This window comes from Oryzobacter faecalis, assembly GCF_046764005.1.
GTDB lineage: Bacteria > Actinomycetota > Actinomycetes > Actinomycetales > Dermatophilaceae > Oryzobacter > Oryzobacter faecalis.
This window is the reverse complement of record NZ_JBKOFW010000012.1, coordinates 1-56,724: the sequence shown is the minus strand read 5'-3', so window position 1 is coordinate 56,724 and position 56,724 is coordinate 1. Positions and strand designations below refer to the sequence as shown.

Here is a 56,724-nt window from a genome sequence, read left to right as displayed (position 1 = left end):
GGGGGCCTCCACCGTTCGGTCCGACCCCGGCGAAGCAGGCTCGTGCCAGCACCACCCCTCGCTATGTTTCGAGCGTGAACGAGCAGCCCGTCCCCGTCGCCGCCGGTGGAGCCGTCGAGACCGGCACCGTGATGACGACCGAGGTCGCCGAGCGGGAGGCCCGCGCGGCCACCCGCCGGCACCTGCGCCGCCCCGTCGTGTGGCGCTCGTTCGCCGCGACGTGGGTCGTCGGGTTCGTGCTCGCGGGCGCCGCCCAGTGGGTGCTCGGCCCGATCCGGCCGGGCAACCCGTGGCTCTTCGGGCTCTCGACCCTCCTCGTGGCCGGCGTGCTCGTCGCGCTCGACGCGTTCGTCGCGCTGCCCTGGCGCACGCGGCGGGCGTTCCGCCGGATGGTGGCGGCCCAGGCCCCTCCCGGGACGCCGATCCACGCGTCGTGGTCACACACGACGTGGTCGATCGGCACGTTCGCCGCGACCCACACGATCCTCACCTCGTCGGTCACGGGGGGCACCTGGGTCGAGGACGTCCTCGTCGTCGACACCTCGACCGACAAGTTCTACCTCGTGGCCGGTGAGTTGCTGACCCCCTCGGCGTGGATGGTCATCAGCGACGTCCTCGGCGACCGGCTGGTCGACCTCGACCACCCGCTGCGCTGACGCGGTGTCGGCTCAGCCCACCTTGTGGAGCCAGCGGACCGGGGCACCGTCGCCGGCGTAGCGGAAGGGCTCGAGCTCCTCGTCCCACTCCGTGCCGAGCAGCTCCTCGAGCATCTCCTGCATCGCCTCGGGGCTGCCTTGGGCAAGCATGACGACCTCACGCAGGCGGTCCTCGTTGACGACGGCGTCACCGCTCGCGGACGTCCAGGTGTGGTGGATGCCCAGGCGCGGGGTGTGCGACCAGCGCGAGCCGTCGCAGCCCGGGCTCGGCTCCTCGGTCACCTCGTAGCGAAGGTTGTCCCACCCGCGCAGCGCCGAGGCGATGCGGGCGCCGCTACCGGCCTCGCCCGCCCAGCTGAGCTCGGTGCGCACCAGTCCGGGTGCGGCGGGCTGGGCGGTCCAGTCGACGCTGACACGGCCACCGAGGACACCCTCGATGGCCCAGACCACGTGCGGGCACAGCGCCTTGGGGGTCGAGTGGACGTACACCACTCCCCGCGTGACGGTGCGCGGCATCGCGACAGACATCCTGGCCTCCTTCAGCGTGCGAGGGACGTCTTCCCCAACGCCGGTGCACGTGGTGGAGGCCTGGTGGTGCTGTCGAGCGGGTGCCGTGCTGCGTGACTGTTCGGGCGCCGTCGGGCGCCGGTTGTGGTCGCCATTGTGCCCCATGGGTCACGGACGCACCAGAGGAATCGCAGAACCCATGCGCCTCTCTGGTCACGCGATCGGCCCAGGAAGGTGCGTGACAGAATCGGCGTCGCTTCCAGGGGCGTTAGCTCAGTCGGTCAGAGCAGCGGACTCATAATCCGTCGGTCGTCGGTTCAAGCCCGACACGCCCCACCCCCTGTGGCCAGGTCTGGCACCCCGGATGTCCTGTCCGTCCGAGGATCTCGGCGACTGCGCCTAGCCTCTGGTGCGTGGGTTCGGATCCGAAGCGGCTCGACGGGCTGAGCGACGACGAGTCGTTCGCCGCGCTGGCGCTCGAGCACATCACGGGCGGGGTGGCTCGCGCCCACGACGTCGGGCGGCTCCAGGGGGCGTACGACCTCGACCTCCTCCTGCCCCGGGGACGCGTCGCCGCCGTCGAGGTGACGACCGTCGCCGGCGACGGAGTGCGGCACCGGGAGGCGCTGCTCGGGCCACGCTCGAGGGGCCGCGCACGCCGTCCTCCCCGAGGCGCCGACGAAGGCGTCGACCTGCCGGACGTGCTGCCTGCCCTCGTCACCGAGCTGCTCCTCGTGCCCCACGTCGCCCGTCGCGCGGCGAAGGTGGCCGGGGCGGTCCGCGTCGACGAGCGGCACCTGTTCGTCGGCATCGGCCGAGGCCACCTGGGCGGCGGCGAGTTCGCCGCGCTCGGCCGCCCTGTCGAAGGGCTCCCCGCGGCGGATCCCGATGTCGAGGACGACCGGCTCACCGACGTCTGGCTCACGACCTCGTGGCAGGGCGCGCCGCTCCTTCGATGGTCCAGGACCGGCGGCTGGGCCGTCCACGAGCTCGTCCGCTGACCCGGCTGGGCATGCCGTCGCCGGGCCGGTCAGCCGCAGGCCGTGACGCGCCAGAGGGACGCCGAACCGCCGCGGGCGACCTCCTCGAACCCCGGCCGGCCCGCGACCTCCAACCCCGCGTAGAGCGGGCGCCGCAGGTCGTCGGTCCAGAACCGCGACTGCCCGTCGAGGACGTGGCGCACGCGCAGCCGGTCGAGCGCGGCGCACACGTCCGGCCGCGTCGCCACCGAGGCGAGCGAGGACGCGAGCAGCTCGCGGTCCGCGCCCCACCGACCCGTCGTGTGCGGGAACACCGCCTCCCGGTCGGCCAGCGGTCCGGTGAACGCAAGCCCGTCGAACGGGTTGCCGGCCACCCGCTCCCCCTCGGGCACCCAGTGGCCGACGCCCGCGACGAGCTCGCGCTCCGCGGGACCGAGCATGTCCTCCCGGCCCGCCCAGCGCTCGATCGTGGAGGCGGTCTCGGCGCGGTACAGACCACCGCTGAGGACGGCCGTCCCGACGAGGAGGACGCCTGCCACCACCGCTTCCCGACGCCCGCGCCCCGCGGCCGCAGGCAGGTGGTCGGCGGCCCAGCCGGCCACGGCACGCAGGCCCACCGCGGCCAGCGGCACCGCGGCGACGGCGACGAGCGCGCCCAGCCGGTACGGGTCGTCCCACCACGGACCGCTCACCCAGCGTGCGACCCTCCCGTCGCTCCCGGCGACGAGCACGAACAGCCCGCCGCCCACCGCGTGCACCGCGAGCAGCCAGCGCAGCCTCGGGGACCGCCCGGCCACGACGACCCCGACCGCGAGGAACCCGACGACGACGAGCGGGACGGGCGTGCGCTCCGGCGAGAGCGTCAGCCACTCCCCGACCGCCTGACCGGTCGTCTGCCGCGCGGGCCAGGCCTGCTGCCGCGTCGCGGCGAAGACGGGAGACCACGCCACGAGCCAGCCGAGGAGGAGGGCCCACGCCACGAGCACCGCCCGCGCCGGGCGTCCGGACGACCACCGGAGGGCGAACGCGGCGGCGGTGCCGAGGACGAGGAGGGAGACGACGGCGTTCGGGTGCGCCAGCGCCAGGCCGGGGAACCCGATGACGAGCACCGCCCCGGCGGCGGGCCGTCCTCCGGAGGGCGGCCGGAGCACCGCCACCCCGACGGCGAGGGCCGCCGGGAGCACGGCGGTGCCGAGCGCGTTCGGCCAGAGCGTCCCGTAGGACACGAGGAGGACGGGCGAGGCGGAGACCGCCGCGGACAGGGCACCCGCGGCCGCGAGGAGCGGCCCCGACGCACCGGCCGCGACCCGCGTCACCGCCGTGCAGCCCAGCGGCCAGGCGACGGCGACGACGGCCATCGACGTGGCGGCGGTGGCCACGACGACGTCGGCCCCGGTCACCCCCGCGACCAGGGCCACGAGGTCGTGCCACGCCGCGGGGTAGAACCCGCGCGTCGACTCGGGGCGCGTCATCGCCGCCAGCGTCAGCGACGACCCGTCACCGGTCCTCAGGACGTGCCACACCGCGTCGAGGTGGAAGACCGCGTCGAAGGTCTGTGGCCACCGCTCCGGTGAGCCGAGCCCGCGCTCGACGCCGGACGCCAGCGCAGCACCGCCCGCGGCCAGGCCGACCACCAGACCGGCCCACGAGGCCGCCGGGTCACCGGGGGCGGGCTCGGACAGCGGCCACCGGCGCTGCACCATCCACCGGGCCGAACCCGCGACACCGGCAGCGCCCGCGAGCCCGAGGCCGAATGCCGCTGCGCCCCAGCGCAACCCGACCCACGGCGTGACGACGGCGGCCACCGCCGTCACGGCCACGGACAGCAGCGGTGCCACGCCGGCGACGAGGACCCCGCGCAGCCCGGCCGCCCACGCGACGAGCGCACCGGGCACGACGAGCACCGCCACGGCGGTGCTCACGACCGGCAGCGCCGACGTCCAGGTCACAGGGTGGCCCGCAGCCGCTGGACCGCCGAGGCCACCGGTCCGTCGTGGACGAGCCGCCCGCCGTCCAGGACGACCCCGCGGTCGCAGAGCCGCTCCATGAGCGGCAGGTCGTGGCTGACGACGACGAGGGTGCGCCCCTCGGCCCGCAGCTCCTCGATACGGCGCAGGCACTTGTCCCGGAACGCCTCGTCGCCGACGGCGAGGATCTCGTCGACGAGGAAGACGTCGGGGTCGGTGTGCACGGCCACGGCGAACGCCAGGCGCAGGAACATCCCGGACGAGTAGAAGCGCACCTGCGTGTCGAGGAACGGCCCGATGTCGGCGAACCCGACGATGGCGTCGAACCGCTCCTCGACCTGCGCGCGGCCCATCCCGAGGATCGCCGCGTTGAGGTGGACGTTCTCGCGCCCGGTGAGGTCCGGGTGGAAGCCGGCGCCGACCTCGAGCAGCCCGGCGAGCCGGCCACGGACCCGGACGCGCCCCGTGTCCGGTGCCATGACCCCGGCGACGAGCTTGAGCAGCGTGGACTTCCCCGACCCGTTGCGCCCCAGCAGGGCCACCGACTGGCCGCGCGGGATGTCGAGGTCGAGCGGGGCGAGGGCGGTGAAGTCCTCGTGCCGGGGGCGGCCCTGGACGGCCCAGACGAGCGACTCCTTGAGGGAGTGCGTGTGCCGCAGCCGGAAGTGCTTCGAGGCGCCCTCGACGGACACGGCCGTGTCGGCGGCGACCGGGGACCCCATCAGAGCTCCTGCGCGAAGCGGCCGGACGTCCTGCGGAACACCCGCTGCCCGGCGACGACCGACAGCCCCGCGACGAGGAAGGCGAGGACCGACCGCTCGAGCAGGTCCGGCGCGGCGAACGCGGCGTTCCCGGGCGAGGCGGTCTGCCACGTCGCCCGGTGGACCAGGTCGACGGCCACGGTCAGCGGGTTCGCCTGGTAGAGCGTCAGCAGCCACGACGTGCGACCGACGAGGTCGGCGACGAGGTGCCAGGGGTAGAGCACGGGGCTGGTCCAGACGAGGACGGTGAGGACGAGGTCGACGACGTTCTCGACGTCGCGGAACATGACGTCGACCGCGGCGAGGACGAGGCCGAGCCCCAGCGCCAGCACGGCCAGGAGGACGACCGCGGCGACGAGCGCCAGCACCCCCACGGGGTCCGGGCGCCAGCCGGCGACCAGCGACGCGACGAGCAGCACGCCCAGCTGCGGCACGAGGTGGACGCCTGCGACGCACACGCTCGCCACGGGGAACAGCTCCCGCGGCAGGAAGATCTTGCGGACGAGCTCGCCGTTGGCGACGACCGACCTCGTCGCGTTGCCGACGGCCTCGGCGAAGACGCCGACGACCATGAGCCCGCCGAACAGGTACACCGCGTAGTCCCCGATCTCGTTCTGCCGCAGGACCAGTCCGAGGGCGACGAAGTACACGAGGAACTGCACCGTGGGCTTGACGTAGGACCAGCCGAGCCCGAGCAGCGAGGCCCGGTACCGGACGCGCAGCTCCTTGCGGACGAGGAGGACGAGCAGGTGCCGGCGCCCGAGGACCTCGCGAAGCCCTCCCCCGGTCCCCTGGACGACGAGCCCCGCGTCGGCGGGCGCGGTCACCGCCGCCGGTCCGGGAGGTCGAGCCCGAGGGTGACCCGCCAGGCGTCCTCGCCGACGAGCGCCGGGACGGCCTCGCGGTAGGCCTCCGCGAGCTCGGGCCAGCGGCGGAGCAGCTCCCGGTGCGTGCGCACGGCGTCCGCCACGGCGCGGCCGGCCGTCCCGCGGTCGCGGCGCAGCCACGCCAGGCCGCCCCCGTCGGACGAGGCGACGAGCGCGGAGTCGAGCCGGGCGAGCGTCCACCATCCGGCGTCGGGTGAGGCCACCTCGCGCTCGGGGCGGCCCAGCGCCCCTTCGGGCACCGCGCGCACCTGGTGGACGAGGCCGCCCACCGCCGCCCGCACGGTCGCCAGGGCCGAGGACGGCCGCGCCGCCGACGGGTCCTTGCGCCGTGGCCGCACCGGCCGAACCGGCGGGAAGCGTTCCGGGTCCGACTCGACGTGGGCGTCCTCGTGGGCGGCCCGCAGGGCACGGACCTCGGCGAGCCGGGTCGGCAGGACCGGGTGCAGCGCGTGCGGTCCCTGGAGGACGTCCTCCACCGCGCGCACGCGCAGCGCCGCCGCGGAGTACTGCATCGCCAGCACGTGCTTGACGGAGATGGCGAGCGACTCGCGCACGAGCCGGCCGCCGCGCTCGTAGGGCGAGTGGACGAGGGCCGCGACGAGCCGGTTCCGGGCGTGGAAGTACGCCTGCCAGTCGACGCTGTCGTCCTTGTCGGTCCACGGCACGTGCCACACCGCAGCACCCGGCAGCGACACCGTGGGGTGTCCGTTGCGAGCCGCGCGCAGGCCGAACTCGGCGTCGTCCCACTTGATGAAGAAGGGCATCGACAGCCCGACGTCGCGCAGGACGGCGGTCGGCACGAGGCACATCCACCAGCCGGTGTAGTCGGAGTGGATCCGCCGGTGCATCCACGGCGTCGAGCGCAGGTTCCAGCGCGCGAGGTCGTGGTCGTGCTCGGAGGGCGCAGCCGGCATCCACCGGAACTGCCACGGCCGCACGACCTCGCTGAACGCGTGGAGGACCGACCGCTCGTGCATGGAGAACATGTGCCCGCCGACGACCGTGGGCCGGCGCGCGTGCCGGGCGAACGCCACGGCCCGGGCGATGCCCTCCGGCTCGGCGACGACGTCGTCGTCGAGGAGGAGCACGTGGTCGGAGCGGTCGGCGTCGAGGGTCTCGAGCATGGCGCGCGAGAACCCGCCGGAGCCACCGAGGTTCGGCTGACGGATGACGCGCAGCCGGTCGCCCAGGGCGCCACGGGCCGCCGGGAACGCGGGGTCGTCCTCGACGTGCCGGCGGCCCTGGTCGACGACGACGACCTCGTCGAGGAGGTCGTCCAGCTCGCCGGCCGTCCCGAGCTGGCCCAGCAGGGCCGCGCAGAGTCCTGGCCGGTCGAACGTCGTGATGCCGACCGTGACCCCGCGCGCCCGCCCCACCCGCGGGCGCGCGGGGACGCACCAGTCCGCCTCGACGAGGACGAGGGCCTTGGCCCCCGCCACGAGGTCGAACCAGTACCAGCCGCCGTCCACGAACGAGGTGAGCGGCAGCTCGACCTCGGTCGACCCCACCCCGTCGAGGCGGCGGCTCGTCACCCGGGCCGACGCGCCCCGCGCCGACGACCGGTAGACGACGAGGGTTCCCGGACCGGTGGTCCGCGCCCGCAGCGTCACCGCCGGCGCCGTGGCGAACCGCCTCCAGTACGAGGCCGGGAAGGCGTTGAGGATCGTCGCGAACGAGGTGCGCCCGCCGGCGTCGATCCGGTACGAGCGACGTCCGAGCACCTGGTCGGGGTGCTGGTCGGACGGCAGTGAGAGGACCGGCGCGTCCTCGTCCTCCTCGGGGCGCGGGTCGGGCACGTGGGCGCCGTCGACGTAGAGCGGGAGGACGTCGGGGTCCTCGGCCACGGGGAGGACCACGCGTGCCACGACCTCCAGCGCGTCGACGACCTCGGACCCGGTCCCGGAGCCGACCTCCGGCCCGACCTCGAGGTACTCGTCGACGGCGGTCACCGGGCCACCGCCGACCGGCCGGCCGCACGCGGGGCCGCGGCCAGGAGCTCGTCGAGGCCGTTGTCGCAGAAGGTGAGCGCCGAGGCGATGGCCATGTGCATGTCGAGGTACTGGTACGTCCCGAGACGCCCGCCGAAGTGGACGCCGAGCCCGCGCTCGAGGCGCACGAGCTCGCGGTAGGCCGCCAGCCGCTCGCGGTCCCCGGCGCTGTTGACCGGGTAGTACGGCTCGTCGCCACGCTCGGCGAAGCGCGAGTACTCGCGGACGACGACGGTGCGGTCGGTCGGGTAGGACCGCTCCGGGTGGAAGTGTCGGAACTCGAGGACGCGGGTCCACGGCACGTCCTCGTCGGCCTCGTTGAGGACGGCACAGCCCTGGTGGTCGCCCACGGGCAGCACCTCGCGCTCGAAGTCGAGGGTCCGCCACGACAGGGCGCCGTGGACCTCGCCGAACCAGCGGTCGAGGGGTCCGGTGTAGACGACGGGCACCTGCCCCACCACGGCCGACCGCGAGAGCCCGTGGTCGCCGTCGAGGACGTCGGTCCCGAGCCGCACGTCGATGCGCGGGTGGTCGGCCATCCGGGTGAGCCACGCCGCGTACCCGTCGACGGGCAGGCCCTCCCACCGGTCGTCGAAGTACCGGTTGTCGTAGGTGTACCGGACCGGCAGGCGCGAGATGACCTCGGCCGGGAGAGAGCGTGGGTCGGTCTGCCACTGCTTGGCGGTGTACCCGCGGACGAAGGCCTCGTAGAGCGGGCGCCCGATGAGCGAGACCGCCTTCTCCTCGAGGTTCGCCGGCTCCCCCCTCAGCTCGGCAGCCTGCTCGGCGACGAGCGTGCGGGCCTGTGCCGGACCGAAGCTCGCCCGGAAGAACTGGTTCACCGTGCCGAGGTTGATCGGCATCGGGAACACCTCACCGCGGTGCACCGTCCACACGCGGTGGACGTAGTCGGTGAAGGCGGTGAAGCGGTTGACGTACTGCCACACCCGCTCGTTGCTCGTGTGGAACAGGTGCGCGCCGTAGCGGTGCACCTCGATGCCGGTGTCGGGGTCGGTCTCGCTCCAGGCATTGCCGCCGACGTGGTCCCGACGGTCGACGACGACGACGTCGAGCCCGCGCTCGGCAGCCCGCTCGGCGACGGTGAGCCCGTAGAGCCCCGCGCCGACGACCACGAGGTCGGCCCGCATCAGGCGTCCTTCCTGACGGCGGGGCGGCTCGAGGCCGACGGGTGGCGGTGCCACGGCTGTGCCACGGGCACCTCCACGCTCGTGCTCGACCCGACCGGGGCCGGGACGGTGAACGTCCGGCGGTAGACCGCCCGCCGCACGGCCGCCGGGACGAGGCGGTACCCACCGCGCACCGACACGTTGCGGACGCCCTGCGCCACGGTCGTGAACCCCTCGGCGCGCAGCCGGCGCTGGAGCCGCAGCTCCGAACGCAGCTGTCGCAGACCGCCCTTGCGCTCGTAGGCGCCGGCGTCGACGCGGTAGCGCACGAGCGGGTCGGCGAGGTTGGCGACCTTGGCGCCCTGCGCGATCATGCGGGTGAAGACCCAGTAGTCCTCCATGAACGGCAGGTCGCGGTACCCGCCGGCGGACAGGACCGCGGTGCGCCGGTAGACCACTGTCGGGTGGTTGAACGGGTTGCGCCACCGGGCGGTCCGCGCGATCTCGGCCGGGTCGGTGGGCGGCACCCGCAGGACACCGGCGTCGCCGCGCCCGTCGCCCTCGAACTCGAGGATGGCGGCGCCCACGAGGTCGGCGCCCGCCTCCATGAGGGGGATCTGGCGGAGGAACCGGTGCGGGAGGCTGACGTCGTCGGCGTCCATCCGGGCGACCACGTCGTGGCTGCACACCGCGAGCCCGCACTGGAGTGCCTGGGCCAGACCGACGTTGTGCGACAGGCGAAGTCGCCGCACCGGCACCGGTGAGGTCGACTCCAGCCGCTCGAGGGTCGACGCCAGGTCCGGGCCGACGTGGCCGTCCTGGACGACGACGACCTCGTCGGGGCGCAGCAGCTGCTCGTGGACGGTGCTCCGGAAGGCCGTCTCCAGGTGCGCGGGCGCGTCGCCGCGGTAGACCGGCAGGAGCAACGAGAAGGGGGTGGTCACGTCATCGACGCTAGGGACCACGGGCGGACGGACGGTGAACTCGCCGCGTCCACGCCGTGGCCGGCTCGTGAGGCACACGCGTCGGCGGACACCCTCCGACATCCCGCCCGACCCCGGCCGTTCACCTCGGCGCCGCCGCCACGCCCCGCGGCCCTCGTAGCCTCCCCCACGTGACCTCCCGAGCGACCCGCGTCGTGTGCGTCGTCGTGACCCGCGACCGGGTCGCCACGCTGCGCCGCTGCCTCGCCGCCCTCGCCGCCCAGTCGCGCCGGCCCGACCACGTCGTCGTCGTGGACAACGGTCCCGACGACGCCACGCTCACGACCCTCGTCGAGTCCGGCCTGCCGCACACCTACCTCCCTTCGCACACCAACCTCGGCGGTGCCGGAGGGTTCGCCTACGGCATCCTCACCGCGCGGGCGCTCGGGACCGACTGGGTCTGGCTCGCCGACGACGACGGTCGACCCGCTGAGACCTCCACCCTCGCAACGCTGCTCGATGCAGCCCGCCGGTACGAGCTGGCGATGGCGTCGCCGCTCGTCGTCGACCAGGACGACCCCGGCCGGCTCGCGTTCCCCCTCCGTCGGCGGCTGCGCTGGGCCCACCGCGTCGAGGACCTGGGCGGGCGGCCCCTGGTCGCCGGGGTGGCGAACCTGTTCAACGGGGCGCTCTTCTCGGCAGCGGCGCTCGACGCGGTGGGTGTCCCCGACCCCCGCCTCTTCATCCGGGGCGACGAGGTCGAGGTGCACCGCCGGCTGGCGCGCAGCGGCCTGCGGTTCGGGACGTGCACCGACGCCCGCTACCTCCACCCGTCAGGGACTCCCGACGTCGAGACCGTCCTCGCCGGGCGGCTCCCGGTCTACGTTCCCGTCGACCGCTCCCGGCGCGACCGGGCCTTCCGCAACCTCGGCTACCTCACGAGCCAGCCCGGACTGCGCTGGCGCCGCTGGCCGGACGAGGCGCGGTACGCCTGGTACTTCCTCGTGCGGCGGCGCGACGTCGACGGGTGGCGGCAGTGGCTCGCCCGGTCGGCCGAGGGGCGGCGCGAGCGCTTCTCCTAGCTGTCGAAGCCGATGCCGGCCGCGTCGAGCCCCCGCAGCCACAGGTTCCGCCGGCCGGTGCGGTCCTCGGCGGCCAGGCTCGCCCGCGTCGCCTTGACGGCCGCCCACCGGATCGGCTCCGGCGGGAACGGGACCGGCTTGCGCCGCACCATCGCGAGCCGCGTGACCTCGGTGTCGCGGCCGTCGACGAGGTCGAGCGCGACACGGGCACCGAACCGCGTCGAGGCCACCCCGAGCCCGGTGTACCCGACCGCGTAGGCGAGCCGCCCACCCAGTGCCGTCCCGAACGCCGGCGTGAACCGCGACGTCGTGTCGATGACGCCCGCCCACCGGTGCGTGAACCGCACGTCCTCGAGCTGCGGGAAGATCTCGAGGAAGTGGCGCGCCAGCAGCGCGTGCGAGTCGGACTGCTCGAGCCGCGGGTCGATGCGCCCGGGGAAGTGGTAGTTCGCGTCGTAGCCGCCGAAGAGCACCCGGTCGTCGAGGGTGCGCCGGTAGTAGTGGAACTGGTTGCCCGCGTCGGCGAGCCCCTCGCGCCCCTCCCAGCCGACCCGGGCCAGCTGCTCGGCCGACAGCGGCTCGGTCATGAGGACGTGGTCGTAGACCGGGATCGTCCACAGGGCCAGGCGGCGCAGCAGCCCGCGGAACGCCCCTGTGCCGAGCACCACCCGGTCGGCCCGCACACTCCCCCACTCGGTGCGGACGACGACGGCGCCGTCCTCCCGGTCGAAGCCGGTGACGGCGGTGTCCTCGTGGAGGCGCACGCCGAGCCGCTCGCAGGCTGCCGCGAGCCCCCACACGAGCCGCGCGGGGTCGACGAGCCCGACGGTCGGGTCGAACATCCCGGACAGGTACCGCGGCGAGTCGACCCGCGCCCTCGCCTCCTCGGCCGTGAGGTGCGTGACCTCGGCCCCGTGCGCGCGGTGCAGCTCGTACGCCTCGCGGACGGTGGGCACCTGGTGCTCGGTGAGGGCGAGGGTCAGCTCCCCCGGCACGTGGAAGTCGGCGTCGACGCCGTGCCGCACCAACGAGTCCGCCAGCCCCGCGAAGTTCTCGGCGCCGAGCCGCTCGAGCGTCGGCACCTCGTCCGGCCAGCACGCGACGCCCTGCGCGAGACCGTGGGTCAGCGAGGGGGCGACGAAGCCGCCGTTGCGGCCCGACGCCGCCACCCCGAGCCGGCCGCGCTCGAGGAGGACGACCTCGCGCGACGGGTCGTCCTCCTTGGCCTGCAGCGCCGCCCACAGCCCGGTGAACCCGCCACCGACGACGACGAGGTCGGCCCGCTGCCCCGACCCGGTGAGGGCCGGCCGCGGGTCGGGGCGCAGCCCGGGGCGGTCGGTCCAGTACACGTCGGGCGTCGCGTCGGCCAGCGCGGCTCGGACCACGGCGGGGTCGGGGCTCATGGCCGCATCATGCCGTCCCCGGTTCCGGCGGTTCTGCGGACACCGCGTCCGCGGTCCACTAGCGTCCGGACCACGCTCACGAGGAGGTCCCTGCTGCCGTGAGGCGCACCGTCACCGTCGTCGCCACTGCCCTCTGCGCGCTCGCCCCCGTGGGGCCCGGGCGCGCCGGAGCCGCCCCACCGCCCGACCCTGCCGGCCCCGCCGCGACGCCGTCCGCCCTCGCGGTGGCGACGTCCACCGCCGTCGAGAGGAGCGCGGTCGGCCGGTACGTCGTCGTCATGCGGCGAGACCCGCTGGCGCGCACCTCCGGCCAGGCGAGGACCCTGCGCTCCGAGCAGGACGCCGCCCTGCGCACCGCCGGGCTCCCCGCAAGCAGCAGGGAGCAGACGTACACGACGGCCCTCAACGGCTTCACCGTCAGCACCGACCTCGCGGGGGCCGAGCGGCTGGCCCGCGACCCGAAGGTGGCGCTCGTCCTCCCCGACGGCCTGCGGAGGCCCACCCGCGCCACCGGCGCCGCACCGACCGGCGCTCCGTCCGACCTCTCGACGACGGCCCTCAACGACGCCCTCGGGCTGACCGCCCGCGGCGGCGCCCACGACTCCGGGCTCACCGGCCGCGGCGTCGTCGTCGGCGTCATCGACACGGGGGTCTGGCCCGAGCACCCGAGCCTCGCCCCGCGCACGGACCTCCCCCCGGCGCCCACCCTCGACGAGAGCGGCCGCTCGGCCTGCGCGTTCGGGACCACCGAGGGCGACCCGGACGACGCACCGTTCGCCTGCAACACCAAGCTCGTCGGCGCCCGCGAGTTCCTCGACACCTACAAGGAGCGCACCGGCCTGCGTCCCGGCGAGTTCGACTCGGCCCGCGACGACGACGGCCACGGCACCCACACCGCGACGACCGCGGCGGGCAACGCCGGCGTCCGCGCGAGCGTCCTCGGCAACGACCTCGGCACGATCTCCGGCATCGCACCCGACGCCCAGGTCATCGCCTACAAGGCCGTCGGCAGCGACGGCGGGTACGCCTCCGACCTCGTCGCCGCCATCGACCAGGCCGTCGCCGACGGGGTCGATGTCCTCAACATCTCCCTCGGTGGGCCTCCTGACACGGTCTCCCCCGAGGCGCTGGCCCTGCTCTTCGCCTCCGACGCCGGGGTCCACGTCGCCGCCTCGGTCGGCAACGGGGGCCCCGCACCGGGCACCATCGGGGGCCCGGCCGACCTCCCGTGGGTCACCGGCGTGGGCGCCACGACGTACGCGGCGGCGTTCGGCGCGACGCTCGACCTCGACAACGGCCCCCGCCTGCGCGGCGCGTCGGTCACGGGCGGCACCGAGCCGGCGCGGGTCGTCGACGGCGCGGCGGCCGGCTCGCCCGTCTGCGTGCCGGGGCAGCTCGACCCCGAGGTCGTCGAGGGCGCGATCGTCGTCTGCGAGGAGGGCGCCCTGAGCGCCACGGGCAAGAGCTTCGCGGTGCAGCAGGCCGGCGGCGCGGGCCTCGTCGTGACGAACGGCCCGGGCTCGACGCCGACGACCCAGACCACCTTCGTGCCTTCGGTGGTCCTCGACCGCGCAGCCGGCCTCCGCCTGCGCGGCTGGATGGCGAAGCACCCCGTCGGCTCGGCGCGGCTCGTCGCCGAGGGGGTCACCGCCTCCCCCGACAGCGACCCGACGATGGCCGTGTTCTCCGGTCGCGGCGCGAGCCCCACCGCCGGTGACGTCGTCAAGCCCGACGTCACCGCACCCGGCGTGCAGGTCCTCGCCGGGGACTCCCCCGCCCCCTCGAACCCGTCCTACGGGCCGGAGGGCGAGCTGTTCCAGGCGATGTCGGGGGCGTCGATGTCGACCCCGGTCGTCGCCGGGCTGCACGCGATCCTCGTGCAGGCGCACCCCGAGTGGTCCCCCGCGGCGGCCCGCTCCGCCCTGGTGACGACCGCCGACCCGCGGGTGACGGACGTCGACGGGACCCGCGCCGACCCGTTCGACACCGGGGGCGGCATCGTCGCGCCCGGCCGTCCCGGCGACGACGGCTCGGCCTTCCGGCCGGGGCTCGTCTACGACGCCTCGTTCCCCGACCACCTGGGCTTCCTCTGCGACGAGGGCCCGGCGCCCTTCCCGCCCGCCCTGTGCGACGACCTGGCGGCGGCCGGCTTCGCGACCGTCGCCCAGGACCTCAACCGCCCCTCGATCGGCGTCGAGGAGGTGCCCGGCCGCACGACCGTCCGGCGCACCGTGACCAACGTGTCGGGTGAGCGGCTGCGGGCGAACGCCTCGGTCGACGCCCCGGACGGCTTCCGCGTCACCGTCACCCCGTCCGCGGTCGACCTCGCGCCCGGTGCCTCGGCGCGGGTCACCGTCGACGTCCTCGCCACGGGCAAGGAGCCCACCGGCACCTGGTCGTTCGGCGCCCTCACCTGGCGCGGTGGCGGCTACGCGGTGCGCAGCCCGATCGCGCTGCGCGGCATCGACCTGCGCGCCCCGGCCGTCGTCACCGGCGAGGGCCCGTCGGGGTCCGCGGTGCTCGACGTCGAGGTCGGTGCGGCCGGCCGGTACGAGGCCGTCCCGCACGGGCTCGTCGGCGCGGTGACGACGGGTGGCACGGTCGGCCAGGACCCCGACCAGACGTTCCCCAGCGACGACGACGGCGCCGGGGTCACCCGGGTCCCGGTCGACCTCACCGGTGTCGCCCACGCCCGGTGGACCCTCGACGACGACGACCCGGACACCGACCTCGACCTCTACCTGCTCGACGGGAGCGGTGAGGTCGTCGCCTCGAGCGCCGAGGCCGGGACGGCCGAGCGCCTCGACGTCGCGCACCCCGCCCCGGGCACGTACACGCTCGTCGTCCACGGGTGGCAGGCCGCCCCGGACACCGCGTTCGACGTCCTGGCGTGGCTGGTCCCCACTGCCTCCGGCGGGAGCCTCCAGGTGACCTCGGGCAGCCCGGCCACCGTCGCCGTCGGGGACCGCCTCGAGGTCGGTGTCGCCTGGTCCGCGGCCCCGCCCGGCCCGGCCCTCGGCCTCGTCGAGCACCTCGTCGACGGCCGCCGGCTCGCCGACACCCTCGTCGCGGTCACCGGCTGAGGTCTCTATTCGGTCTCATTCGCTGTGAACTCGCTGTCGGGCGTTTGACCTCCGGACCGGTGGGGTCGCTAGGTTCTCTGCCATGACCGAGCCCCTCGTCGTCCTCAAGGGCGTCAACAAGCACTTCGGCGACCTCCACGTCCTGCGCGACATCGACCTCACGGTCGGCAAGGGCGAGGTCGTCGTCGTCATCGGGCCGTCCGGTTCCGGGAAGTCCACCCTGTGCCGCACCATCAACCGGCTCGAGACGTTCGAGAGCGGCACCATCACCATCGACGGCGAGGCGCTCCCGGAGGAGGGCAAGGCCCTCGCCCACCTGCGCGCCGACGTCGGCATGGTCTTCCAGTCCTTCAACCTCTTCGCGCACAAGACGATCCTCGACAACGTCACCCTCGGCCCGATCAAGGTCCGCAAGACGAAGAAGGACGCCGCCGAGAAGCGCGCGATGGAGCTCCTCGAGCGGGTCGGCGTCGCCCACCAGGCCCAGAAGTACCCGGCCCAGCTCTCCGGCGGCCAGCAGCAGCGCGTCGCCATCGCCCGCTCCCTCGCGATGGATCCCAAGGTCATGCTCTTCGACGAGCCGACGTCGGCCCTGGACCCCGAGATGATCAACGAGGTCCTCGACGTCATGACCCAGCTGGCCAAGGACGGGATGACGATGGTCGTCGTCACCCACGAGATGGGCTTCGCCCGCCGCGCCGCCAACCGGGTCGTCTTCATGGCCGACGGCCAGATCGTCGAGGCCGACACGCCCGAGAAGTTCTTCACCAACCCCACGAGCGACCGGGCCAAGGACTTCCTCGGCAAGATCCTCACCCACTGACCCACCCCAGAACACCACACCGCCGTCGGCAGACGACCGTCCGCCCGGCACCGACAGGGAGGAACACCCATCATGACGACTCGACGACTCGGAGCGGTCACGGCCGCTGCCGTCCTCGCCCTGGGCCTGGCGGCCTGCGGCTCCGACGCCGGGAACACCGGCGGCGGCGGTGACGCCACGGGTGGCTCCGGCGGCGGCGCCGGCCTGAAGATCGGCATCAAGTTCGACCAGCCCGGCCTGGGCCTGAAGAAGGGCACCGAGTACAGCGGCTTCGACGTCGACGTCGCGAAGTACGTCGCCAAGGAGCTCGGCACCGAGGAGGCGGACATCACCTGGGTCCAGGCGCCCAGCGCCCAGCGCGAGACCCTCATCGAGACCGGCCAGGTCAACATGGTCTTCGCGACCTACTCGATCACGGACGCGCGCAAGGAGAAGGTCTCCTTCGCCGGCCCGTACTTCATCGCCGGGCAGGACCTCCTCATCCGCTCCGACGACTCCTCGATCACCGGCCCGGACGCCCTCGAGGGCAAGAAGCTGTGCTCGGTCACCGGCTCGACCTCGGCCCAGAAGGTCAAGGACAAGTACCCCGGCGTCCAGCTCCAGGAGCTCTCGGGCTACTCCGAGTGCCTCCCGGCGCTCGCGAACAAGACGCTCGACGCCCTCACCACGGACGACACGATCCTGGCCGGCCTCGCCGCCCAGCCCGAGTACGCCGGCAAGTTCAAGGTCGTCGGCTCGACCTTCTCCGAGGAGCGCTACGGCGTCGGCATCAAGAAGGGCGACACCGCCCTGTGCGAGAAGATCAACGCCGCGCTGAAGAAGATGGTCGAGGACGGCTCGTGGCAGAAGGCCCTCGACGCCAACCTCGGCCCGGCCGGCTACAAGGCGGGTGCGGGCAACCCGCCCACGCCTGACACCTGCTCCTGACGTCCAGCCGCGTCGTGGTGCGCCGCCCACCCCCCGGGATGGGCGGCGCACCCCCGCGGCCACCTCGACCGGAAGGCCCCTGAATGGGTGACATCCTGGCGAACTACGACATCCTCGCCGCGTTCCGGATGACGGTCTACCTGACGTTCTTCGCCGCGATCGGCTCGCTCGTCATCGGTACCGTCGTCGCGGTGATGCGCGTGTCACCGGTGGGGGTGCTGCGCTCGATGGGGGCGTTCTACGTCAACGTCGTTCGGAACACGCCGCTGACGCTCATCCTGTTCTTCTGCATCCTCGGCCTCTTCTACATCATCCAGATCAACCTGGCGTCGTCCTCGTCGTCGACCTTCATCGTCGACAACGGCATCCGCTGGGCGATCGCCGGGCTGGCGGTGTACCACGCGGCGTTCGTCTGCGAGGCGCTGCGGTCCGGCGTCAACACCGTCCCGGCCGGTCAGGCCGAGGCGGCCCGGGCGATCGGGCTGACGTTCGGGCAGTCGCTGCGCGAGGTGATCCTCCCCCAGGCCTTCCGCGGCGCCATCGCCCCGCTCGGCTCCGTGCTCATCGCGCTGACGAAGAACACGACCGTCGCGTCGGTCATCGGCGTCGCCGAGGCCTCGAACCTCATGAAGGTCATCATCGAGAACGAGACCGCAGGGGTCGGGGTCTTCCTCGTGTTCGCCATCGGGTTCGTCGTCCTCACCCTCCCGGTCGGCATCCTGTTCACGTCGATGTCGCGGCGCCTGGCGGTGAAGCGATGAGCACCTCGATCCTCTTCGACGCCCCCGGCCCCAGGGCCCGAGCCCGCCACCGGGTGCTCACCGGCATCGGCCTGCTCCTCATCGCCGGCACCATCGCCCTCGTCCTGTGGCGGCTCGGCCGCGCCGGTCAGCTCAGCGGGTCGATGTGGGGCCAGCTGCTCCAGGCCGACGTGTGGACCGCCTACGTGGTCCCGGGGCTGCTCAAGACCCTCCAGGCGGCGGTGGTCTCCATCGTCCTCGCGCTGGCCTTCGGGCTCGTCTTCGGGCTCGGGCGGCTGTCGCACATCGCCCCGGTGCGGTGGGTGAGCGGGGCCGTCGTCGAGTTCTTCCGGGCCGTGCCGGTGCTGCTGATGATGTACTTCGCGTTCGCGCTGTACACCCGCAACAACGTCTTCGGCGTCGACTTCAACAGCTTCTACGCCGTCGTCACGGGCCTCACGCTCTACAACGGCTCGGTCATCGCCGAGCTCGTCCGCTCGGGCGTCCACCAGCTCCCGAAGGGGCAGGGCGAGGCCGGGCTCTCGGTGGGGCTCACCCCGTCGCAGACGCTGCGCTCGATCCAGCTGCCGCAGGCCCTCACCGCGATGCTCCCCGCGCTCGTCGGCCAGCTCGTCGTCATCCTCAAGGACAGCGCGCTGGGCACGGCGATCACCTACCCCGAGCTGCTCCAGCAGGCCCGCGACCTCGGCACCGCGTACGGCGCCGTCATCCCGGCCTACGTCCTCGCGGCGGTGCTGTTCATCCTCCTCAACTACGGCCTCACCGTGCTGGCGGGCCGGGTCGAGCGGCGGATCAACCGGCGCGGGCGCGCCGCCGGTGGCGCAGCCCACGCTGCCGCGATGCCCGCCGCGCCGGGAACGGCCGCGCAGGTTCCCGCGGAACCGCCGAGGTAGCGCCGCACGACGCGACGACGAAGGGCCCCGACCGTGCTGGTCGGGGCCCTTCGTCGTGGTGCTCCCCCGGTTGGACTCGAACCAACAACCTGCCGGTTAACAGCCGGCTGCTCTGCCAATTGAGCTACAGGGGAAAGGCCACCGGGGGATCGCCCCAGCAGCGCCCGGCAACGATAGCAAAGGTGTGACCCGCGAACGAAACCGGTCCCGGAGGGTGCGGAAGCGCCCTCGGCTCAGGCGAGTCCGACCTGCTCGCGGACCCGCGCCAGGCCCGCGCGGACCCGCTCGGCGACGCCCTCGTCGCTGCTCCGGACACCCTTGGGGAGGATCGCCTGGCTGAGCAGCCGGCCGGTGGCGAGGTCCTTGCGGACGACGACCCTGGCGGTCCGGCGGCCACCCAGCTCGACGGCCTCGGCGTACACGACGGAGGCCTGGACCCGCTCGCGGAGCGTCTCGGGGAGCGTCCCCGGCTCGGGGAGGACGAAGCGGGCCGGGCGCTCGCCGTCGACCCACGTGACGGTGAGGGTGCTCGTGTCGCCGTCCCAGGTGCCGGAGTCGACGAGGTGCCACGGCCGGGACAGGGCGAGGACGTGGCCGTCCGGCCCGGGGGCGACGGCGTGCAGGCGGTGCCGGCCGGCGACGACCGTGCCGCCGGTAGACTCCTCGCCCGCCCACGCGAGGAGCTTCTCCCCGCCCTCGGGCGCGATGGCCGCCGCGACGTCCTCGGGCACCGGTGGGCGCCGCAGACCGGTCCACTCGAGCCTCATGACGAGACCCTCTCACGCAGCCGGACCCGCTCGAGCTCGAGGGCGTGCAGCGCCTTCGTGCGGCCGAGCAGGTCGGCGGGGTCGGCGTCCGGGTCGTTCTGGACACGCCGCACCGCGGCCATGGCGTCGGCGATGCGCCGGCCCAGGAGCCGGTCGAGGACGTCGGCGACGAGGGCCTCGAGGTAGCGCCGCGGCGGGAGCCCGGTGGAGGGGTCGTACTTCGTGGGCAGCGGCGCCACCGACAGCTCGGAGACGAGACCGCGGACCGCGAGGGGGGCGGCCTGCGCCACCGCCGCCACCCACGCCGCCGTCGACCCCGCGCGGGCGGTGGGGGCGGCGATGGCGATGCCGTCGAGGACGGCCCGGTGGGCGGGTGCGGTGAACGCCTCGGGCTCGAGGGCCGCGACCGTGGCGTCGTCGAACTGCGCGGGGTACTGCACGAGCGCCTGGAGCAGCTGGCGCTCGGCGAAGACCACGGGGTCGCGCAGGTCCGGGGCCGGCATCGCGGCCTCGGGCCCGGGCTCGGGGACGTCGTCGGTGCTCGCCGGGTGGCGCTGGTGGGCGCCGTCGGCTGCCGGTTCGGTCCGGATCCGCCCGGCCCGCTTGACCTCCGTGGCCACCTGCTCGACCTCGAGGCCGAGCCAGCCCGAGACGGTGCGGGTGTACTCGGGACGCAGGCTCTGGTCGCGGATCGACCCGATGATGGGGGCGACAGCCTTCATGGCCTGGACGCGGCCCTCGGCGGTGTCGAGGTCGAAGCGGGCGATCGTCGTGCGGACGGCGAACTCGAACATCGGGACGGCGCCCTCGACGAGGGCCACCACCGCGGCGTCACCCTTGGCGATGCGGAGCTCGCACGGGTCCATGCCGTCGGGCGCCACGGCGACGAAGGACTGGGCGACCCAGCGCTGGTCCTCGCCGAAGGCCTTCATCGCGGCGGCCTGCCCCGCCTTGTCGCCGTCGAAGGTGAAGACGACCTTGGCGGGCACCTGGTCGGCCTCGTCGCGCATGATCCGGCGCAGGATCTTGATGTGGTCGACGCCGAAGGCGGTGCCGCAGGTGGCGACCGCGCCCTGGACACCGGCGAGGTGGGCCGCCATGACGTCGGTGTAGCCCTCGACGACGACTGCCCGGCGGTCGGTGGCGATGGCCTTCTTCGCGGCGTCGAGCCCGTAGAGCACCTGGCTCTTCTTGTAGATCGGCGTCTCGGACGTGTTGAGGTACTTGGCGGCGATGCGGTCGTCGTCGAGGATGCGGCGCGCCCCGAACCCGACCGTGTCGCCCGTCGTGTCGCGGATCGGCCAGACGAGCCGGCCGCGGAAGCGGTCGTACAGGCCGCGGCTCCCCCGCCCGCTGAGGCCACCGGTGACCATCTCGTCCTCGGTGAAGCCGCGCTCGCGCAGGTGGCGGGTCAGCGCCTCGCCGCTGCGGGGGGCGAAGCCGACGCCGAACCGCTCCGCGGCGGACCCGTCGAAGCCGCGCTCACGGAGGAAGTCGCGCCCCGGCCTCGCCTCGGGGTTGCCGGTGTCGAGCAGCACCGCGGCATAGAACTCCTCGGCGACCCGGTGCGCCTCGACGAGTCGCGACCGCTTCCCGAGGCTGGCACCGCCGTCGCGCGGCCCGCCGCCCTCCTCGTAGCGCAGCTCCATCCCCAGCTTGGCCGCGAGCCGCTCGACGGACTCGCTGAAGGTGAGGTGCTCGACCTTCTGCACGAAGCTGATGACGTCGCCGCCCTCGCCGCAGCCGAAGCAGTGGTAGCTGCCGACCGCCGGGCGCACGGTGAAGCTCGGCGTCTTCTCGTCGTGGAACGGGCACAGGCCCTTGAGCGAGCCGACCCCGGCGGGGCGCAGCGTCACGTGGTCGCGGACGACGTCCTCGATCGAGGTGCGCTCCTTGACCGACGTGATGTCCTCGGCCCTGATCCGTCCCGCCATGATGCCGCGAGTCTAGGTCGTCGCGGGGCGGCACCACCGGCGGTGGAGGGTGAGCGCCCGCAGGTCGGTCAGGGAGGCGACCTGGTCGACGAGGACGCGCAGCGCCTGCGCCTCGGAGCCGGCGGCCTCGTGGTCGGCCCGCAGGTCGGGGTCGAGGCGGCTCGGGTCGGCCTCGTAGGCGGCGACGAGCTCGGCGACGACCTCCCGCTGGCTCTCGTAGATCTGGACCCGCTCGGCCGCGTACATGACGTAGTGGGCGGCGACCGCCTTGAGGACGGCGCACTCGGCGCGGCTCTCCCGGGGCACGACGAGGTCGCCCTCGTGGCGGGTGAGCGGGCCCGGTCCGTGCCGCTCGCGGGTGGCTCCCTCGACGGCGACGACGAACCGGCCGATGAGGCGGCTCGTCATGTCCTTGAGCCCGGCGAGGGCCGCGCGGGAGCCGTCGTGCGCCCCGGGCACGGCACCGCTGGCGAGCACGCGGTCGAGGGCGGCGCCGAGCTCGTCGGTGGTCAGTCCCGGCTCGTACACCTCGCCGGCGACGGCGAGGACGGCCTCGGCGTCGGTGCGGTCGCGCAGGGCGCGGGGGTCCAGCCAGCCGGAGGCGATGGCGTCCTCGACGTCGTGGACCGAGTAGGCGACGTCGTCGGCCCAGTCCATGACCTCGGCCTCGACGCTGCGACCGGCCTCGGGGGCGCCCGCGCGGAACCACTCGAAGACGGGGAGGTCGTCGGCGTAGACGCCGAACTTCATCGTGGGGTGGGGCGCGCGGCCGCGCTGCCACGGGTACTTGGTGGCCGCGTCGAGACTGGCGCGGGTGAGGTTGAGGCCGGCGGGGCGGCCGTCGTCGTGGGTGCGCTTGGCCTCGAGCCGGGTGAGGACGCGCAGGGTCTGGGCGTTCCCCTCGAACCCGCCGGTGCCCGCGGCGAGGGAGTCCAGGGCCGACTCGCCGTTGTGGCCGAACGGCGGGTGGCCGAGGTCGTGGGCCAGGCACGCGGTGTCGACGACGTCGGCGCTGCACCCGAGGGCCGCCCCGAGCTCGCGACCGATCTGGGCGACCTCGAGGGAGTGCGTCAGGCGGTTACGGACGAAGTCGTCGCTGCCGGGCTGGACGACCTGGGTCTTGGCGGAGAGGCGGCGCAGGGCGGCGGAGTGCAGGAGGCGGGCGCGGTCGCGGGCGAAGTCGTCGCGGTCGGAGCGCTTGAGGGCGGGGTCCTCGCGCACCCACCGCTCGCGGTCGACGGCGGTGTAGGTCTCGCGGTCCCGGTCGGTGGAGGTCACGTGGCGCGCGCCGCCTGCGCCGCCGCGGCCGCGCGGGCCACCCACGACGGCTCGGTGCCGTAGCGCTGGCTCTTGATGATCACGCCGGCGGCGCAGTCGTCGACGAGGGTCGAGGCGCGCCCGTCGCGCGTCTTCTCCTGCCTGGCCGTCATCACCCAGCTCGTGGCGAGCTTGCGGTAGCCGTTCGTGGCCGCGGCCCAGAACGCGGCGGCCGCGGGGTTCGCGGCGAGGGCCTCGGCGTAGCGCGGCTCGAGCTGGAGCTCGCCGTTCTCGTAGGCGTAGACGCCGCTGCGGTCGGCGCGGCGCCGCTCGAACGCGGCGAGGCCGCTGGGCTGCATCCGGCCCTGCGCGGTGAGCTCGGCGACGGCCCTGATGTTCACCGTCGACCAGGTGCTCGTGGCCTTGCGCGGCGTCCACCGCTGGCGGCGGGTGTGCTCGTCGATGCCCTGGGCCTTGGAGTCGATCCAGCCCCAGCACAGCGCCTCGCGCACGGCCTCCTCCCACGTGAGGCCGGCCCTCGGGTGGCCCTTGCGGTAGAGCCCCATCCACAGCTCGGCCTCGGTGTCGTGGTGCGCGGCGAGCCAGCGCCCGAACTCGGCGGCGTCCTCGAAGAACAGGGCCGGCTTCTCGGGTGTGCCCCCGGGGGTGCCGATCGGCTCCCTCGAACGCCTCGACCCACCTGCCGCCATGGCCCCGACCCTAGCGGCGCCCCCCGACAGCTCGCGGTTCGAGGTGTTCGGCCCGCGCACCAGCCCGGGCGAACACCTCGACCCGGTGAGGCTCAGCCGCCGGAGACGCTGAGCTCGGCCTGGGCCACGACGGCCGCCTGGGCCTCGTCGAGGTCACGCGAGCGCAGCCAGTTCTCCGGCAGGGCCACGACCCGGGGCGAGCCGGCCCGGCCGCGCTGCCCCTCGGCGGCCTCGCCGGGCCACGGGGCCGAGAGGTCCATCGTCGCGATCAGGGCGTCGATCGACTCGAGGCTGTCGACGAGCGCGAGCCGGTTGCGCACGGTCGACCCCGCCGGGAAGCCCTTGAGGTACCAGGCGATGTGCTTGCGGATGTCGCGGCAGGCGCGCTGCTCGTCGCCGTCGTAGAAGTCGACGAGGTACTCGGCGTGGCGGCGCAGCGTGGCGGTGACCTCGCCGAGGTCGGGCCGCACCCGCGCCGACGAGCCGGCGAAGGCCGCCGCGAGGTCGGTGAACAGCCACGGTCGCCCGAGGCAGCCCCGCCCGACGACGACCCCGTCACAGCCGGTGCGCCGCACCATCTCCAGGGCGTCCTCGGCCGACCAGATGTCGCCGTTGCCGAGCACCGGGACGGTCCGCACGGCCTCCTTGAGCCGCGCGATGGCGTCCCAGCGGGCGCTGCCGGAGTAGGCCTGTGCGGCCGTGCGGCCGTGCAGCGCCACCGCCGCCACGCCCTCGGCCTCGGCGATCCGCCCGGCGTCGAGGTAGGTGACGTGGTCGTCGTCGATGCCGATGCGCATCTTCACGGTGACCGGCACGTCGTACGGCGTCGCCTCGCGGACGACGGCGCGGACGATGCCGCGGAACAGCTCGGTCTTCCACGGCAGCGCGGCCCCGCCGCCCTTGCGGGTGACCTTGGGGACGGGGCAGCCGAAGTTCAGGTCGATGTGGTCGGCACGGTCCTCGCTGACGAGCATCCGCGCGGCGAGCCCGGCCGTCACCGGGTCGACCGAGTACAGCTGCACCGACCGCGGCTGCTCCTCGGGGCCGTGCGAGATGAGCCGCATCGTCTCCGGTGTGCGCTCGACGAGGGCTCGCGAGGTGACCATCTCGTTGACGTACAGGCTCGTCGCGCCCGACGCCCCCCCGGCCTCCAACCCGGCCGAGCCGTACTCGCGGCACAGGCGGCGGAAGGCCCGGTTCGTGATGCCGGCCATCGGCGCGAGGACGACCGGGGACCCGATGACGTGGCGCCCGATGCGCAGCGGCGGCAGCACCGGGGTCGCGCCGGGCGCGGGCGCGGGGCTGATGGCAGCGGGGGCGGTGCTGGTGGCAGCGGGGGCGGTGGAGGTCGGCATGGCGTCATCCAGTGTCGCCGAGGCCGCGCCATCAGCCGAATCGACAGGGCCCGTCGTGGGTCGAGATCGCCCTATTGGTCGATGTCGTCCCGGTCACGGGCGTCGGCGACGAGCTCCCAGAGAGCGGCCGCCGTCTCGTGCGGGTGCGTCAGCGGGAAGACGTGCAGGCCGTGGCGGACGACGACCCGCCGCACCCACCGTGCCGACCGGGCCGCCCGCTCGAACCGTCGCGCGTCGACCCGCAGCTGGTCCAGCTGCCCGGCGACGAGGAGCACCGGGCACGTGACGGCCTCCAGCATCGAGGGCCGGCAGCGCGTCATCACCCCGTGCCACGCGGCGGGGATGCCGTCGAAGCCGTACCCGGCCTCCTTGACGACGGCCGCGAGCTCGGGGGGCAGGAGGGCGTCGAACTGCCGGTCGAGCGCCCGGGACACCCGGTCGACGCCGAGGCGCGCCTCGAGCCGGGCGATGCCGCGGTACAGGGCCGCCCCCGGCCCGGCGGGCACGGCCGTGGCGCCGAGCAGGGCCAGCCCCGCGAGGCGGGTGGGGTGCTCGGCGGCCCACGCCATCGCGAGGTACCCGCCGAGGCTGTGGCCGGCCAGAACGACGGGCACCGACGGGTCGCCGCCCTCCACCGCCTCGCCGACGACCGCGAGCGCGCCCTCCCACGTGAACTCCTCGCCGCGCCGCGACCCGTGGGCGGGCAGGTCCGGCACGACCACCTCGACGTCGGGCCCGAGCAGCCCGGCGTACCGCGTCCACTGCACCCCGCTGAGCTGGGACCCGTGGACGAGGACGACGCGGACGGGACGGGGCACGGCCCCATTGTCGCGAACGTCCCGGTGGTTGGATGACCGGGTGAGCGCCCCCGCCCTCGTCCCCGCCGACGACCTCGCCACCCTCCTGGCCCGCGGCGAGGTCGCCGTGGTCGACGTCCAGTACGCGCTGAGCGGCACGCCCGGACCCGACCTGTACTTCGACGCGCACCTGCCCGGGGCCCCGTTCCTCGACCTCGACGCCGCCCTCGCGGGCCCCCCGGGACGAGACGGTCGCCACCCGCTGCCCGACCCCGCCGTCCTCGAGGACGCCCTGCGCAGCGCCGGGCTCGACGACGACACCGAGGTCGTCGTCTACGACCAGCAGACCTCGCTCGGCGCCGCCCGGGCGTGGTGGGTCCTGCGCTGGGCTGGCCACCCGCAGGTGCGCGTCCTCGACGGGGGGCTCGCCGCCTGGCGCCGCGCCGGGTTCCCGGTCACCGCCGAGGTGCCGGCACCGGCGCGCGGCTCGATCACGGTGCGCCCCGGCTCGGTGCCCGTCCTCGACGCCGACGCGGCGGCCTCGATGGCGCGCACCGGCGTCCTCCTCGACGTCCGCACGCCGGAGCGCTACCGGGGCGAGGCCGAGCCCATCGACCACACGGCCGGGCACGTACCCGGTGCCGTCAACCTCCCCATGGCCCAGGTGATGGCGCCGGACGGCACCTTCCTGCCCCCCGACGCCGTCCGCCGCCGCGCCGCCGCGGCGGGCGTCCACCGCGACACGCCCGTCGGGACCGCGTGCGGCTCGGGCGTCACCGCCGCGCAGATGGCGCTCGCCCTCCACACCGCGGGGATCTCCGCGATCCCCTACGTCGGGTCGTGGAGCGAGTGGATCGAGGACCCGTCGCGCCCGGTCGCCCTCGGCCCCGAGCCGGGTGTCGGTGCGGGCTGACAGGGTGGGGTCATGAGCACACAGGTCGTCCTGGTCCCCGGTTTCTGGCTCGGCGCGTGGGCGTGGGACGCCGTCGCGCCCCACCTGCGCGACGCGGGTCACGAGGTCGTCGCCCTCACCCTGCCCGGCCTCGAACCCGGTGCCGACCCCGCCGCCGCCACGCTCGACGCGCAGGCGGACGCCGTCGCCGGCGCACTCGACTCGGCCGCCGACCGCCGGGTCCTCGTGGTCCACAGCGGCGCGGCGGTCCCGGGCACCCTCGTCCTCGACCGGCACCCCGACCTCGTCGACCACGTCGTGTTCGTCGACACCGCGCCGGTCCGTGACGGCTACGCCATGAACGCCGGGTTCGAGGGCGAGGCGCTGCCCCTCGACGCCGTGTGGGACGAGGAGTACGGCCAGGGGTCGATGCGCGACCTCACCGACGTGCAGCTCGCCACGTTCCGCGAGCGGGCCGTGCCGCAGCCCGCCGCCACGGTGCGCCAGCCCGTCGCCCTGTCGAACCCCGCGCGGCTGTCGGTGCCGGCCACGGTCGTCTGCACCGCGTTCCCGAGCGAGGAGTACCGCTCGTACGCCGAGCAGGGGGCGTCCTTCCTCGCGGGGCTGCTCGACCACACCGACGTCACCTACGTCGACCTCCCGACGGGGCACTGGCCGATGTGGTCGCGCCCGCGAGAGCTCGCCGACATCATCGCCGGGGTCGCGGAGGCGGGGGCTCAGAGCGCGTAGGCGCCGGTGAACCCACCCACGGAAGGGAGCACCGGACCCACCTCGCCGACGAACGACAGGCCGCCCTCGATGACGTCCCACGCGAGCAGGCGCAGGGTCGGTCGGTCCGCGCCACCGGGGAACGAGCGCGACTCGAGCACCACGACGTCGCGCGGCCCGAACGCGAGCGGCCGGTAGCAGCCCTTCGGCACGTCCGGTCCGCGGGTCGCCGCGAGCAGCCGCGGGATGGGCCGCAGGTCACCCTGCACGGCGAGCAGCCCCTGGCTGCGCCCGATGGCGCCGGCATAGGTCTGCCCGAGGTAGGCGTGGGCCGCGCCCCAGGCCTCGGTGTTGCTCACGGTGGGGCCGTCGACCTCGACGACCGGGCCGCGCAGGGGCCGGACCCCCGTCAGGGTGCCCGCCGCCGAGAAGGTCCGCAGCGCGCTGCCCTCACCCGTCGTCACGAGGTCCACCCACCCGGCGCCCACGGCGTCCCCGGCCCGGGTGACGGCGAGGGTCTCGGTGTCGACGAGCCAGTCGGCCTGCGCCCCGTGCACGACCACGGTGCGCCCGTCCTTGGCCCAGCCGGCGCTGCGGATGCCCGGGTCGCCGACGGGGATGCGCCGACCGACGCCGGTGCGCGCGTCGAGGACGACGACGGCGGACGGCTGCGGGAAGACGACGGCGAGCCGGTCGTCGCGGATCGCGCGCGGGTGCAGGACCATCCCCTGCCCCGTCTCCGTCGGATCAGCCGGGTGGAGGCGCACCTCGGGACAGGCGAGGTACCGGTCGCCGTCGGCCCGCGGGACGTGGAGCACCGGCATCAGCAGGCCACGCTCGGGCAGCCGCGCGAGCAGCACGGCGCGCACCGACGCGCTGTTGGCCGGGCGACCGGTCTCCGGCCCGAGCCCGGGCAGCTGCATCGCATCGGTGAACCCGATGCGCGCCCCGAGGCCCACCACGGCCGCGTCGGCGTACGCGGGCAGCGCGGACTCGTCGCCCGGCGGGGGTGCGAGGTGCACCGTGACCCCTCCGACGTCGGCCGTGCGCAGGCGCGTCGGGGAGGGTGCCGGCGAGGCGGAGGGAGACCCCGCGGGCGGCCCCGCCTCGCCCGCCTCCCGCAGGACGACGGTCGTCACCGCGGCGGCCGCCGCCGCGGCACCGGCGCCGAGGAGGACGCGCCGCCGCACGGCCCGCTGCTCGGCGCGGGCGGCCCGCCAGGCCCCCTCGGCGAGGTCGGCCTCCGGCACGTCGTCGCTCGCGAGCTCGAGGAGGTCGCGCAGGTCGGTCGTCATCGGGCACCTCCGGTCTCGAGGTCGACGCGCGGCATCGCGGCCCGCAGCCGGACGAGCGCGTCGTGGGTCTGGCTCTTCACGGTCCCCACCGAGCAGCCGAGGACGTCCGCCGTCTCGCGCTCGGACCGGTCCTCGAAGAAGCGCAGGACGACGGTGGCCCGCTGACGCGGGGTGAGGACGTCGAGGGCGCGCAGGACGTCGAGCCGGCGCTCGACCTGTTCGGCCTCGTGGGCGGCGGCGGGGGCGTCCCACGCCGGCGCGAGGCCGAGCACCTCGTGGCGCCGCTTGCGCCACGAGGAGACCGCGTCGCGGTAGAGGATGCGGCGCACGTAGGCGTCCGGCTGCTCGTCGCGCACCCGGTCCCACTGGCGCGCGAGCTTGACGAGCGCGCCCTGCAGCAGGTCCTCGGCGAGGTGGAGGTCACCGCAGACGAGGTACGCGGCGCGCAGCAGGCGGTGCTGCCGGGCCCGCACGTACTCGACGAACTCGGCGTCGGCCTGCCACCGCTCGTCGTCCTGCGGCACCTGCCCACCTCCCTCGTCGTCGCTGGTCGTCCCTCGTCGTCCCTCGTCGTCCCGCATGGTCCTCGGGTGCCGGCCCGCTGCGGCAGCTCCACTCTCCCAACGCACCGAGAGGGCCGGAAGGTTGGGAGGCGGCGCGCCGTGGTTGGATCGGTGGCATGACGGGGGACGCGACCTTCCACGTCGATCTCCGTGGGGTGGTCGACCTCCTCTCCCACCACCTGTACTCCAGCCCGCGGGTCTACCTGCGCGAGCTGCTCCAGAACGCGGTCGACGCCGTGACCGCCCGCACGGAGGAGGACGCCGCCGCCCCGCGCTGCGTCGTCATCACCCCCGCCGACGTCTCCCCCGACGGCCTCCTGCACGTCGAGGACACCGGGATCGGCCTCGACGAGACGGGGATCCGCGACGTCCTCGCGACGATCGGGGCCTCGACGAAGCGCGACGCGCTGGGCCTGGCGCGCGAGAGCTTCCTCGGTCAGTTCGGCATCGGCCTGCTCTCGTGCTTCCTCGTCACCGACCAGATCCGCGTGACGACCCGCCGCGCCGGCAGCGACGAGACCTGGGTGTGGGTCGGCCGCGACGACGGCACGTACGCCGTCTCCCCCGCCGACTCGCCCCGGGCCGAGCCCGGCACCGACGTCGCCATCCGCCCCCGTGGCAGCGCCGCCGACCTGCTGTCCGCCGAGGTCGTCCGCTCCCTCGCGAGCACCTTCGGTCGCCACCTCGCGCTCGACGTCACCCTCGTCGGCCCCGACGGGCCGGTCGCCGTCGCCGGCCGCCGGTTCCCCTGGGAGGAGGACGGGCCCGGCGCCCGCCGCGAGGCCGGCCTGGCCCTCGGCGAGCGGCTGCTCGGGGAGCGCCCGCTCGACGTCGTCGACCTCGCCGACCCCGCGTCCGGGCTCCGGGGCCAGGCCTTCGTCCTCCCGCACGCGGGAGGGGCCCGGTCGGCACACCGGCTGTACGCCAAGCGGATGCTCGTCGGCGAGTCCGTGCCCGACCTGCTGCCCGACTGGGCGTTCTTCGTCCGGGCCGTCGCCGACACCGAGCGGCTCGGTCTCACCGCCTCCCGCGAGGCCCTGCACGACGACGACCTGCTCGACGAGACCCGGGCCCGCCTCGGCGAGCAGCTCAAGCGCTGGCTGCTGCGGATGGTCCGCACCGACCGTGCGCGCGCCGAGGAGTTCTTCCGGGTCCACCACCTCGCCGCCAAGGCCGCGGCCACGACCGACGACGACATGCTCGACGTCGTCGCCGAGGTCCTCCCCTGGGAGACCACGCTCGGCTCGATGACGCTCGCGGAGTTCTCGGCCCTCGACCGCGTCGTCACCTACGTCGACTCGGTCGACGCCTACCAGCAGGTCGCGGCCATCGCCCGCGCCGAGGACATCGCGGTGCTCAACGCCGGGTACGCCTACGACACCGGGCTCGTCGGCCGCTGGGTGCGCCGCTCCGGCCTCGACGCCCGACGACTCGCCCCGGAGGAGCTCGCGGACCGCTTCTCCCGGCCCGGCCCCGAGGACGAGCGCCTCCTCGCCTCCCTCCTGGATGTCGCCCGGTCCGGCCTCAGCCGCGCCGGCGTGGTCCCGGTGGCCCGCTCGTTCCGGCCGTCGACCCTGCAGGCGGTCCTCCTCGTCGGGCGCGACGCCCACCTCGAGCGCGACCGGCGCGACGTCGCCGTCACCGCCGAGGGGCCGTGGGCCGACGCCCTGGAGACCCTCGCGGACCCCGCCGCGGAGCCGCGCTTCGTCCTCAACGCCGACAACGCGGCCGTCCGGCGGCTCGCCGAAGGCGCCGACGCCGGCCTCCAGCGGGTCGCCGTCGAGGCCCTCTACGCGCACGCCCTCCTCTCGGGGCGGCACCCGCTCACCCCCTTAGACAGCGCGCTCGTGGCCCGCGCGCTGCCGGCGCTCATCGACCGGGCCATCGACGGAGGAACGCCATGAGGCAGTGGGAGCAGGTGTCGCCCGAGTTCGCGCGCGTCTCGATGGAGGCCGACGAGGCCCCCGCCGGACCGGACCGCGTGCGAGCCCACGAGGGCGCGCTGCGCCTGGCCCGGGCGAACGGCTCGTTCGCGGAGGAGTTCGTCGCCCGCGTCGACCTCACCCAGGCGATGGACGACCTGCCCGGGGACCCGCGCAAGATGACCCACTTCGCGTGGCTGCGCCAGGCGCTGGCGCCCGAGCACGAGCTGGAGCAGGGCGACCGCGACGCCGTCCTCTGGCGGCTGAAGTGGGCCGTCGACCTCCTCGAGGACATGCCCGACGTGCCGCTCGACTCGCTGCGCGCGGCGATCGACGACGTCGAGCAGGTGTTCCGCGCCGACGGCTACCACCTGCGGCCCGTGCACGCCGCGCGCGCCCGGCTGGCCCGCAACACCGACGACCCCGAGGGCGCCGCCCGCGAGCTCGCCGCCTGGCTCGCCGAACCGCGCGACAGCCGCAGCGACTGCGAGGCCTGCGAGCGCAAGGACCAGGCGCGCCTCCTTGCCCCGAGCGACCCGGACCGCGCGCTCGACCTCATCGCCCCCACCGTCGCCGGCGAGCTGACCTGCGGCGAGGAGCCGCGCACCAGCCTCGGACTCGACGCCGTCCTGCGCGTCGACCGTGGGGAGGTCGACGCCGCGGTCACCTCCTTCCGACGTGCCTGGCACCTCGCGGAGGACGACCCCAAGGCCGCCGACACCGTCGCCGACTGCCTGCGCGTGCTGCTCCGCCTCGGGAACACCGACCGGGCCGTCGACCTCCTGCTCCCCCGGCTTCGCTGGCTCGAGGACCTCCGCACGCCCTACCCGCGGATGTGGTTCGCGGGCACCGCCGCGCTCGTCCTCGACCGAGCCGCCGCCGTCGGCCTCGCCCCGGACGAGGTCGACGGCCGCCCGACGGCCGAGGTCGCCGCCGGGCTGCGCGCGGAGGCCGACCGGATCGCCGCCGCCTTCGACGCCCGCCACGGCTCGACCGTCGTGTCCGACGACCTCGCCGCGGCCCTCGACCCGGCGAAGGTCCCCAGCGAGCCGACCCTGCCGCCGACGCGGCTCCCGGACACCCCGGCCGACGTCGAGGTCGGCCGACGCGGCCGGCGGGTCGAGGTGCCGGAGGGGCTCGTCGAGCGCGCGGAGTCGGTCCGGCAGCGGATGCTCGACCTGGACCCCGAGGTCGACGACCACGTCCGCGCGTGGCTGCGCGACCGCGACGGTGCCCCCGAGGCGACGACGCCGCAGGAGTGGTCGGCCCGTGCCTTCCTCGACCGGGTCAGCGCCCAGGACACGGGTGGTCCCGAGCGCTACCGGGCCCGTCTCGGCGAGGCCGCCGACGCCGCGCGCCGCGCCGGAGACGACGTCGAGCTCGCCCGCGCCGAGGCCGAGGTCGCCATCCTCGACGGCGACGAGGACGCCGCCCTCGCCATCGCGGAGCGGTTCGACGCCGAGGGCCGTCCCGCCGAGGCGGCCGGGGTGTGGCGCCGCCTCGCCTGGTTCGGCCGTCCCGCCGACCCGGCCGGGCTCATGGCCCGCTCGGCCGACGCCTACCGCCGCGCCGGCCACGACGCCCGGGCGCTCATGGGCGAGGTCGAGATCGCCATGGCGCTCGGGGCCACCGACCCCGAGCGCGCCACCCGCCAGCTCGACGAGGTCGAGCCCCGGGTCGCCGGCCGCCCCCTGCTCGCCTCGATGGTCCACGACGTCAGGGGCCGCCTCGCCCGTGGCCGCGGCGACCTCGAGGAGGCCGAGCGCCACCTGCGCGCCGCCCTCGCCGTCCCGGGCACTCCCGAACGGGTCCGCGTGCCGGTCAGCCTCGCCCTGTGCGACGTCCTCGTCGACGCGAACCGGTACGACGTCCTCGAGGGACCCGCAGCCGACCTCGTCGCGGCGGCGACCACCACCCGGGACCCGGTCCTGCTCGCCCACGGCCAGCGCTTCCTCGGCCTCGCCTACGTCGAGACCGGCCGTCCCGCCGAGGCCGCCGAGCTGCTCGAGGCCGCGCTGCCGGTGCTGCGCGAGCACGCCCCACCGCTCGTCGGCCCGGTCGGCTGGGCGCTCGGCAACAGCCTCACGGGCCTGGGCCACTGGGCTGCCGCCCGCACGGCGTTCGCGACGGCCGCCACCTCGTTCGAGGCCGAGGGCCGCATCCTCGAGACCGCGCACGCGCAGTGGCGGGCCGGCAACGCCGCGTGGGACGCCGAGGACCTCGAGGCCGCCGCGAGCCACTTCGAGGCGGCGGTCGACCGCTCGCGCGAGGTGGCCGAGGTGCCGCTCCACGTCGAGGCGCTGCGCTCACGCGCCGCGCTGCGGGCCGACACCGAGGACCTCGCGGGCGGTCTCGCCGACCTCGACGCCGCGATCGCCGCCGGCGACGCCCTCGCGCGCGAGGCCGGGGTCGACGAGGACGGCTGGGACGGCGAGGTCGTCGAGCCGCACGTGCTGCGCCAGGGGGCCCACCTGCTCGCCAAGCACGGGGACGTCGACGGCGCCGTCGAACGGCTGCGCCGCGCCGAGGCCCTCGTCGGGGCCGACCTCGAGCTGGCGCTGGGCGCCGAGGCGGGCGTGATCCTCGCCGACGCCGACCGACCCCAGGCCGAGGCGAGGCTGCGGGAGCTGCTGCCGGCGCTCGCGGCCCACGGCCTGGACCAGCAGCGCGTCGAGGCCGCGGCCGCCCTCGCCCGCTTCCTCGAGCGCGAGGGTCGCGCCGAGGAGGCCGAGCAGGTGTGGGAGCGGTTCGGCCCGGACGCCTGAGCTGCTCACGCACGACCTACCGCCTGGTAGGTGCTGTGATCGCAGCACCTACCAAGCGGTAGGTCGAGCGTGAGGGGGCGTCAGCAGCCGACGAGGCGGGCGCCGAGCCAGGCCTGGACCTGGTCGAGCGCCACGCGCTCCTGCGCCATCGAGTCGCGCTCACGGATCGTCACCGCGTGGTCCTCGAGGGTGTCGAAGTCGACCGTGATGCAGAACGGGGTGCCGATCTCGTCCTGGCGGCGGTAGCGGCGGCCGATGGCGCCGGCGTCGTCGAAGTCGACGTTCCAGTGCCGGCGCAGCGTGGCGGCGAGGTCGCGGGCCTTGGGCGAGAGGTCGGCGTTGCGCGACAGCGGGAGGACCGCCGCCTTGACCGGCGCGAGCCGTGGGTCGAGCCGCAGGACGACCCGCTTGTCGACCCCGCCCTTGGTGTTCGGCGCCTCGTCCTCCGTGTAGGCGTCGACGAGGAAGGTCATGAGGCTGCGCGACAGGCCGGCCGCCGGCTCGATGACGTACGGCGTGTACGAGTGGCCGCTCGCCTGGTCGAAGTAGACCAGGTCGGTGCCGGAGTGCTCGGAGTGCGTCGTCAGGTCGAAGTCGGTGCGGTTGGCGATGCCCTCGAGCTCGCCCCACTCGCTGCCGGTGAAGTTGAAGCGGTACTCGATGTCGACGGTGCGCTTCGAGTAGTGCGAGAGCTTGTCCTGCGGGTGCTCGTAGTGGCGCAGGTTCTGCGGGTCGATGCCGAGGTCGGTGTACCAGCGGGTGCGCTCGTCGATCCAGTACTGGTGCCACTCCTCGTCCTCACCCGGCGCGACGAAGAACTCCATCTCCATCTGCTCGAACTCACGGGTGCGGAAGATGAAGTTGCCCGGCGTGATCTCGTTGCGGAAGCTCTTGCCGGTCTGGGCGATGCCGAACGGCGGCTTCCGGCGCGAGGCCTGCATGACGTTGAGGAAGTTGACGAAGATCCCCTGCGCGGTCTCGGGGCGCAGGTAGTGCAGCCCGGACTCGTCCTCGATGACGCCGAGGTAGGTCTTGAGCATCATGTTGAACTCGCGCGGCTCGGTCCACTGGCCGCGGGTGCCGCAGTTCGGGCAGGCGATCTCGGACAGCGGGATCGAGTCGGGGTCGACCTCCTTGCCCTTGCGCGCCTCCTTGTCGGCGATCGCCTCCTGCATGTGGTCCACGCGGAAGCGCTTGTGGCAGGACTGGCACTCGGTGAGCGGGTCGGTGAACTCGCCGACGTGGCCGCTCGCGACCCAGGTCTGGCGCGGCAGGATGATCGAGGAGTCCAGGCCGACGACGTCCTCGCGCGCGGTGACCATCGACCTCCACCACTGGCGCTTGATGTTCTCCTTGAGCTCCACGCCGAGCGGCCCGTAGTCCCACGCCGAGCGCGTGCCGCCGTAGATCTCCCCGCACGGGAACACGAACCCGCGACGCTTGCAGAGGGAGACGACGGTGTCGACGACGGAGGAGGGGGCTGCCATGCGCGCAAGGCTATCCGCGCGGGCGGTGGGTCACCGAACCGCCCACCTCGTCGAGGCCCTCGGGGCCGGCCCGTACGCTGGGGCACCGTGTCGAGCCTTCGTGAGTCCTTCGAGCGAGCCAGCCTTCCCGCCCTGACCCGGATCAGCGCCCTGCCGCGCGTCGTCCCGTTCCTCGTCGTGCTCGGGTTCGTCGTCGCGGGCATCCTCGTGCCCGGCTGGGGCTGGGTGCTCATCGCGCTCGTGGCCCTGCTCCTGCTGTGGATCCTCGCGCTCGCGTGGCCGCGCCTCACCGTCGCCGAGAGGCTCATGCGGGCAGCGGTCGTCCTCATGCTCGGCGCGGTCGCCCTGACCCAGGCCGTCCCCCGCTGACCGTCGAGCCATTTGACAACGGTTCTCATTTCACTTGAGAATCGTTGTCATGAAGCGCTCCCTCCTCGCCCTGCCCGTCGCCGCCCTCCTCGCCGTCGGGGGCTGCGGGTCCGGGTCCGACGCTGCCGAGACGGGGGCCGGCTCCCCCTCGGCCGAGCCCGCGCTCCAGGTCACCGCCGCCTTCTACCCGCTGCAGTGGGCGAGCGAGCGCGTCGGCGGGGACCTCGTGGCCGTCGAGGGCCTGACGAAGCCGGGCTCGGAACCCCACGACCTCGAGCTGACCCCGAAGGCCGTCGCGGCACTCGCGTCCTCCGACGTCGTCGTCCACCTCGCGGGCTTCCAGCCGGCCGTCGACGACGCCGTGCGCACCCAGGCCCGCGAGGCCGGCTTCGACGTCGCCCCGGCGGCGGACCTGACGATCGCGGCGTCCGACGACGGCCACGACCACGCCGGGGAGAGCGCCGAGGAGCACGCGGAGCACGCCGACGAGGGGGCCACCGACCCGCACTTCTGGCTCGACCCGGTGCGTTTCCAGTCGGTCGCCACCGCCCTCGGCGAGCGCTTCGCGAGCGCCGACCCCGAGCACGCGGCCACCTACCGCGCCAACGCCAAGGCCCTCGTCGCCGACCTCGCCGCGCTCCACGCGGAGTTCGAGGCCGGCCTCGCCGAGTGCCGCAGCGACGAGCTCGTCACCGCCCACGTCGCGTTCGCCTACCTCGCCGAGCGCTACGGCCTCGCCCAGGAGGGCATCTCCGGGCTGAGCCCCGATGCCGAGCCCGACGCGGCGACGCTGCGCGAGCTCACCGCCCACGTCCGCGAGCACGGCGTCACCACCGTGTACGGCGAGACGCTCGTCGACCCCGCCCTGGCGCAGACCCTCGCGCGGGAGACCGGCGCCACCGTCGCCGTCCTCGACCCGATCGAGGGACTCACCGACGCCTCGAAGGGGTCGGACTACCTTGAGGTCATGCGGAGCAACCTCGAGGCCCTGAGGGCAGGGCAACAGTGTCGGTGACGGCGGCGGGCACTCCCCTCGTCGAGCTGCGGTCGGCGTCCTTCGGGTACGGCGACCGCACCGTCGTGTCCGGCGTCGACCTCACGATCCGGGCTGGGGAGGTCCTCGCCCTCCTCGGGCCCAACGGATCCGGCAAGTCGACCCTCGTGCGCGGGGTGCTCGGCCTCGCCGACCGCCTGGGCGGCGAGGTCAACGTCCTCGGGACGCCGCTCGAGCGGTTCCGCGACCACCCCCGGATCGGCTACGTCCCCCAGCGCCACTCGCTCTCGGCGTCGGTCCGTGCCACGGTCAGCGAGGTCGTCGCGGTCGGCCGGCTCGCGCACCGGCCGTGGTGGGCTCCCGCGTCGCGCACCGACCGCGCCGTCGTCCGCGACGCCATCGAGGCCGTCGGCCTCGCGGACCGCGCCGAGGAGGAGGTCGCCCGCCTGTCCGGGGGCCAGCAGCGGCGCGTCCTCATCGCCCGGGCCCTCGCGGGGGCGCCGGACCTGCTCGTCATGGACGAGCCGACCGCCGGCGTCGACCACGCGAGCCAGGTCGCCCTCGCCGAGGTGCTGCGCCGCCTCGCCGCCGACGGCACGTCGATGGTCGTCGTCACGCACGAGCTCGACGCCCTCCAGGACGTCGTGACCCGCATCGTCTGCCTCGACGCCGGCCACGTCGACCTCGACGGCACGCCCGAGCAGTGGGCGGCGCACACGCGCCACGAGGGGGGCTCGGGCCACCACCACGACGAGCCGAGGGCGGCCCTCCCCCGCCCCGGCGCCGTCCTCGGGTCCGGCCCGCTCGACCCCACCCCTGGGGTGCCCCGTGACTGAGCTGCTCGAGCTGGGGTTCATGCGCCAGGCGCTGCTCGCCGCGCTGCTGGCCGGCCTGGCCGCGCCCCTCGTCGGCGTCTTCCTCGTCCAGCGACGGATGTCGCTCATCGGCGACGGCATGGGCCACGTCGCCCTCGCCGGTGTCGCGGTCGGCCTCCTCACCGGCCAGCAGCCCGTCGTCACCGCGCTCGTGGCCGCGGTCGCGGCGGGCGTCGCCATCGAGCTGATCCGGGCGTCCGGGCGGACGAGCGGCGACGTCGCCCTCGCCGTGATGTTCTACGGCGGCATCGCCCTCGGCGTGGTCCTCATCGCGCGGTCGTCGGCCGGCAGCCCGGCCAACCTCACCGCCTACCTCTTCGGGGCGATCCTCACGACGAGCGGTGAGGACCTCGTCGTCCTCGCGGTCCTCGCCGCGGTCGTCCTCACCGTGACCCTCGTGCTGCGCCAGCGCTTCTTCGCGGTCGCGAACGACGAGGAGTACGCGCGCTCCGCCGGTCTGCCCGTCATGGCCCTCAACCTCGTCCTCGCCGGGCTCACGGCGGTCACGGTGGTCGTGTCGATGCGGGTCGTCGGGCTGCTGCTCATCAGCGCGCTGATGATCATCCCCAACGCCACCGCCCAGCTGGTCGCCCGCAGCTTCAGGGCGAGCCTCGCCTGGGCCGTCGCGATCGGCGTGGCGTGCAGCGTGGGCGGCGTCCTCGTCTCGTACGAGGCCGAGACCCCGTCCGGGGGCACCATCGTGCTCCTCGCGATCAGCCTCTTCCTCGTGACGAGCGTCGTCTCGGCGGCGCTCGCGCGGGTGCGGCGGGCCGCCCACGAAAGGGCCGAGCGGCACGACCACGAGCACGGGCCGCGGTGCGGCCACCCGGCGGTCGAGCACGGCGACCACGTGGACTACCTCCACGACGGTCACCGCCACGCCGCCCACGAGGGGCACTACGACGAGCACGGCGAGCACGCGGAGGTGGACGCCCGATGACCGACCAGACCCAGGCCGAGCGCCGGCCCACCCGGCAGCGCGCCGCCATCGCGACCGCCCTGTCCGGGGCCTCGGAGTTCCGGTCGGCACAGGAGATCCACGCCGACCTCGACCGGGCCGGCACCCGGGTCGGGCTCGCGACCGTCTACCGCAACCTGCAGGCGATGGCCTCCGACGGCGAGGTCGACGTCATCCGCACGACCGACGGCGAGGCGGTGTACCGGTCGTGCTCGACCCACCACCACCACCACGTCGTGTGCCGCTCGTGCGGGCTCGCGGTGGAGGTGACCGGTGACGCCGTCGAGCGCTGGGCGGAGGCCGTCGCGGCGGCCCACGGCTTCACCGAGGTGCGCCACACCGTCGAGATGGACGGCCTGTGCGCCGACTGCTCCCGGAGGGCCTACTCGTAGGGGTTCTCGGGCGCGCCGACCCGGCGCAGGTCCTCGACGACGAGGACCGGCAGCCGCTCCTCGCCCGGCGTGGCCAGCGGGGCCGGCTGCCAGGTGCCGACGACCTCGACCCACTCGTCCTCACCGACCGGCTGGGCGCCCTCGACCGCGACCTTGACGGCGAACCCGTCGGCCGCGCAGCAGTTGAGCGACATCCGCGTCAGCACCCACTCGCCGGGTCGACCTGCGGGAGAGGCGAACCCGAGCAGGCGCACCCGGCGGCCCTCGAGCGAGCGGTCGGCGTCGTACAGCGCCCGGCCCTGGAACTCGGCGAGCGTGAGGTCGAGCGGGTTGCCCTCGGGCAGCGGGCCCAGGCCGTCGGCCGTGGTGACCGTGATGATGCCGGTGTCCGCCGCCGCGGAGTACGAGCCGAGCGGCGGTGGGACGACGACCGCGAGGAGGAGGAAGGGAACGACGAGCAGCCATCCCACCCGCGGTCCGTGGGCGTGGTCGTGACCGTGCCCGTGGCCTTCCGCGTGGGCGCCCTCGGCGGCCACCGCCCCGTGGTGGACGGCGACGTCCTCGTCGTCCCAGTCGGGGTGGCGCCGGTCCTCCCACACGCCGTAGGCGCCCATCAGCAGCAGGATCGCGCTGGCCAGGACGATGGGGATGCGCAGCGAGGGCTTGACGAAGTTGAGGTAGATCCCGTTGAACGCCGCCACCGACGCGATGACGCCGATGACGAGGAGCAGGCCGCTCTGGGTCACACGCCTCACAGCAGCACCGCCCCGACCGCGAGCGCCGACGCGATGGCGACGAGGAAGGTCAGCGGGGCGAAGACCGTGGCGAACTGCCGCCCGAAGGTGCCGGCCTGCATCGCGAACAGCTTCACGTCGACAGCCGGCCCCACGACCATGAACGCGAGCTGGGCCGTCGGCGGGAACTGGCTCAGGCTCGCGGCGACGAAGGCGTCGGCCTCCGAGCAGACCGCGATGATGACGGCGAACCCGGCGAGGACCAGCACCGAGACGAGCAGGCTCCCCGCGAGGGTGTCGAGGACCGCCCGGGGCACGAGCACGTTGACCGTCGCCGCGACGGCGGAGCCCACGACGAGGAAGCCCCCGGCGTGCAGGAGGTCGTGCCGGGCCGCGGCGACGAGGTCGGCGAGGCGCCCGTGGCCGGTCGTGCGCCGGGAGGGCATCCGGATGAGGTGGTCGCGCCCGAGTCGCAGCCACAGCCAGCCCATGACCACCGCGGTGAGGAGGGAGGCCGAGAACCGCGCCCCCACCATCTCCCACCGCCCGGCGAACGCGACCGCCGTCGAGACGAGGACGACGGGGTTGATGGCGGGTGCCGCGAGCAGGAAGGTGAGCGCCACGGCCGGCTTGACCCCGCGCGACACCAGCGAGCCGGCGATGGGCACCGAGGCGCACTCGCAGCCCGGCAGGACCAGGCCCGACAGGCCCGCGACGGGGACCGCGGCGACGGGACGCCGGGGCAGCCAGCGGGTCAGGGCGTCGGCGGGGACGAGGACCGCGATCACCGCGGACAGCACGACCCCGAGGACGAGGAAGGGCAGCGCCTGCAGCCCGATGGACACGAAGACGGTGAGCCATGCGGCGAGCGCGGCCTGCGCGTCGACGAAGGACCCCAACCACGGCCGGAGCAGGATGAGGCCGAGCATGACCACGGACAGGGCCACCATCGACCAGTCGCCGCCGCGGCGTCCGTCACCGTCCTCGCTCGCTCGGCGGCGGGCGTCCTCGCGCTCGCGGGCGAGGTCGGACCGGCGCCTCAGGGGCGGGTCCGCTGCGGGTTCTCGGGTGACGGGATCCATCGCTGCCCACCCTAGGACGTGAGCTCAGAAGGCGGCGACGTTGCCCCCGGCGCGTTGCGGACGACTCAGGGCCCGCAGGACCGGCGTGGCTCCGTGACGGTCGACGGCGACGCCGGCGAGCAGCCCCGCGACCGCCTGGGCGGCCTCGAGGGGGACGTCCGGCGGGTCGACGCCGATGCTGGCGGCGAGGTCGTCCGCGTGGACGAGCACCTCCATCGTGCGGGTGAGCACGAAGTCGTGAGCGGTGAGCGCCCAGCCCTGCCACGGGACGAGCACGGCGTCCGGGAGCCGGGCTCCCGCGAGCACCGGGGCGAGCGCGCCGTCCAGCGCGCGCAGGTCGGCGGCGACGCGGCGAGCCAGGGGCTGGGGGCCACCCTCCGCGGCGGCGTCGGCGCCCTCGCGGATGGCGACGTTGGCCTCGTCGTCGGGGCCCGAGTGGACCCACGCGGCCCGTCTGTAGTGCTCGAGGACGGGGATCGGCGGCTCGCGGTGCGGTGGAGCGGACAGCAGGCGGACCACGGCCGCGGTCTGCCCGGCGAGGTGGTGGGCGAGGCCGCCGACCGTCATCCCGGCGCAGGCGCTCTCCTCGCCCCAGTGCCGCGCGACCTCGGGATGGGCGAGCAGGTCGGCGGCGACGGCAGCGACCCGGGGGTAGAGCTCGAGGAGTCGGTCGGGCATGGCGGCCACGCTAGCCGCCCTCCCGGTGCTCAGGCGGTGGGCGCCGCGGGGGTGTCGACAGCGCCGCCGTAGCGCCGTTCGCGGTCGACGTACTCCTGCACGGCCTCCCAGAGGTCGCGGCGGTCGTAGTCGGGCCAGAGGCGGTCCTGGAAGACCATCTCGGCGTAGGCGCTCTGCCAGAGGAGGAAGTTGCTCGTGCGCTGCTCCCCCGAGCTGCGGACGAAGAGGTCGACGTCGGGCATGTCGGGTTCGGGCAGGTAGCGGGCGACGGTGCGCTCGTCGACGTTCCTCGGCTTGAGGCGCCCGCGTGCGACGTCCTCGGCGAGCCGCTGGACGGCATCCCCGATCTCCGCGCGCCCGCCGTAGTTGACGCAGAAGTAGAGCGTGAGCCCGGTGTTGTGCTTCGTCAGCTCCTGGGCGACCTCCAGCTCCTTGATGACCGAGCCCCACAGCCGCGGGCGTCGCCCGACCCACCGCATGCGCACCCCCCACGAGTGCAGCTGGTCGCGGCGGCGGCGGATGACCTCGCGGTTGAACCCCATGAGGAAGCGGACCTCGTCGGGGCTGCGCTTCCAGTTCTCGGTGGAGAACGCATAGGCCGACAGGTGCGTGACCCCGACCTCGATGGCGCCGGCGACGACGTCGAGCAGGGCCGCCTCGCCCGCCTCGTGGCCCTTCGTGCGCGGGAGCCCGCGCTGGTTGGCCCAGCGCCCGTTGCCGTCCATGACGACCGCGACGTGGCGGGGCAGCCGGTCGGCCGGGAGGACGGGGGGGCGGGCGCCGCTCGGGTGCGCGAAGGGCTGCGCGGAGGGCGGCGGCGGGGTCACCGCTCCACCATACGGAGGCTGCGGATGCCCCGTTCGAGGTGCCACTGGAGGAAGGCCGCGGTCAGGCCGCTGCCCTCCGTGCGGTGGCGGGTGTCGGAGGCGTCGGCGAGCGACCAGTCGCCGGCGAGCAGGGCGGCGAGCAGGCGCAGGGTCTCCGGGGCGGGCGCGGCGCTGCCCGGGGGGCGGCAGACCGGGCACACCGCGCCACCCGCCACGACGTGGAAGCCGCGGTGCGGCCCCGCGGCACCGCACTTCGCGCAGTCGTGGAAGCTGGCAGCCCAGCCGGCGACCGCCATCGCGCGCAGCAGGTAGGCGTCGAGGACGAGGACAGGGTCGTGCTCGCGACCGGCGAGCGAGCGCAGCGCTCCGGCGAGGAGGAGGTACTGCTGGAGGGCGGGCTCGCGCTCCTCGGTGAGGCGGTCGCACGTCTCGAGGACGGCCGTGGCCGCGGTCCAGGACGGGTAGTCGCGGGCGATGGCCTCACCCCACGGGTCGAGCGTCTCGACCTGGGTCACCGTGTCGAGGCTGCGGCCCTCGTAGCACTGGACGTCGATGTGCATCCCCGGCTCGAGGCGGGCGCCGAAGCGGCTCTTCGTGCGCCGGACGCCCTTGCCGACGACCCGGACCTTGCCGAGGCGGCGGGTCAGGGCGGTGACGATGCGGTCGGCCTCACCCAGCTTGTGGGTGCGCAGGACGATCGCCTCGTCGCGGTACAGGGGCACAGGGCCATTGTCCCCCGGACCACCGACGCCGCCGCGCAACCTCGCGGCCCGTCGCGGTCCGTCGCGACCCGCTCTCCGCCCGAACGTGGGTGAAGATCGTCGGCCGGCCGACGATCTTCACCCACGTTCGCGAGGAGGCGGGTGTGGACAGGCGTTCGATTGTGGTCTAGGGTGGCGGCGTGACCGCACTCCAGGGGTCCCTGCTCGACCTGTCCGACGAGGTCGTCGTCGGACGGCTCGACGGTGTGGCCCGTCGCCACCTCGCCCACGGTGCGTGGGTGGACACGCTCACCGGGTGGGTGGGTGGCGCCGACGAGCTGTTCGCGGCACTGCGCCGGGACGTGCCCTGGGTGGCAGAACGGCGCCAGATGTACGACGCCGTCGTCGACGTGCCCAGGCTGCTGCGCTTCTACGGCGAGCACGACCCACTCCCCCACCCCGCCCTCGTCGAGGCGCGCGACGCGCTGTCCGCGCACTACGCCGACGAGCTCGGCGAGCCCTTCGCCACCGCGGGACTGTGCCTCTACCGCGACGGCCACGACTCCGTGGCCTGGCACGGCGACCGCATCGGCCGCTCCCGCGACGCGGACACGATGGTCGCCATCCTCTCCGTCGGGGCGCCCCGCGACCTCCTGTTGCGCCCGCGAGACGGCGGCTCCTCGATCCGGCTGCCGGAGGGCCACGGCGACCTGCTCGTCATGGGCGGCTCCTGCCAGCGCACGTGGGACCACTGCGTGCCGAAGACGGCCCGCCCGGTCGGTCCGCGGATCAGCATCCAGTTCCGCACCCGAGGTGTGCGCTGACCGGCTGCACACAGGTCGGCTTGGCGACCTGTGTCCCCCGTCAGCCGCGGATGGTGGCCCTGCGGAACTCGACGACACGGCGGACGAGGTCGGTCGGCAGGGGTTCGGTGTGCGGGAACTGCACCGAGCCCTTGCCCTGCGCGTAGCGCGAGAACTCCTGCGCGAACGCCTCGTGGCCGTTGGGAGTGGCGTAGAAGCCGACGTGCCTCGCGTAGCCGGCGAAGTACACGAGCGGCTTGCCGTCGAGCTTGTACGCCGGCATCCCGTACGCCATCGACTCGACGGCGTCGGGGGCGGCGGCGCGGATGACGTCGCGCATCCGGTCGAGCCGGGCCCGGACGTCGCCGTCGAAGCCCGCCAGGTACTCCTCCACGCTCCCCACCGACGCCATGGTCCGACGGTAGCGGCGCGGCAGGTATCAGCGACAGGACGCGGACCTCCTCCCCAGCACGAGTGCGTGCGCCCCGCACGCCCACGGAGGGGAGCCCCACATGACCTCGACCCACCCTGCCCGCCTGCTGACCGCCCTCGCGGTGGCCGCCACCACCTCGCTCGGCGCGGTCCTGCCGCTCACCAGCGCCGCGGCCGCGCCTCCACCGGCGGCGCGGTCGGTCGCACCCGCCGCCGCCGCCGACGACACGGTGCGCGTCATCGTCACCTACGACCGGATGGCGAGCGCCGGCGCCGTCGCCCGGCACGTGGCCCGCTCGGGGAAGGTGACGAGGACGATGAAGCGCACCCCCGTCCTCGTCGCCACGGTCCCCCGGTCCACGCTCGCCGACCTCCGCCGCGCCCCGCACGTGCGAGGCGTCATGCTCGACATCCCCGAGCCGGTGAACCTCGACAGCACCCTGCCCGTCATCAACGCCGATGACGTCCACACCGCGGGCCTCACCGGGGCCGGCGCCACGGTGGCCGTCCTCGACACCGGCGTCGACGTCGACCACCCGTTCCTCGGGGGGCGCGTCGTCGCCCAGTACTGCTCCTCCAGCCCGGCCGACGGCGGCGAGCAGTCGCTCTGCCCGGACGGCACCACCGAGGACGACAGCGCCGACGTCGACGGCCTCGCGGCCTGCCTCGACGGCACCGACAACATCTGCGACCACGGCACCCACGTCGCCGGGATCGCCGTCGGCAACGGTGCGGGCATCGTCGGCGCGCCCGCCGCGGGCGTGGCCCCCGGCGCGAACATCATCGCGATGCAGGTCTTCACCCGGTTCAACGACGCCGCCGACTGCCCCGGCGGCGCGCCGTGCGTCGCGTCGTACCCGTCGGACCAGATCAACGCCCTCGACGACCTCGCCGCTCTCGACACCGCCAACCCCGGCTGGAACGTCATCGCGGCCAACATGAGCCTGGGCGGGGGCATGTTCGCCGCCGCGTGCGACGGTGAGGCGCGCAAGACCCAGATCGACACCCTCCTGGCCCAGGGCGTCGCGACGGTGATCTCCGCCGGCAACGACTCGCACGGCGCGGCCGTCGGCCGGCCGGGCTGCATCTCGACCGCCTTCACCGTGGGCGCGACGAACGACGACGACACGGTGGCGGGCTACAGCAACCGCGGCACGCTCCTCGACGTCCTCGCCCCCGGCTCGGCCGTCGACTCCTCGGTCCCGGACGACGCGTACGGCGCAAAGAACGGGACGTCGATGGCGGCGCCCCACGTCACCGGTGCCCTCGCCGTGCTGCGCCAGCGGGAGCCGACCCGCTCGGTCGCCGACCTCATGCAGGACCTGCGCGACACCGGCGTCGACGTCAGCTACGCCTCGGGCGGCGGGACCGTCACCACCCCGCGGATCGACCTCCTCGCCGCGGCGAACGTCACCAACGAGGCCCCGGTCGTCACGCTCGACGCGCTGCCGGCCGCCGCCCCCGAGGGCAGCGCCGTGACCGCGACCGGCACGTGGAGCGACGCGGACGGCGACGACGTGACCCTCACGGCCAGCACCGGCACCGTCACCGAGGGAGCCGGGACCTGGACCTGGACCTCCACGCGGGGCGACGACGGCTCGGTCCCCGTGACGATCACGGCCACCGACCCGCTGGGGAAGACCGGTTCCGTCGGCTTCACCGCGACGTGGACCAACGTGGCCCCCACGGTCTCGCTCTCCCCGGTCGCGACCATCGCGGAGGGCGGGACGGTCACCGTCAGCGGGTCCTTCAGCGACCCGGGGTGGCTCGACACGCACACCGTGACGATCGACTGGGGCACCACCCAGGGCGTCACCGGCAGCCAGTCGGTCGACGTGACCCCGGGCGGGCCCGGCCCCGTCACCGCGACCTTCACCGCGTCGTACAGCTACGGCGACGACGGGTCCTACCCCGTGACGGTCACGGTCACCGACGACGACTCGGGCTCGGAGGACGCGGACCGCGCCGCCACGGTGACCAACGTCGCCCCCACCGCGACGCTCGACACGAGCACCGCCACCACCTGGAGCGGCCAGACGATCTTCTTCGTCACCGAGGGCGTCCCCGCGACGTTCGAGGCCGACTCGACCGACCCCGGCAGTGACGACCTCACCGCGTCGTGGTCGTTCGGTGACGGCGCCACCGCGTCGCACACGAGCCCGGTCAACCCGCCGGGGGCCGACCCCGCCTCGAGCCCGACGGTGCAGCCGCGCAGCATCACCGACGCAGCGACCCACACCTACACCGAGGCGTGCAGCCGCACCCTCGAGGTCGGCTTCACCGACGACGACGGCGGCGCCTCGCCGATCCGGACCGGCACGGTCGTCGTCCTCGGGACGAGCACCGACGCCGGCGGCCTCGGCTGGTGGCAGACCGACTACCGGGGCATCGTGCCGCGGCACTCGACGGCCGAGAAGCTGTGCCTGCTCTCGACCGTCCGCACCCTCAGCACCGTCTTCGACGAGGAGCGCCCGCTCACCACGGTCGCGCACGGCGAGAAGGTCCTCTGGCCCAAGCACAACGCCAGCAAGCGCGACACGTTCGACTCGCACCTGCTGACGCTCTGGCTCAACGTCGCCAGCGGGTCCGTCGGCCTGGGCGAGCCGCTCGACGCGGACGGCGACGGGAGCACCGAGACCACGGTCGGCGCCTTCGTCCTCGCGGCGGAGACCACGCGGAACTCGGTGTCGCCCAGCTCGACCCAGCTGCCAGCGCTCAAGGACGTCATCGAGCGGGTCAACGAGACGCACTGAGCGCCCGGGGTCAGCGGTCGGGCCCGGTCCGCCTCCTCAGGGGGTGGACCGGGCCCAGCCGCGCGCGCCCGCGGCAGCGACCGAACGGGAGGCGACGGCCACCGCGCCCGCGAGCGAGGCCGCGAGGTCGACGGTGCCGCGACGGCCGACGTCGGCGAGCAGGGCACCGTGGAGGACGTCACCCGCCCCGAGGGTGTCGACGACCTCGACCGGCGGCACGGCGACGGAGCCCTCGTCGCCCCCGGCCGACCGCCACGAGACCGGTCCGGCGCCGGCGCTGCGGGCGACCCACCACGGACCGAGGGAGAGCAGGTCCTCCAGCGAGTCCCCTGTGGGAGAACGGAAGTCCCCCGAGGCAACGAGGACGTCGACGTGCGCCAGCAGCGCCTCGAGTCCCGGCTTCCACGACCCGGCGTCGAGGATGACCGGGATGTCCCGCGCCCGGGCCGCCGCAGCCAGGGGGACCGCCACCGCGAGGTGGTGGCCGTCGACGAGCACGGCGGTGACGTCCTCGAGCAGTGCACGGAGCGCCGCAGCGTCCGGGACGTCGACGCCGGCCGAGGGTCCGGAGGCGTTGCGGGACACCACGGCCCGCTCCCCCGAGCCCTCGGTGACGAGCACGGTCGAGAGCGGCACCTCGAAACCGCGGGCCGCCACGTCGGCGAGCTCGACGCCGTGCGTCCCGACGTCGGCGCGGACGACGGTGGCGAGTGGCGAGGAGCCGACCGCCGTGACGAGCCGGGCCGGCACCCAGAGCAGCGCCGCGGTCACCGCCGCGTTGAGGGCCGGCCCACCCGCGGAGACCGACGCCGAACGGGCCACGACCTTCTCGTCGGGAGCGGGCAGTCGTTCGACCACCTGCGCGACGTCGACGGTCGCGAGCCCGCAGGCGAGGACGCGCGGGCGTTCGCTCAGGCCACGACCTCCCCGTCGCGTTCGGCCCGGTTCACGGCCGAGAGGATCGCGCGCAGGGACGCCTTGACGATCGACTCGTGGAGGCCGACCCCCCACAGCACCCGCTCGCCGACCGCGCACTCGACGTACGCAGCGGCGCGGGCGTCGCCACCGGCGGACAGCGCGTGCTCGTGGTAGTCGAGGACGCGGACGTCGACACCGAGCGGCTCGAGCGCGGCGATGAAGGCCGCGATCGGGCCGTTGCCCTGGCCGAAGACCTCGACCTCCTTGCCGTGGTCGGTGATGACGGCCTCGATGCGGTCCTGCCCCTCGTCGCTGCCGATGATCGTCGAGCGGACCGGGGCGAAGCGGCCCCACCGCTCGGCCTCGACCTCGCCGTAGAGGTACTCGTCGCCGAACATCTCCCAGATCTGCTCGGCCGACAGCTCGCCGCCCTCGGCGTCGGTGCGGCGCTGGACGACGTGGCTGAACTCGACTTGGAGGCGGCGGGGCAGGTCGAGCCCGTGCTCGGCCTTGAGCAGGTAGGACACCCCGCCCTTGCCGGACTGGCTGTTGACGCGGACCACGGCCTCGTAGGAGCGGCCGATGTCGTGTGGGTCGATGGGCAGGTAGGGCACGCCCCAGTCGATGTCGTCGATGCTCGTGCCGGCCTCCTTGGAGCGCCGGTCCATGTCGTCGAAGCCCTTCTTGATGGCGTCCTGGTGCGACCCGGAGAAGGCCGTGTAGACGAGGTCACCGCCCCACGGGTGCCGCTCGTGGACGGGCAGCTGGTTGCAGTACTCGACGGTGCGGCGGATCTCGGCCATGTCGGAGAAGTCGATCTGCGGGTCGATGCCCTGGCTGAACAGGTTCATCCCCAAGGTGACGAGGCAGACGTTGCCGGTGCGCTCGCCGTTGCCGAACAGGCAGCCCTCGATGCGGTCGGCGCCGGCGAGGTAGCCGAGCTCGGCCGCCGCGACGCCCTCGCCCCGGTCGTTGTGCGGGTGGAGGCTCACGACGACGGACTCGCGCCGGTCGAGGTGACGCACCATCCACTCGATGGAGTCGGCGTAGACGTTGGGGGTCGCCATCTCCACCGTCGCGGGCAGGTTGACGATCATCTTGTGGTCCGGCGTCGGGTCGATGACCGCGATGACCTCGTTGCAGATCCGCACCGCGAACTCGAGCTCGGTGCCCGTGTACGACTCGGGCGAGTACTCGTAGTAGACGTCGGTGTCCGGGACGGTCTCCTCGAGCTTGCGGCACAGCCGCGCCCCCTGGAGGGCGATGTCGATGATCCCCTCCTCGCTCATCCCGAACACGACGCGGCGCTGGAGCACCGAGGTCGAGTTGTAGAAGTGCACGATGGCCTGCCTCGATCCGCGGATGGCGTCGAAGGTCCGCTCGATGAGGTGGTCGCGGCACTGCGTGAGCACCTGGATCGTCACGTCGTCGGGGATGTGGCCGCCCTCGATGAGCTCGCGGCAGAAGTCGAAGTCGGTCTGGCTCGCGCTCGGGAAGCCGACCTCGATCTCCTTGTAGCCCATCTTCACGAGGAGCTTGAACATCCGCATCTTGCGCTCGGAGTCCATCGGGTCGATGAGCGCCTGGTTGCCGTCACGGAGGTCGACCGCGCACCAGCGCGGGGCCTTGGTCATCACCCGGTCCGGCCAGGTGCGGTCGGGCAGGTGGACGTCGATCTGGTCCTGGAAGGGGACGTACTTGCGAGTCGGCATCCCGGAGGGCTGCTGGGGGTGGATCACGGTTCTACGCCTTCGTCTCGTCTGCTGGAGCCGGCCGTGCAGCAAGCGCTCCGCGACGAGGGGCGGCCGATGTCAGGCCCCGCCGCGGCAGCGAAGGAGGAGGAGGTGTCCGTGACGCACGGTGCCACTGTGCCACGCGGGCCCGGGCCCCGGCCACCCCGTCCACGACCCAAGACCGGGCGAGCGAGCGCGACCCTAGCGGCGGATGCGCACCGACAGGCAGGTGACGCAGCCCTCCATCTTCTCGAACTCGCCGATGTCGACCTCGGTGACGCGGTACCCGCGGTCGCGGTAGGAGGCGGCGGTGCGCGGCGCGCTCGAGGCCATGAGCAGGTGGTCGGCCGCGAGGAGGACGACGTGCGCCCCGCCCTCCTCCGGGACGTCCTCGTACACGGGGAAGGCCTCACGGTCGTCGACGACCGGCGCCCATCCGACGACGGTGCCGTCGGGAAGGGCGGTGCACGCCGACTTCAGGTGCAGCGCCCGGCTGACCGGGACCGCCTGCACACGGATCCCGAACTCGCGCAGCAGGGTTGCGAGCTGGTGGATGCCGGCCCCGTTGCTCCGCCCACCGAGCCCGACGTACGCGGTGTCACCGACCCGGAGGACGTCGCCGCCGTCGAGGGTTCCCGGCGCCTGGATGTGCGCGACCCGCAGGCCGAGCTCCCGGACGGCCGCCTCCACCCCCGCGGCCTCGCGCCGCCGCTGCTCGGCCCCGGAGCGGGCGATGACCGCGAGATCGCCGTGGACGACGACGGGGTCCTCGACGAACACCGCGTCCGGGCAGTCGTCGGCGGGCTCGACCTCGTGGATGGCCCAGCCGGCGTCCCGCAGCGCGGCGACGTAGCCGTCCCACTGCTGGCGGGCGAGCTCGACGTCGACCGGCGAGCGGTCGATGTGCGTGATGATCCCCTCCGCCAGCCGGGGCCCCGGGCGGCGGACGAGGGCGAGCGGGCGGGCGGAGCCGGTCACGAGGACCACAGCGAGTGGTACGCGTTGACCGCCGGCTGCCCACCGAGGTGCGCGTAGAGGACCGTGCTGTCGCGCGGGATGTCGCCGGTACGTACGAGGTCCACGAGGCCGGCGAGCGACTTCCCCTCGTAGACCGGGTCGGTGATCATCGCCTCCAGCCGGGCACCGAGGCGGATGGCCTCCATCGTCGAGTCGACGGGGATGCCGTAGAGGTCGCCGGCCCAGTCGGGCAGCAGGGTCAGCTCGTCGTCGCGCAGGTCGCGGCCGAGCTCGATGACCTCGGCCGTGTTGCGCGCGATGCGCTCGAGCTGGTCGCGGGTCCGGTCGAGCGTGGCGCTCGCGTCGATGCCGATGACGCGGCGCCGCACCCCGGTGAGGTCCTCGAGCGCCGCGAAGCCCGCGACCATCCCTGCGTGGGTCGAGCAGGTCACCGTGCAGACGACGATCGTGTCGAAGAAGACGCCGAGGGCCTTCTCCTGCTCGGCCACCTCGAAGGCCCAGTTCGCGAAACCCACTCCGCCGAGGGGATGTTCGGACGCGCCGGCCGGGATCGCGTACGGCGTGCCGCCCGCCTCCTCGACCTCGCGCAGCGCCTCGCGCCACGAGTCGCGGATGCCGATGTCGAAGCCGTGCGGGTCGAGGCGGGGGTCCGCGCCCATCATCCGCGACAGGAGGATGTTGCCCACCTTGTCGTTGACCGGGTCGTCCCAGGGGACCCACTTCTCCTGCACGAGACGGCACCTCAGCCCGAGGTGCGCCGCGACGGCGGCGACCTGGCGGGTGTGGTTCGACTGGTAGCCCCCGATGGACACGAGGGTGTCCGCCCCGCTCGCGAGGACGTCCGGGACGATGTACTCCAGCTTGCGGATCTTGTTGCCGCCGTACGCGAGCCCGCTGCTGACGTCCTCCCGCTTGGCCCAGACCTGGGCCCCGCCGAGGTGGTCGCTCAGGCGGCGGAGGTGGTGCACCGGGCTCGGTCCGAAGGTCAGCTCGTACCGGGGGATCTCGTGGAGCCTCATGGGGCGATTCTGTCGCGGACGAGGCCCGCAGGCCACGGTGCCTCCGGACCGCCGGCACCGAAAGAGCGTGCGTGTCGGCCCCGTGAGCGGGCAGGCTGACCCCGTGACCAGCCCGTCGAGCGCTCCCACCCCGCTCCCCCCGCTGCCCGCCGGACACACGGCGCGCCCCGCGGTGCCCACCGACCTCGACGCCGTCTTCCGCGTCCACGCCGACGCCGAGGTGCTCGACGCGGGCGTCCTCGCCATCGAGCCGGAGGACATCGCCGGCGACTGGGCCCGACCGAGCATGAACCTCGCCGACGACACGCTGGTCGTCCTCGACGAGCACGGTGTGGTCGTCGCGTCCGCGGAGGTCTCCCGGGCCGGACGACACCGCGACGCCGCCGTGCACCCCCAGGCGCGCGGGCGCGGCATCGGGGCCCACCTCGTCGCGTGGAGCGAGCAGCGGGCGCGGCAGCTCGGGTCGCCCACGCTGGGCCAGCACGTTCCGGAGGGGTCGTCGCCGCACCGGTACCTCGCGGGGCTCGGCCACCGGGTCGGGCACACCGCGTGGGTCCTCGTCCTGCCCGAGGGGAGGTCGGTGCCCGAGCGCGACCTGCCGGAGGGGTACGCCTTCGCGACCATCGAGGACGAGGCCCGTCGGCACGCCGCGCACGAGGTCGTCCAGGACGCCTTCGGCGAGTGGGAGGGGCGGGGCCGGGAGAGCTACGACGACTGGTCCGCGACGACCGTCGCCCGTCCCGGCGCCCAGCCGTGGCAGCTGCGCGTCGTCGAGCGGGAGGGGGTCGTCGTCGCGACCTGCTTCACGATCCTCGACAGCCAGGGGACGGGCTACGTCTCGCAGCTGGCGGTCGCCCGGGAACACCGTGGCCGCGGCCTCGCGCAGGCGCTCCTGGCCGACGCGTTCCGGCGCGCCCGCGAGCGGGGGGCGACGCGCAGCGAGCTCTCGACCGACTCGCGCACCGGCGCCCTCGACCTCTACCTCAAGGTCGGGATGGAGCCGACCCAGACGTGGGTCAACCTCGTCACCGACCTCGGGTCAGGCGCCGACCTCGGGTCAGGCGCCGAGCCCGCGGACGAGTGAGACGTACGCCTCGCGGGCGTCGTCGGCGCTCATCCCCCGCACCTCGGCCCACGCGTCGTACTTCGCGCGCCCGACGAGGTTCGTGAAGCCGGGGCGCTTGCCGTCGACGTCGCCGTCGGTCGCCTGCTTGTACAGCGCGTAGAGCCTGAGCTTGGTGTCGTTGCCCGGGTCGCTCGCGAGGCCCTTGACGTCCTCGGCCGCGGCGCGGAACTCCTCCTCGGTTGCCATGGCGACACCCTACGACCGCGGGGCACGATGGGGGTCCGGCGAGGTGAGGAGCACGACCATGAGCTCGAGCACGCAGACGTCCGGCGCCGCCGGCGCGACCCCGGGCCGGCGAGGGCCTAGCGAGAAGGAGGCGCGCGAGGTCGCCGAGGCGGCCCGTGAGTCCGGCTGGAGCAAGCCGAGCTTCGCGAAGGAGCTCTACCTCGGGAGGTTCGACCTGGACCTGGTCCACCCCCACCCCCGGCCCGACCCCGACGACGAGGCCCGGACGACCGAGTTCCTCGCGCGGCTGCGCGCGGTGTGCGAGGGCCTGGACGGCGAGGAGATCGAACGCGACGCGCTCGTCCCCGACGCCACCATCAAGGCCCTCGCCGACATCGGGGCGTTCGGGATGAAGATCCCCGTGGCCTACGGCGGGCTGGGGCTGTCGACCGTCGCCTACGCGCGGGCCCTCATGCTCATCGGCTCGGTGCACCCCGCGCTCGGGGCGCTGCTGTCCGCCCACCAGTCGATCGGTGTGCCCGAGCCGGTCAAGCTCGTCGGCACCGACGACCAGAAGCAGCGCTTCCTCCCGCGGTGCGCGGCCGGAGCCATCTCGGCCTTCCTCCTCACCGAGCCCGACGTCGGCTCCGACCCGGCGCGGATGGCGAGCACCGCCACACCCGTCGACGGCGGGTCCGCCTACCTCCTCGACGGCGTCAAGCTGTGGACGACGAACGGGGTCGTCGCCGAGCTCCTCGTCGTCATGGCGCGGGTCCCCGCGCACGACGGAGGACGCGGCGGCATCACGGCTTTCGTCGTCGAGGGCGACGCCGAGGGGATCACGGTCGAGCGCCGGAACGCGTTCATGGGCCTCCGGGGCATCGAGAACGGGCTGACCCGCCTGCACCGGGTCCGGGTGCCGGCCGAGAACCGCCTCGGGCGCGAGGGCGAGGGCCTGAAGATCGCGCTGACCACCCTCAACGCCGGGCGGCTGTCCATCCCGGCGATGTGCGCGGCGGCGGCGAAGTGGTCGCTGAAGATCTCGCGCGAGTGGTCGGCGGAACGGGTCCAGTGGGGCCGGCCGGTCGGGAGGCACGAGGCGGTCGGCGGCAAGATCGCCTTCGTCGCCGCGACCGCGTTCGCCCTCGAGTCGGTCGTCGAGCTGTCCTGCGCCCTCGCCGACGCCGGCGAGACCGACATCCGCATCGAGGCGGCGCTCGCGAAGCTGTGGGCGAGCGAGATGGCGTGCCGGGTGGCCGACGAGCTGGTCCAGATCCGCGGGGGGCGCGGGTACGAGACCGCGGCGTCGCTGCGGGCGCGGGGCGAACGGGCGGTCCCCGCGGAGCAGGTGCTCCGCGACCTGCGGATCAACCGGATCTTCGAGGGCTCGAGCGAGATCATGCACCTCCTCATCGCGCGCGAGGCCGTCGACGAGCACCTCGAGGCCGCGGGCGAGCTCGCCTCTGCCGACGCCGACCTCGCCGCCAAGGCCCGGGCTGCCGCCGCTGCGTCCGGGTTCTACGCGAAGTGGCTGCCGCAGCTCGTCGCCGGACCGGGCGCCGTGCCGACCGCGTTCTCCGAGTTCGGCCCCCTGGCCCGCCACCTGCGCTATGTCGAGCGGTCCTCGCGCCGGCTCGCGCGCCAGACGTTCTACGGGATGTCGCGCTGGCAGGCCGCGATGGAGCACCACCAGCGCTTCCTCGGCCGCGTCGTCGACATCGGCGCCGAGCTGTTCGCGATGACGGCCGTCTGCGTCCGGGCCCAGATGCTGCGGGAGGACTCGCCCGAGCAGGGACGCTCCGCGCAGCGGCTCGCTGACGCGTTCTGTGCGCAGGCCCGGCTTCGGGTCGAGGTGCTCTTCGATTCGCTGTGGACCAACTCCGACGACGTCGACCGCCGTCTGGCCGCCGACGTGCTGGGGGGCGACCTCACCTGGCTCGAGGAGGGCGTCCTCGACCCGAGCGAGGGCACCGGCCCGTGGATCGCACCGTGGGAGCCGGGACCGAGCACCGAGGAGTCGGTCTGGCGCCGCACCCGATGACGAGTGGCGGCTCCGGTGCGTCGGTGTCTCGGGTCATCGGCGCCGCTGGACGCGCCGGGTCGCGCGGCTCCCGCCGAGTCGCCGGGTCCCGCCGAGTCGCGCGGCTCCCGCCGAGTCACGCGGCTCCCGCCGGGTCGCCCGGGTCCCCCCGAGTCACGCGGTTCCCGCCGTCCGGCCGTCATGATGACGCGGGTCGCCGCTCGCGTCCCTCCTCGCCTGCCGCTCGGCCTCCTTCACAGGCGCCCGGAGGGCATCCCGCTCGACGTCGTTCGGTTGCCGCTCACCACCCGTTGGGCGCACCGTCCCTCTCGCCTTCCGCTCGGCCTCTTTCACAGGCGCCTGGGCGCCGTCACGCTCGGCGTCCTCCCCTTTGCCCGCTCACCACCCGCTGGGCGTCCTCCCCTTGCCCGCTCACCACCCGCTGGGCGCACCGCCCACCTCGCCTTCCGCTCGGCCTCGTTCACAGGCGCCTGGGCGGCGTCCCGCTCGGCTTGGTTCCGTTGCCGGCTCACCACCCGTTGGGCGCACCGCCCACCTCGCCTTCCGCTCGGCCTTCACAGGCGCCTGGGCGGAGTCCCGCTCGGCTTGGTTCCGCTGTCCACTCATCACCCGCTGGGCGCACCCGCCCACCTCGCCTCGCGCCGGGCCTGCTCCACAGACGGCCTGGACGCGTCGCCCCCCTCCCCGCCCCCCGCGAACGTGGGTGAAGATCGTCGCTGGGCCGACGATTCTCACCCACGTTCGCCCGGCGCAGGGCGGTGCGGAGGGCGCGCACCGACGTCAGGTCGCCGCGCGAATTCCGCTGTGGGTCATCCACATTCGAGGCTATCGAACACTTGTGCTAACGGTCGTCGGCGGGTAGGCTCGCAGGTACAGGGGAGGGGGACAGCATGAGCAGCACCACACCAGCGACCAGCAGCCGCACCGGGCATCCGAACGAGCTGCTCACCCTCCTGCACGACACGCAGACCCTGCTCGCTGCGCTCCCCGCGCCGTCACCGACCTCGGGTTCCCGCCAGGCGTGGGCCGAGGTGATCCGCTCCTGCCAGCAGGTCGTCAACGCGGTGTCGGCGGTGCAGGACGAGGCGATCGTCGCCCTGGCCGCGATCGAACCGGTCACGCTCGAGGACGGCACCGACGCCGAGACCCACAAGGCACCCGGTCACGTCGCCCTGGACGCGGCCGCGGTCGTGTCCGGGGCCCTGGAGGTCACCGCGAACCACGCCAGCGACCGGGTCCGCGACGCGCTCCGGTGGGCCGCCGACGGCAACCCCGGCACCACCGCCTGCACCGGCCTGGGCGGGCTCCACGCGGCGATGCGCACCGGCGACCTGGACCGGTACCGCGCCGGGGTCGTCGCCCACGAGCTGGAGGAGGCACCGGCGCCGGTCGCCGAGACCGTCATCGCCACCCTCGGTCAGCACCTCGCGTCCGAGACCGGCACCCAGCTGCGGCGCCGGACGCGGCGGCTGCTCGCGAGGGTCAGCCCCGACCTGCTCCGCCAGCGAGCGGCCCGGGCCCGGCAGGAGTGCGGGCTACGCCGCCGCGTCGGCGAGCCCGGCGTGGACCAGTGGGAAGGGTCGTTCCCCTCCGAGGACGCCGCGAAGGCGTGGGCCGCGATCGACACCCGCGCCCACCAGCTCGTCACCGACAAGGTGCACGACCGGATCGACCGCGCCCGCGCCCAAGCCCTCATCGACCTCGTCATGCAGTCGGCGACGGTCACCACCGTCATCACCCTCACCGTCCCTGCAACCGCTCCCGTGCCTGACCCCATCACCCACCGGGCTCCCGCGGTCGACGCCGAGCCCGCGACCCCCGCTGAGCCCTCGACCGCCGGTGCGATCTCGACCGCTGCCGCGACGGCCGAGACGACTCCGACCGTCAGCGAGGACCGGACCGCCA

49 protein-coding genes, 2 tRNA genes and 1 pseudogene are annotated in these 56,724 nt (G+C 74.4%); 23 read left to right on the top strand and 29 right to left on the bottom strand.

The window, feature by feature from the left end; translation table 11 throughout:
- Positions 1-74: 74 nt before the first annotated feature.
- The gene (locus ACK8HX_RS16455) at positions 75-656 is read left to right on the top strand and encodes a hypothetical protein (RefSeq protein WP_411941798.1); all 582 of its coding nucleotides are present in this window, start codon (positions 75-77) and stop codon (positions 654-656) included.
- A gap of 12 nt (positions 657-668) precedes the next feature.
- Here the strand turns inward: ACK8HX_RS16455 and ACK8HX_RS16450 are convergent, their stop codons facing one another.
- The gene (locus ACK8HX_RS16450; protein WP_411941797.1) at positions 669-1,184 is read right to left on the bottom strand and encodes a DUF3145 domain-containing protein; all 516 of its coding nucleotides are present in this window, start codon (positions 1,182-1,184) and stop codon (positions 669-671) included.
- A 241-nt stretch (positions 1,185-1,425) separates the two neighbouring features.
- On the opposite strand from ACK8HX_RS16450, the gene ACK8HX_RS16445 reads away from it, so the two are divergent.
- Positions 1,426-1,499 (top strand) — tRNA-Ile (locus tag ACK8HX_RS16445).
- A gap of 77 nt (positions 1,500-1,576) precedes the next feature.
- Positions 1,577-2,164, top strand: coding sequence for a hypothetical protein (locus tag ACK8HX_RS16440; RefSeq protein WP_411941796.1), 588 nt, complete (start codon positions 1,577-1,579; stop codon positions 2,162-2,164).
- 29 nt (positions 2,165-2,193) lie between these two features.
- Here ACK8HX_RS16440 and ACK8HX_RS16435 read toward each other — a convergent pair whose 3' ends face one another.
- The 6 genes from ACK8HX_RS16435 to ACK8HX_RS16410 are packed head-to-tail and all read right to left on the bottom strand — an operon-like array spanning position 2,194 to position 9,817.
- Positions 2,194-4,065: a DUF6541 family protein gene (locus tag ACK8HX_RS16435; protein ID WP_411941795.1), complete on the bottom strand. Its 1,872-nt coding sequence runs from the start codon at positions 4,063-4,065 to the stop codon at positions 2,194-2,196.
- 23 nt (positions 4,066-4,088) lie between these two features.
- On the bottom strand, positions 4,089-4,832 hold the full coding sequence (locus tag ACK8HX_RS16430) for an ABC transporter ATP-binding protein (protein WP_411941794.1): 744 nt from the start codon (positions 4,830-4,832) through the stop codon (positions 4,089-4,091).
- Complete coding sequence (locus tag ACK8HX_RS16425; RefSeq protein ID WP_411941793.1) at positions 4,832-5,698, bottom strand: ABC transporter permease; 867 nt, start codon at positions 5,696-5,698, stop codon at positions 4,832-4,834. Before ACK8HX_RS16425 ends, ACK8HX_RS16430 begins: the two co-directional genes overlap by 1 nt.
- Entirely contained in the window at positions 5,695-7,707 is a 2,013-nt protein-coding gene (locus ACK8HX_RS16420; protein ID WP_411941792.1) for a glycosyltransferase, read from the bottom strand. Before ACK8HX_RS16420 ends, ACK8HX_RS16425 begins: the two co-directional genes overlap by 4 nt.
- Positions 7,704-8,894 (bottom strand): UDP-galactopyranose mutase, encoded by a 1,191-nt coding sequence (glf, locus tag ACK8HX_RS16415; protein WP_411941791.1) that lies wholly within the window; start codon positions 8,892-8,894, stop codon positions 7,704-7,706. The genes ACK8HX_RS16420 and glf overlap by 4 nt, the downstream gene beginning before the upstream one ends.
- Entirely contained in the window at positions 8,894-9,817 is a 924-nt protein-coding gene (locus tag ACK8HX_RS16410) for a glycosyltransferase (protein WP_411941790.1), read from the bottom strand. The genes glf and ACK8HX_RS16410 overlap by 1 nt, the downstream gene beginning before the upstream one ends.
- A gap of 170 nt (positions 9,818-9,987) precedes the next feature.
- On the opposite strand from ACK8HX_RS16410, the gene glfT1 reads away from it, so the two are divergent.
- Entirely contained in the window at positions 9,988-10,878 is an 891-nt protein-coding gene (gene glfT1 / locus ACK8HX_RS16405) for a galactofuranosyltransferase GlfT1 (RefSeq protein WP_411941789.1), read from the top strand.
- On the opposite strand, the gene ACK8HX_RS16400 is transcribed toward glfT1, so the two are convergent.
- Positions 10,875-12,281: an NAD(P)/FAD-dependent oxidoreductase gene (locus ACK8HX_RS16400; RefSeq protein ID WP_411941788.1), complete on the bottom strand. Its 1,407-nt coding sequence runs from the start codon at positions 12,279-12,281 to the stop codon at positions 10,875-10,877. The two genes, glfT1 and ACK8HX_RS16400, sit on opposite strands and share 4 nt — an antisense overlap.
- Before the next feature lie 98 nt (positions 12,282-12,379).
- Between ACK8HX_RS16400 and ACK8HX_RS16395 the strand changes: the two genes are divergently transcribed.
- The 5 genes from ACK8HX_RS16395 (at position 12,380) to ACK8HX_RS16375 (ending at position 18,768) form a co-directional block, all read left to right on the top strand.
- Positions 12,380-15,364: a S8 family serine peptidase gene (locus ACK8HX_RS16395; protein WP_411941787.1), complete on the top strand. Its 2,985-nt coding sequence runs from the start codon at positions 12,380-12,382 to the stop codon at positions 15,362-15,364.
- A gap of 82 nt (positions 15,365-15,446) precedes the next feature.
- A complete protein-coding gene (locus tag ACK8HX_RS16390; protein WP_411941786.1) occupies positions 15,447-16,187 on the top strand; it encodes an amino acid ABC transporter ATP-binding protein in 741 nt (246 codons plus the stop codon).
- 72 nt (positions 16,188-16,259) lie between these two features.
- Positions 16,260-17,114: a glutamate ABC transporter substrate-binding protein gene (locus ACK8HX_RS16385; RefSeq protein WP_411941785.1), complete on the top strand. Its 855-nt coding sequence runs from the start codon at positions 16,260-16,262 to the stop codon at positions 17,112-17,114.
- An 83-nt stretch (positions 17,115-17,197) separates the two neighbouring features.
- Positions 17,198-17,875, top strand: a complete 678-nt coding sequence (locus tag ACK8HX_RS16380) for an amino acid ABC transporter permease (RefSeq protein ID WP_411941784.1) — start codon at positions 17,198-17,200, stop codon at positions 17,873-17,875.
- Positions 17,872-18,768, top strand: coding sequence for an amino acid ABC transporter permease (locus tag ACK8HX_RS16375; RefSeq protein WP_411941783.1), 897 nt, complete (start codon positions 17,872-17,874; stop codon positions 18,766-18,768). The genes ACK8HX_RS16380 and ACK8HX_RS16375 overlap by 4 nt, the downstream gene beginning before the upstream one ends.
- A 61-nt stretch (positions 18,769-18,829) precedes the next feature.
- On the opposite strand, the gene ACK8HX_RS16370 is transcribed toward ACK8HX_RS16375, so the two are convergent.
- From ACK8HX_RS16370 to ACK8HX_RS16340, 7 genes are all read right to left on the bottom strand, one after another.
- A tRNA-Asn gene (locus ACK8HX_RS16370) sits at positions 18,830-18,902 on the bottom strand.
- A 99-nt stretch (positions 18,903-19,001) separates the two neighbouring features.
- Entirely contained in the window at positions 19,002-19,535 is a 534-nt protein-coding gene (locus ACK8HX_RS16365; RefSeq protein ID WP_411941782.1) for a hypothetical protein, read from the bottom strand.
- A complete protein-coding gene (dnaG, locus tag ACK8HX_RS16360; protein WP_411941781.1) occupies positions 19,532-21,469 on the bottom strand; it encodes a DNA primase in 1,938 nt (645 codons plus the stop codon). Before dnaG ends, ACK8HX_RS16365 begins: the two co-directional genes overlap by 4 nt.
- 12 nt (positions 21,470-21,481) lie before the next feature.
- Entirely contained in the window at positions 21,482-22,747 is a 1,266-nt protein-coding gene (locus ACK8HX_RS16355) for a deoxyguanosinetriphosphate triphosphohydrolase (RefSeq protein WP_411941780.1), read from the bottom strand.
- A complete protein-coding gene (locus tag ACK8HX_RS16350; protein ID WP_411941779.1) occupies positions 22,744-23,436 on the bottom strand; it encodes a YdeI/OmpD-associated family protein in 693 nt (230 codons plus the stop codon). The genes ACK8HX_RS16355 and ACK8HX_RS16350 overlap by 4 nt, the downstream gene beginning before the upstream one ends.
- A 92-nt stretch (positions 23,437-23,528) precedes the next feature.
- Entirely contained in the window at positions 23,529-24,791 is a 1,263-nt protein-coding gene (gene dusB / locus ACK8HX_RS16345; RefSeq protein ID WP_411941778.1) for a tRNA dihydrouridine synthase DusB, read from the bottom strand.
- A 71-nt stretch (positions 24,792-24,862) separates the two neighbouring features.
- Complete coding sequence (locus ACK8HX_RS16340; RefSeq protein ID WP_411941777.1) at positions 24,863-25,609, bottom strand: alpha/beta fold hydrolase; 747 nt, start codon at positions 25,607-25,609, stop codon at positions 24,863-24,865.
- 40 nt (positions 25,610-25,649) lie between these two features.
- Here ACK8HX_RS16340 and ACK8HX_RS16335 point away from each other — a divergent pair, with 40 nt between their 5' ends.
- Together ACK8HX_RS16335 and ACK8HX_RS16330 are read left to right on the top strand one after the other, a co-directional pair.
- Positions 25,650-26,501, top strand: coding sequence for a sulfurtransferase (locus tag ACK8HX_RS16335; RefSeq protein ID WP_411941776.1), 852 nt, complete (start codon positions 25,650-25,652; stop codon positions 26,499-26,501).
- Between the two features lie 12 nt (positions 26,502-26,513).
- Positions 26,514-27,230: an alpha/beta fold hydrolase gene (locus ACK8HX_RS16330; RefSeq protein WP_411941775.1), complete on the top strand. Its 717-nt coding sequence runs from the start codon at positions 26,514-26,516 to the stop codon at positions 27,228-27,230.
- On the opposite strand, the gene ACK8HX_RS16325 is transcribed toward ACK8HX_RS16330, so the two are convergent.
- Entirely contained in the window at positions 27,218-28,504 is a 1,287-nt protein-coding gene (locus tag ACK8HX_RS16325; RefSeq protein ID WP_411941774.1) for a hypothetical protein, read from the bottom strand. The genes ACK8HX_RS16330 and ACK8HX_RS16325 overlap by 13 nt on opposite strands.
- Positions 28,501-29,085: a SigE family RNA polymerase sigma factor gene (locus tag ACK8HX_RS16320; protein ID WP_411941773.1), complete on the bottom strand. Its 585-nt coding sequence runs from the start codon at positions 29,083-29,085 to the stop codon at positions 28,501-28,503. The genes ACK8HX_RS16325 and ACK8HX_RS16320 overlap by 4 nt, the downstream gene beginning before the upstream one ends.
- Positions 29,086-29,183: 98 nt before the next feature.
- Here ACK8HX_RS16320 and ACK8HX_RS16315 point away from each other — a divergent pair, with 98 nt between their 5' ends.
- On the top strand, positions 29,184-30,971 hold the full coding sequence (locus ACK8HX_RS16315) for an HSP90 family protein (protein ID WP_411941772.1): 1,788 nt from the start codon (positions 29,184-29,186) through the stop codon (positions 30,969-30,971).
- A complete protein-coding gene (locus tag ACK8HX_RS16310) occupies positions 30,968-33,754 on the top strand; it encodes a hypothetical protein (protein WP_411941771.1) in 2,787 nt (928 codons plus the stop codon). Before ACK8HX_RS16315 ends, ACK8HX_RS16310 begins: the two co-directional genes overlap by 4 nt.
- An 80-nt stretch (positions 33,755-33,834) precedes the next feature.
- Here the strand turns inward: ACK8HX_RS16310 and ACK8HX_RS16305 are convergent, their stop codons facing one another.
- Positions 33,835-35,241 carry a glycine--tRNA ligase gene (locus ACK8HX_RS16305; protein WP_411941770.1) on the bottom strand — a complete coding sequence of 469 codons (1,407 nt, stop codon included), beginning with the start codon at positions 35,239-35,241 and terminating at the stop codon, positions 33,835-33,837.
- A 12-nt stretch (positions 35,242-35,253) separates the two neighbouring features.
- Between ACK8HX_RS16305 and ACK8HX_RS16300 the strand changes: the two genes are divergently transcribed.
- From ACK8HX_RS16300 to ACK8HX_RS16280, 5 genes are read left to right on the top strand one after another with little or no spacing between them, the layout of a single operon-like run.
- A complete protein-coding gene (locus ACK8HX_RS16300; RefSeq protein WP_411941830.1) occupies positions 35,254-35,610 on the top strand; it encodes a DUF6703 family protein in 357 nt (118 codons plus the stop codon).
- Between the two features lie 49 nt (positions 35,611-35,659).
- Positions 35,660-36,625, top strand: a complete 966-nt coding sequence (locus tag ACK8HX_RS16295) for a metal ABC transporter substrate-binding protein (protein ID WP_411941769.1) — start codon at positions 35,660-35,662, stop codon at positions 36,623-36,625.
- Positions 36,622-37,440, top strand: a complete 819-nt coding sequence (locus ACK8HX_RS16290) for a metal ABC transporter ATP-binding protein (protein WP_411941768.1) — start codon at positions 36,622-36,624, stop codon at positions 37,438-37,440. Before ACK8HX_RS16295 ends, ACK8HX_RS16290 begins: the two co-directional genes overlap by 4 nt.
- Complete coding sequence (locus ACK8HX_RS16285) at positions 37,433-38,419, top strand: metal ABC transporter permease (RefSeq protein WP_411941767.1); 987 nt, start codon at positions 37,433-37,435, stop codon at positions 38,417-38,419. Before ACK8HX_RS16290 ends, ACK8HX_RS16285 begins: the two co-directional genes overlap by 8 nt.
- Positions 38,416-38,829 carry a Fur family transcriptional regulator gene (locus ACK8HX_RS16280; RefSeq protein WP_411941766.1) on the top strand — a complete coding sequence of 138 codons (414 nt, stop codon included), beginning with the start codon at positions 38,416-38,418 and terminating at the stop codon, positions 38,827-38,829. The genes ACK8HX_RS16285 and ACK8HX_RS16280 overlap by 4 nt, the downstream gene beginning before the upstream one ends.
- Here ACK8HX_RS16280 and ACK8HX_RS16275 read toward each other — a convergent pair.
- From ACK8HX_RS16275 to recO, 5 genes are read right to left on the bottom strand one after another with little or no spacing between them, the layout of a single operon-like run.
- Positions 38,820-39,575: a TIGR03943 family putative permease subunit gene (locus ACK8HX_RS16275; protein ID WP_411941765.1), complete on the bottom strand. Its 756-nt coding sequence runs from the start codon at positions 39,573-39,575 to the stop codon at positions 38,820-38,822. The two genes, ACK8HX_RS16280 and ACK8HX_RS16275, sit on opposite strands and share 10 nt — an antisense overlap.
- Positions 39,576-39,580: 5 nt before the next feature.
- Entirely contained in the window at positions 39,581-40,645 is a 1,065-nt protein-coding gene (locus ACK8HX_RS16270) for a permease (protein WP_411941764.1), read from the bottom strand.
- A 24-nt stretch (positions 40,646-40,669) separates the two neighbouring features.
- Positions 40,670-41,323, bottom strand: a complete 654-nt coding sequence (locus tag ACK8HX_RS16265; protein ID WP_411941763.1) for a maleylpyruvate isomerase N-terminal domain-containing protein — start codon at positions 41,321-41,323, stop codon at positions 40,670-40,672.
- Positions 41,324-41,352: 29 nt separating this feature from the next.
- Positions 41,353-42,150 (bottom strand): isoprenyl transferase, encoded by a 798-nt coding sequence (locus tag ACK8HX_RS16260; protein ID WP_411941762.1) that lies wholly within the window; start codon positions 42,148-42,150, stop codon positions 41,353-41,355.
- A complete protein-coding gene (gene recO, locus ACK8HX_RS16255) occupies positions 42,147-42,872 on the bottom strand; it encodes a DNA repair protein RecO (RefSeq protein WP_411941761.1) in 726 nt (241 codons plus the stop codon). Before recO ends, ACK8HX_RS16260 begins: the two co-directional genes overlap by 4 nt.
- A gap of 179 nt (positions 42,873-43,051) precedes the next feature.
- On the opposite strand from recO, the gene ACK8HX_RS16250 reads away from it, so the two are divergent.
- On the top strand, positions 43,052-43,675 hold the full coding sequence (locus ACK8HX_RS16250; RefSeq protein WP_411941760.1) for an alpha-ketoglutarate-dependent dioxygenase AlkB: 624 nt from the start codon (positions 43,052-43,054) through the stop codon (positions 43,673-43,675).
- A gap of 40 nt (positions 43,676-43,715) precedes the next feature.
- Here the strand turns inward: ACK8HX_RS16250 and ACK8HX_RS16245 are convergent, their stop codons facing one another.
- The gene (locus ACK8HX_RS16245) at positions 43,716-44,066 is read right to left on the bottom strand and encodes an iron chaperone (RefSeq protein WP_411941759.1); all 351 of its coding nucleotides are present in this window, start codon (positions 44,064-44,066) and stop codon (positions 43,716-43,718) included.
- A gap of 100 nt (positions 44,067-44,166) precedes the next feature.
- Between ACK8HX_RS16245 and ACK8HX_RS16240 the strand changes: the two genes are divergently transcribed.
- The gene (locus tag ACK8HX_RS16240) at positions 44,167-46,839 is read left to right on the top strand and encodes a S8 family peptidase (RefSeq protein WP_411941758.1); all 2,673 of its coding nucleotides are present in this window, start codon (positions 44,167-44,169) and stop codon (positions 46,837-46,839) included.
- Between the two features lie 36 nt (positions 46,840-46,875).
- On the opposite strand, the gene ACK8HX_RS16235 is transcribed toward ACK8HX_RS16240, so the two are convergent.
- The 4 genes from ACK8HX_RS16235 to ACK8HX_RS16220 form a co-directional block, all read right to left on the bottom strand.
- Complete coding sequence (locus ACK8HX_RS16235; protein WP_411941829.1) at positions 46,876-47,754, bottom strand: PfkB family carbohydrate kinase; 879 nt, start codon at positions 47,752-47,754, stop codon at positions 46,876-46,878.
- Positions 47,751-49,496, bottom strand: coding sequence for a 2-isopropylmalate synthase (gene leuA / locus ACK8HX_RS16230; protein ID WP_411941757.1), 1,746 nt, complete (start codon positions 49,494-49,496; stop codon positions 47,751-47,753). The genes ACK8HX_RS16235 and leuA overlap by 4 nt, the downstream gene beginning before the upstream one ends.
- Before the next feature lie 195 nt (positions 49,497-49,691).
- Positions 49,692-50,468, bottom strand: coding sequence for a dimethylargininase (gene ddaH / locus ACK8HX_RS16225; RefSeq protein WP_411941756.1), 777 nt, complete (start codon positions 50,466-50,468; stop codon positions 49,692-49,694).
- A complete protein-coding gene (locus ACK8HX_RS16220) occupies positions 50,465-51,487 on the bottom strand; it encodes a 1-aminocyclopropane-1-carboxylate deaminase (RefSeq protein ID WP_411941755.1) in 1,023 nt (340 codons plus the stop codon). Before ACK8HX_RS16220 ends, ddaH begins: the two co-directional genes overlap by 4 nt.
- A gap of 103 nt (positions 51,488-51,590) precedes the next feature.
- Here ACK8HX_RS16220 and ACK8HX_RS16215 point away from each other — a divergent pair, with 103 nt between their 5' ends.
- The gene (locus tag ACK8HX_RS16215; RefSeq protein ID WP_411941754.1) at positions 51,591-52,571 is read left to right on the top strand and encodes a GNAT family N-acetyltransferase; all 981 of its coding nucleotides are present in this window, start codon (positions 51,591-51,593) and stop codon (positions 52,569-52,571) included.
- Here the strand turns inward: ACK8HX_RS16215 and ACK8HX_RS16210 are convergent.
- The gene (locus ACK8HX_RS16210; protein WP_411941753.1) at positions 52,545-52,799 is read right to left on the bottom strand and encodes an acyl-CoA-binding protein; all 255 of its coding nucleotides are present in this window, start codon (positions 52,797-52,799) and stop codon (positions 52,545-52,547) included. The two genes, ACK8HX_RS16215 and ACK8HX_RS16210, sit on opposite strands and share 27 nt — an antisense overlap.
- A 58-nt stretch (positions 52,800-52,857) precedes the next feature.
- On the opposite strand from ACK8HX_RS16210, the gene ACK8HX_RS16205 reads away from it, so the two are divergent.
- Together ACK8HX_RS16205 and ACK8HX_RS16200 are read left to right on the top strand one after the other, a co-directional pair.
- Complete coding sequence (locus tag ACK8HX_RS16205; protein WP_411941752.1) at positions 52,858-54,819, top strand: acyl-CoA dehydrogenase family protein; 1,962 nt, start codon at positions 52,858-52,860, stop codon at positions 54,817-54,819.
- A gap of 890 nt (positions 54,820-55,709) precedes the next feature.
- Positions 55,710-56,724 (top strand): annotated as a pseudogene (locus tag ACK8HX_RS16200) (hypothetical protein); the annotation flags it as partial.

Bases quoted from the DNA above. Each gene is read 5' to 3' on its own strand.
- ACK8HX_RS16205 (WP_411941752.1), top strand. From the start codon at position 52,858: ATGAGCTCGAGCACGCAGACGTCCGGCGCCGCCGGCGCGACCCCGGGC.
- dusB (WP_411941778.1), bottom strand. From the start codon at position 24,791: ATGCCGACCTCCACCGCCCCCGCTGCCACCAGCACCGCCCCCGCTGCC.
- ACK8HX_RS16310 (WP_411941771.1), top strand. From the start codon at position 30,968: ATGAGGCAGTGGGAGCAGGTGTCGCCCGAGTTCGCGCGCGTCTCGATG.
- ACK8HX_RS16315 (WP_411941772.1), top strand. From the start codon at position 29,184: ATGACGGGGGACGCGACCTTCCACGTCGATCTCCGTGGGGTGGTCGAC.
- ACK8HX_RS16220 (WP_411941755.1), bottom strand. From the start codon at position 51,487: ATGAGGCTCCACGAGATCCCCCGGTACGAGCTGACCTTCGGACCGAGC.
- ACK8HX_RS16385 (WP_411941785.1), top strand. From the start codon at position 16,260: ATGACGACTCGACGACTCGGAGCGGTCACGGCCGCTGCCGTCCTCGCC.
- ACK8HX_RS16380 (WP_411941784.1), top strand. From the start codon at position 17,198: ATGGGTGACATCCTGGCGAACTACGACATCCTCGCCGCGTTCCGGATG.
- ACK8HX_RS16430 (WP_411941794.1), bottom strand. From the start codon at position 4,832: ATGGGGTCCCCGGTCGCCGCCGACACGGCCGTGTCCGTCGAGGGCGCC.
- ACK8HX_RS16390 (WP_411941786.1), top strand. From the start codon at position 15,447: ATGACCGAGCCCCTCGTCGTCCTCAAGGGCGTCAACAAGCACTTCGGC.
- ACK8HX_RS16305 (WP_411941770.1), bottom strand. From the start codon at position 35,241: ATGGCAGCCCCCTCCTCCGTCGTCGACACCGTCGTCTCCCTCTGCAAG.
- ACK8HX_RS16325 (WP_411941774.1), bottom strand. From the start codon at position 28,504: ATGACGACCGACCTGCGCGACCTCCTCGAGCTCGCGAGCGACGACGTG.
- ACK8HX_RS16375 (WP_411941783.1), top strand. From the start codon at position 17,872: ATGAGCACCTCGATCCTCTTCGACGCCCCCGGCCCCAGGGCCCGAGCC.
- ACK8HX_RS16280 (WP_411941766.1), top strand. From the start codon at position 38,416: ATGACCGACCAGACCCAGGCCGAGCGCCGGCCCACCCGGCAGCGCGCC.
- ACK8HX_RS16240 (WP_411941758.1), top strand. From the start codon at position 44,167: ATGACCTCGACCCACCCTGCCCGCCTGCTGACCGCCCTCGCGGTGGCC.
- ACK8HX_RS16400 (WP_411941788.1), bottom strand. From the start codon at position 12,281: ATGAGCCCCGACCCCGCCGTGGTCCGAGCCGCGCTGGCCGACGCGACG.
- ACK8HX_RS16450 (WP_411941797.1), bottom strand. From the start codon at position 1,184: ATGTCTGTCGCGATGCCGCGCACCGTCACGCGGGGAGTGGTGTACGTC.
- ACK8HX_RS16295 (WP_411941769.1), top strand. From the start codon at position 35,660: ATGAAGCGCTCCCTCCTCGCCCTGCCCGTCGCCGCCCTCCTCGCCGTC.
- ACK8HX_RS16245 (WP_411941759.1), bottom strand. From the start codon at position 44,066: ATGGCGTCGGTGGGGAGCGTGGAGGAGTACCTGGCGGGCTTCGACGGC.
- glf (WP_411941791.1), bottom strand. From the start codon at position 8,894: ATGCGGGCCGACCTCGTGGTCGTCGGCGCGGGGCTCTACGGGCTCACC.
- dnaG (WP_411941781.1), bottom strand. From the start codon at position 21,469: ATGGCGGGACGGATCAGGGCCGAGGACATCACGTCGGTCAAGGAGCGC.
- ACK8HX_RS16270 (WP_411941764.1), bottom strand. From the start codon at position 40,645: ATGGATCCCGTCACCCGAGAACCCGCAGCGGACCCGCCCCTGAGGCGC.
- ACK8HX_RS16330 (WP_411941775.1), top strand. From the start codon at position 26,514: ATGAGCACACAGGTCGTCCTGGTCCCCGGTTTCTGGCTCGGCGCGTGG.
- ACK8HX_RS16265 (WP_411941763.1), bottom strand. From the start codon at position 41,323: ATGCCCGACCGACTCCTCGAGCTCTACCCCCGGGTCGCTGCCGTCGCC.
- ACK8HX_RS16350 (WP_411941779.1), bottom strand. From the start codon at position 23,436: ATGGCGGCAGGTGGGTCGAGGCGTTCGAGGGAGCCGATCGGCACCCCC.
- ACK8HX_RS16320 (WP_411941773.1), bottom strand. From the start codon at position 29,085: ATGCGGGACGACGAGGGACGACGAGGGACGACCAGCGACGACGAGGGA.
- ACK8HX_RS16210 (WP_411941753.1), bottom strand. From the start codon at position 52,799: ATGGCAACCGAGGAGGAGTTCCGCGCCGCGGCCGAGGACGTCAAGGGC.
- ACK8HX_RS16365 (WP_411941782.1), bottom strand. From the start codon at position 19,535: ATGAGGCTCGAGTGGACCGGTCTGCGGCGCCCACCGGTGCCCGAGGAC.